The organism is Vreelandella arctica, assembly GCF_037070215.1.
In the GTDB taxonomy this organism is placed as follows: domain Bacteria; phylum Pseudomonadota; class Gammaproteobacteria; order Pseudomonadales; family Halomonadaceae; genus Vreelandella; species Vreelandella arctica.
Genome location: NZ_JBANSN010000030.1, coordinates 1 through 50573 on the forward strand (window position 1 = coordinate 1; position 50573 = coordinate 50573).

At 54.6% G+C, this 50573-nt stretch carries 43 protein-coding genes and 1 riboswitch; of the genes, 25 read left to right on the forward strand and 18 right to left on the reverse strand.

Annotation, left to right across the window (positions count from 1 at the left end):
• Nucleotides 1-234 precede the first annotated feature (234 nt).
• The 4 genes from V8L70_RS18695 to cmoA all read right to left on the reverse strand — a co-directional run bounded on the left by V8L70_RS18695 (nt 235) and on the right by cmoA (nt 3865).
• On the reverse strand, nt 235-1206 hold the full coding sequence (locus tag V8L70_RS18695) for a thymidylate synthase (protein WP_022524008.1): 972 nt from the start codon (nt 1204-1206) through the stop codon (nt 235-237).
• Nucleotides 1207-1269: 63 nt separating this feature from the next.
• Nucleotides 1270-1833 carry an NUDIX hydrolase gene (locus V8L70_RS18700; protein WP_022524007.1) on the reverse strand — a complete coding sequence of 188 codons (564 nt, stop codon included), beginning with the start codon at nt 1831-1833 and terminating at the stop codon, nt 1270-1272.
• A 57-nt stretch (nt 1834-1890) separates the two neighbouring features.
• A riboswitch (TPP riboswitch) is annotated at nt 1891-1994 on the reverse strand.
• A 45-nt stretch (nt 1995-2039) separates the two neighbouring features.
• Entirely contained in the window at nt 2040-3119 is a 1080-nt protein-coding gene (gene cmoB / locus V8L70_RS18705) for a tRNA 5-methoxyuridine(34)/uridine 5-oxyacetic acid(34) synthase CmoB (protein WP_232774795.1), read from the reverse strand.
• A 2-nt stretch (nt 3120-3121) separates the two neighbouring features.
• Entirely contained in the window at nt 3122-3865 is a 744-nt protein-coding gene (gene cmoA / locus V8L70_RS18710) for a carboxy-S-adenosyl-L-methionine synthase CmoA (RefSeq protein WP_101146287.1), read from the reverse strand.
• Between the two features lie 144 nt (nt 3866-4009).
• Between cmoA and pgi the strand changes: the two genes are divergently transcribed.
• The 4 genes from pgi to serB all read left to right on the forward strand — a co-directional run bounded on the left by pgi (nt 4010) and on the right by serB (nt 11092).
• Nucleotides 4010-5692 (forward strand): glucose-6-phosphate isomerase, encoded by a 1683-nt coding sequence (gene pgi / locus V8L70_RS18715; RefSeq protein WP_101146286.1) that lies wholly within the window; start codon nt 4010-4012, stop codon nt 5690-5692.
• Between the two features lie 315 nt (nt 5693-6007).
• A complete protein-coding gene (parE, locus tag V8L70_RS18720; RefSeq protein WP_101146285.1) occupies nt 6008-7903 on the forward strand; it encodes a DNA topoisomerase IV subunit B in 1896 nt (631 codons plus the stop codon).
• A 6-nt stretch (nt 7904-7909) separates the two neighbouring features.
• On the forward strand, nt 7910-10162 hold the full coding sequence (gene parC / locus V8L70_RS18725; protein ID WP_101146284.1) for a DNA topoisomerase IV subunit A: 2253 nt from the start codon (nt 7910-7912) through the stop codon (nt 10160-10162).
• A 3-nt stretch (nt 10163-10165) separates the two neighbouring features.
• Nucleotides 10166-11092: a phosphoserine phosphatase SerB gene (gene serB, locus V8L70_RS18730; protein WP_101146283.1), complete on the forward strand. Its 927-nt coding sequence runs from the start codon at nt 10166-10168 to the stop codon at nt 11090-11092.
• Nucleotides 11093-11295: 203 nt separating this feature from the next.
• On the opposite strand, the gene V8L70_RS18735 is transcribed toward serB, so the two are convergent.
• The 6 genes from V8L70_RS18735 to V8L70_RS18760 are packed head-to-tail and all read right to left on the reverse strand — an operon-like array spanning nt 11296 to nt 17166.
• Nucleotides 11296-11682 carry a Na+/H+ antiporter subunit G gene (locus V8L70_RS18735; RefSeq protein WP_008958593.1) on the reverse strand — a complete coding sequence of 129 codons (387 nt, stop codon included), beginning with the start codon at nt 11680-11682 and terminating at the stop codon, nt 11296-11298.
• A 43-nt stretch (nt 11683-11725) separates the two neighbouring features.
• Nucleotides 11726-11995, reverse strand: a complete 270-nt coding sequence (locus tag V8L70_RS18740; protein ID WP_008958594.1) for a K+/H+ antiporter subunit F — start codon at nt 11993-11995, stop codon at nt 11726-11728.
• Complete coding sequence (locus tag V8L70_RS18745; RefSeq protein WP_008958595.1) at nt 11989-12486, reverse strand: Na+/H+ antiporter subunit E; 498 nt, start codon at nt 12484-12486, stop codon at nt 11989-11991. Before V8L70_RS18745 ends, V8L70_RS18740 begins: the two co-directional genes overlap by 7 nt.
• The gene (locus V8L70_RS18750) at nt 12483-13997 is read right to left on the reverse strand and encodes a monovalent cation/H+ antiporter subunit D (RefSeq protein ID WP_101146282.1); all 1515 of its coding nucleotides are present in this window, start codon (nt 13995-13997) and stop codon (nt 12483-12485) included. Before V8L70_RS18750 ends, V8L70_RS18745 begins: the two co-directional genes overlap by 4 nt.
• Entirely contained in the window at nt 13994-14326 is a 333-nt protein-coding gene (locus V8L70_RS18755; protein WP_101146281.1) for a Na+/H+ antiporter subunit C, read from the reverse strand. The genes V8L70_RS18750 and V8L70_RS18755 overlap by 4 nt, the downstream gene beginning before the upstream one ends.
• On the reverse strand, nt 14326-17166 hold the full coding sequence (locus tag V8L70_RS18760; protein WP_101146280.1) for a monovalent cation/H+ antiporter subunit A: 2841 nt from the start codon (nt 17164-17166) through the stop codon (nt 14326-14328). Before V8L70_RS18760 ends, V8L70_RS18755 begins: the two co-directional genes overlap by 1 nt.
• A gap of 175 nt (nt 17167-17341) precedes the next feature.
• On the opposite strand from V8L70_RS18760, the gene V8L70_RS18765 reads away from it, so the two are divergent.
• Genes V8L70_RS18765 through V8L70_RS18775 form a run of 3 tightly spaced genes read left to right on the forward strand, consistent with a single transcriptional unit; the run spans nt 17342 to nt 21107 of the window.
• Nucleotides 17342-18232: an ion transporter gene (locus tag V8L70_RS18765; RefSeq protein ID WP_101146279.1), complete on the forward strand. Its 891-nt coding sequence runs from the start codon at nt 17342-17344 to the stop codon at nt 18230-18232.
• 16 nt (nt 18233-18248) lie between these two features.
• Entirely contained in the window at nt 18249-19955 is a 1707-nt protein-coding gene (gene leuA, locus V8L70_RS18770) for a 2-isopropylmalate synthase (protein ID WP_101146278.1), read from the forward strand.
• 33 nt (nt 19956-19988) lie between these two features.
• A complete protein-coding gene (locus V8L70_RS18775) occupies nt 19989-21107 on the forward strand; it encodes a hypothetical protein (protein ID WP_101146277.1) in 1119 nt (372 codons plus the stop codon).
• 81 nt (nt 21108-21188) lie between these two features.
• Here the strand turns inward: V8L70_RS18775 and V8L70_RS18780 are convergent, their stop codons facing one another.
• The 3 genes from V8L70_RS18780 to epmB form a co-directional block, all read right to left on the reverse strand.
• The gene (locus V8L70_RS18780) at nt 21189-23213 is read right to left on the reverse strand and encodes a pyrroloquinoline quinone-dependent dehydrogenase (protein WP_101146276.1); all 2025 of its coding nucleotides are present in this window, start codon (nt 23211-23213) and stop codon (nt 21189-21191) included.
• Between the two features lie 10 nt (nt 23214-23223).
• The gene (locus V8L70_RS18785) at nt 23224-23589 is read right to left on the reverse strand and encodes a hypothetical protein (protein ID WP_101146275.1); all 366 of its coding nucleotides are present in this window, start codon (nt 23587-23589) and stop codon (nt 23224-23226) included.
• A 157-nt stretch (nt 23590-23746) separates the two neighbouring features.
• Entirely contained in the window at nt 23747-24757 is a 1011-nt protein-coding gene (gene epmB / locus V8L70_RS18790; RefSeq protein WP_232774784.1) for an EF-P beta-lysylation protein EpmB, read from the reverse strand.
• 108 nt (nt 24758-24865) lie between these two features.
• On the opposite strand from epmB, the gene efp reads away from it, so the two are divergent.
• Nucleotides 24866-25432: an elongation factor P gene (gene efp / locus V8L70_RS18795; RefSeq protein WP_008958607.1), complete on the forward strand. Its 567-nt coding sequence runs from the start codon at nt 24866-24868 to the stop codon at nt 25430-25432.
• Between the two features lie 107 nt (nt 25433-25539).
• Entirely contained in the window at nt 25540-26520 is a 981-nt protein-coding gene (gene epmA, locus V8L70_RS18800) for an EF-P lysine aminoacylase EpmA (protein ID WP_101146273.1), read from the forward strand.
• Here the strand turns inward: epmA and asd are convergent.
• Genes asd through rsgA form a run of 3 tightly spaced genes read right to left on the reverse strand, consistent with a single transcriptional unit; the run spans nt 26517 to nt 29292 of the window.
• Nucleotides 26517-27401, reverse strand: a complete 885-nt coding sequence (asd, locus tag V8L70_RS18805) for an archaetidylserine decarboxylase (protein WP_101146272.1) — start codon at nt 27399-27401, stop codon at nt 26517-26519. The genes epmA and asd overlap by 4 nt on opposite strands.
• A 10-nt stretch (nt 27402-27411) precedes the next feature.
• A complete protein-coding gene (locus V8L70_RS18810; RefSeq protein ID WP_101146271.1) occupies nt 27412-28254 on the reverse strand; it encodes a sulfurtransferase in 843 nt (280 codons plus the stop codon).
• 18 nt (nt 28255-28272) lie between these two features.
• The gene (rsgA, locus tag V8L70_RS18815; protein ID WP_101146270.1) at nt 28273-29292 is read right to left on the reverse strand and encodes a small ribosomal subunit biogenesis GTPase RsgA; all 1020 of its coding nucleotides are present in this window, start codon (nt 29290-29292) and stop codon (nt 28273-28275) included.
• Nucleotides 29293-29428: 136 nt separating this feature from the next.
• Here rsgA and orn point away from each other — a divergent pair, with 136 nt between their 5' ends.
• Complete coding sequence (gene orn / locus V8L70_RS18820; protein WP_101146269.1) at nt 29429-30022, forward strand: oligoribonuclease; 594 nt, start codon at nt 29429-29431, stop codon at nt 30020-30022.
• Nucleotides 30023-30027: 5 nt separating this feature from the next.
• Here orn and queG read toward each other — a convergent pair whose 3' ends face one another.
• Nucleotides 30028-31155: a tRNA epoxyqueuosine(34) reductase QueG gene (gene queG / locus V8L70_RS18825; RefSeq protein WP_431313235.1), complete on the reverse strand. Its 1128-nt coding sequence runs from the start codon at nt 31153-31155 to the stop codon at nt 30028-30030.
• Between the two features lie 97 nt (nt 31156-31252).
• Here queG and V8L70_RS18830 point away from each other — a divergent pair, with 97 nt between their 5' ends.
• The 11 genes from V8L70_RS18830 to V8L70_RS18880 all read left to right on the forward strand — a co-directional run bounded on the left by V8L70_RS18830 (nt 31253) and on the right by V8L70_RS18880 (nt 44468).
• The gene (locus V8L70_RS18830) at nt 31253-32725 is read left to right on the forward strand and encodes an NAD(P)H-hydrate dehydratase (protein WP_101146267.1); all 1473 of its coding nucleotides are present in this window, start codon (nt 31253-31255) and stop codon (nt 32723-32725) included.
• Between the two features lie 11 nt (nt 32726-32736).
• Nucleotides 32737-33288, forward strand: a complete 552-nt coding sequence (tsaE, locus tag V8L70_RS18835; RefSeq protein ID WP_101146266.1) for a tRNA (adenosine(37)-N6)-threonylcarbamoyltransferase complex ATPase subunit type 1 TsaE — start codon at nt 32737-32739, stop codon at nt 33286-33288.
• Complete coding sequence (locus V8L70_RS18840; RefSeq protein ID WP_008958616.1) at nt 33279-34742, forward strand: N-acetylmuramoyl-L-alanine amidase; 1464 nt, start codon at nt 33279-33281, stop codon at nt 34740-34742. Before tsaE ends, V8L70_RS18840 begins: the two co-directional genes overlap by 10 nt.
• 32 nt (nt 34743-34774) lie before the next feature.
• The gene (gene mutL / locus V8L70_RS18845; protein WP_101146265.1) at nt 34775-36709 is read left to right on the forward strand and encodes a DNA mismatch repair endonuclease MutL; all 1935 of its coding nucleotides are present in this window, start codon (nt 34775-34777) and stop codon (nt 36707-36709) included.
• A 51-nt stretch (nt 36710-36760) separates the two neighbouring features.
• Nucleotides 36761-37699 carry a tRNA (adenosine(37)-N6)-dimethylallyltransferase MiaA gene (miaA, locus tag V8L70_RS18850; RefSeq protein ID WP_101146264.1) on the forward strand — a complete coding sequence of 313 codons (939 nt, stop codon included), beginning with the start codon at nt 36761-36763 and terminating at the stop codon, nt 37697-37699.
• Nucleotides 37700-37864: 165 nt separating this feature from the next.
• Nucleotides 37865-38113 carry an RNA chaperone Hfq gene (hfq, locus tag V8L70_RS18855; protein WP_007114649.1) on the forward strand — a complete coding sequence of 83 codons (249 nt, stop codon included), beginning with the start codon at nt 37865-37867 and terminating at the stop codon, nt 38111-38113.
• A gap of 37 nt (nt 38114-38150) precedes the next feature.
• Nucleotides 38151-39461: a ribosome rescue GTPase HflX gene (gene hflX, locus V8L70_RS18860; protein ID WP_101146263.1), complete on the forward strand. Its 1311-nt coding sequence runs from the start codon at nt 38151-38153 to the stop codon at nt 39459-39461.
• A gap of 147 nt (nt 39462-39608) precedes the next feature.
• Nucleotides 39609-40886: an FtsH protease activity modulator HflK gene (hflK, locus tag V8L70_RS18865; RefSeq protein WP_101146262.1), complete on the forward strand. Its 1278-nt coding sequence runs from the start codon at nt 39609-39611 to the stop codon at nt 40884-40886.
• Entirely contained in the window at nt 40887-41777 is an 891-nt protein-coding gene (gene hflC, locus V8L70_RS18870; protein ID WP_008958621.1) for a protease modulator HflC, read from the forward strand. It begins immediately after the preceding gene.
• A gap of 199 nt (nt 41778-41976) precedes the next feature.
• A complete protein-coding gene (locus V8L70_RS18875) occupies nt 41977-43173 on the forward strand; it encodes an ATP phosphoribosyltransferase regulatory subunit (protein ID WP_101146261.1) in 1197 nt (398 codons plus the stop codon).
• Nucleotides 43173-44468 (forward strand): adenylosuccinate synthase, encoded by a 1296-nt coding sequence (locus V8L70_RS18880; protein WP_101146260.1) that lies wholly within the window; start codon nt 43173-43175, stop codon nt 44466-44468. The genes V8L70_RS18875 and V8L70_RS18880 overlap by 1 nt, the downstream gene beginning before the upstream one ends.
• Nucleotides 44469-44551: 83 nt before the next feature.
• Here the strand turns inward: V8L70_RS18880 and cobO are convergent, their stop codons facing one another.
• The gene (gene cobO, locus V8L70_RS18885; protein WP_101146259.1) at nt 44552-45151 is read right to left on the reverse strand and encodes a cob(I)yrinic acid a,c-diamide adenosyltransferase; all 600 of its coding nucleotides are present in this window, start codon (nt 45149-45151) and stop codon (nt 44552-44554) included.
• A gap of 257 nt (nt 45152-45408) precedes the next feature.
• Between cobO and V8L70_RS18890 the strand changes: the two genes are divergently transcribed.
• The 4 genes from V8L70_RS18890 (at nt 45409) to V8L70_RS18905 (ending at nt 50452) form a co-directional block, all read left to right on the forward strand.
• Nucleotides 45409-45894, forward strand: coding sequence for a YajQ family cyclic di-GMP-binding protein (locus V8L70_RS18890; RefSeq protein WP_007114656.1), 486 nt, complete (start codon nt 45409-45411; stop codon nt 45892-45894).
• 78 nt (nt 45895-45972) lie between these two features.
• Entirely contained in the window at nt 45973-48603 is a 2631-nt protein-coding gene (gene pepN / locus V8L70_RS18895) for an aminopeptidase N (RefSeq protein ID WP_101146258.1), read from the forward strand.
• Nucleotides 48604-48653: 50 nt separating this feature from the next.
• A complete protein-coding gene (gene yegS, locus V8L70_RS18900; protein WP_101146257.1) occupies nt 48654-49613 on the forward strand; it encodes a lipid kinase YegS in 960 nt (319 codons plus the stop codon).
• 44 nt (nt 49614-49657) lie between these two features.
• Nucleotides 49658-50452, forward strand: a complete 795-nt coding sequence (locus V8L70_RS18905) for a putative sodium/potassium/calcium exchanger (RefSeq protein WP_101146256.1) — start codon at nt 49658-49660, stop codon at nt 50450-50452.
• The last annotated feature ends 121 nt before the right edge of the window (nt 50453-50573 follow it).

Consider the following 50573-nt stretch of genomic DNA (forward strand, 5'->3'; position numbering starts at 1 on the left):
GGTAGGCATCTGAGTAACGGGTATAAGTTTTTTTCTTCATTGATGTTGTCGATCTTGCCATGGTTCACCTCATCGTAGCGTATTACATTTTTGAGGTGTCTACTGTTACTGGGCAAGACCAGTGTCTACTGTTACTGGGCAAGACCAGGTCTTGTTGCCATGCTGCCACCTAGTGATGTCTTGGTGCATATTAGCACCTCTAATTAGGTGGCCAAATTCACTATGCCACTACAACTATCCCCAGCGATTAATAAGAAACGGTTGATAGTAGGGGTTAATTATCTCTAACGCCTTTTGAGGCAGCGCATTCCCTATCTTGATTTGGCGATAGATCCAGAACAACATCAGCACATCTCGCCAATACGTCGTTAGGTTAAGATTAGCCATATCATTAAACGTCAACAAGCCGCTACGGATCTCTGACTCATATTCCAATAGTTTGCGTATGGTAGTCGGGGAGGTGCCAATTGGCATTAAAGGTACTGTGCCTGGCTGGGGTATAGTTTCATTACTATTCAAAAGTTCAAGCGCACGCTCATGTGTGCTTTCATAGACGTGAATAGAACCAACTTGATGTGTGTAGTGACCGATTTTGCAGCCTATGCGGGCAGCAATATACTCTTGCAAGAAAGTAAAAGAGAAAATATCGTTCAGCATGCCAACGTAGGCATCATTTGCACGCATATAGCTGACCATGTTCAACTTTTCTTCGCGGAGTAGCAACTGAAGACCCAAGGTACATGAAACGTCGATATTGCGTCGATAAAGATCTTCTTCCGCACTAAATATTTGAAGGACAGCGCGCTTACTGTCGGGATCGTCATTTTTAAGGATATCAATCACTCGTTCGATTTGATCGAGCGTGTCTGCACCAAAGTTTTTAAGACGAGCTCCGTAACCAGTACCAGGTAAGCTTATACCATCTGGGCTGTAGCGTTGCATTGAAGGGGCGTACCAGGAAATAAATGCTAAGTCGTTTTTACCTGATAAATACCATAACGCTTCTGCATAATTAAAAACAATATTTTGTTTGCGTATTTTGCTTAGACAAAAACGATCAGGAGGATTGTCGAGTCGGATATTGAAGCCAATGAGTTCTCGCTCTTTATTTCCTCTAGGTGAGTTAACATATTCATATTCAAAGCAGATTTTATGCAGTGTATCTCTGTAGAGGCTGGTGAAATTCGTATAATGTTTGTGCATCATTATATTCATCTCTTTCGGTGGACAAAGAGGCGTATTTTGCTGATACGAATGATGGCGAGTAGTTTAAAAAGCTGAATTGGAGCTGTGAATCGCGTTTGATTTTTCTTTGACGATCAAACTGTGCAAATTAAAGGCTTTCACGACAGTATCTGCGACGTGATCAGCTAAGGCTTCATTGAAGTTGAGTTTTCCGTTTATAACTTTCGCCCAGCGGCAGTCCGCAGCATCATCACCAGGCCGTAGCTCGCCATCAACGTAGTGACATAAAAGGGCAACCAAGGCGAAGTGGTGGTGACTTCCCTCTGGGTCATATCCGATTACTTCTACTACATCAATTAACGGTCCTACCAATGCTGTGATACCGGTTTCCTCCATTAATTCGCGCTTTGCTGCACAATGTAGGCTTTCTCCCGGTTCCACTGATCCTCCGGGGAAGCCCCAAGTGCCCCGTTGAGGTTCTTTACTGCGTTGGACGAGGAGAACTTCATTATTACGCAGAGTTACGGCGATTGCTGCCAAGCGTGGCTTGGCAAGTACGGAGTTCAGGCGGTTTTTATCAGACGTGTTAAAAGGGGAGGTACTACTGAGCGTAGATGCGTTAGCGGGCGTTGAGTTACCTTGCGACACGATACACTCCTGCATTGAGATTCGGATAATACAGGCGTAGGTGTCAAAACAGATTCATATATGGTTTATGTCCGTTCCTACGCCGGTATCAGCCGGATCAGGTTCAAAGGGTTTGGATAACTCCATCTCAGCCTGAATAACAGGCACCCCTCGGAAAAGTTACTGTTACTATGAGTTTTAGTATAAGTCAATATTTGGGGGGCAATTCAATGCGGCGGCTTGGCGGACGCCGGGGCGGTTTTGACACCTTCTTCGCACACTTGGCTAACGGCTAATTGGCCCGGCTTATTCGCCAAAATCACCGCGCGACGTGGTGCGGGGTAGCCTTCAATGGTGCGCGTACGGTCGTTAGGGTCAAGAAAATCCGCCAGTGATTGGTAGGTCATCCACGCTGTTGAACGCTGCTCTTCCAGGGTGGTGACCGCTTCATCGACCACGCGGACGTTGATAAAGCCACAGCGTTCCAGCCAGTGGCAGAGCGCTTTGGAAGAGGGTAGGAAGTAGACATTAGGCATCGCCGCATAGCGCTCGCCGGGCACGAATACCGTCTGCTCGTTTCCCTCAACCACCAGGGTCTCCAGCACCAGCTCGCCACCTGGCGCCAAGGCTGCTTTTAACTGCTGCAGATGTTCCAGCGGAGCAGGGCGGTGGTAGAGCACGCCCATGGAAAATACCGTATCGAAAAAACCGAGGTTCTCCGGCACATCCTCAATGCCCACCGGTAAGAACTGCGTTTTTCCGCCATCGGCATCGCCGACGAAGTGGCGTACCGCCTGAAACTGCCAGTAAAAGCGTGGCGAGGGGTCTATGATCAGCACGAAGGCCGCGCCTGCCCCGGCCATCCGCCAGGCGTGATAACCGCTGCCACCACCCACGTCGAGCACCTTACGATATTGTAGCGGTGCCAAGTGCGGGGCCACTCGTTGCCACTTCCAGTCCGAGCGCCATTCGGTATCAATATGAATGCCACCCAGTTGAAAAGGGCCTTTACGCCAGGGGGCGAGCTTTCTTAGCAGGTTAAAGCACTGACGCTGCTGGCTGTCACTCAGGGCAAGGTCGACGGTGACCGTATCGCTGTTTAAGTCCACGTGCCTGTCGGAGGGCAGCGCTGGCAGTTTAGCAACAGCCTTTTCCCAGGCGGAGAGGTCGCCATGGCGGTTACGATCTAACCCGTGGGCTAACTGCTCAGGTAGCTTTGTAAGCCAGGGTGTTAGCGAAGCATCCAGGGTTGCTTGATCCAAAAACGCCTGATAAATCGCGCGATGATCGTCGGGTAACGGCGCCACCTTTAACCCTCCTTAAACGCAATTAGCGAGGCAAAGTTAAGGTACTGGAACCAGGTCATCGAGCGTGGAAAGCCAGCCTGCTTCAAGCGGCCATGGAGGGCGTCGAGGGTATCCGGTACCAGTACGTTTTCAAGGGCGGTGCGCTTCTGGCTTATTTCCAGGTCGCTATAGCCATTAGCACGCTTGAAATCATGGTAGCGCTCGACCCGCCAGGCGTTATCGCGCTCGTCGGCATCCACGGTTTTCTCTGAGAGAATCAAGACGCCACCCGGCTCCAGCACCGCGTAAAGCCTTGCCAACAGCGCATCGCGGTCTGCGGCAGGGAGAAACTGCAGCGTAAAGTTGAGAATGATCATGCCCGAAGGTGCATACTCCAGGGTACGAATATCAGCTTCTTCTACCTGCATAGCATACGCAGGGCACTCGTCGGCAAAGGTTTGCCGGGCCTGGGAAACCATGGCGGGGGAGAGATCAACGCCCGTATAGCGAAAGGCGTCCGGCGCCAGCGCGCCCGCTAACGCCAGGCCCGAGGCGCCCAACGAGCAGCCCAGGTCATACACATGGGCGCCGTGGCGCAAATGGCGCTGGGCAATGAGACTCAGCATACCCAAAATTTGCCCGTAACCAGGCACCGAGCGGCGGATCATATCAGGAAAGCAGGCGACCACTTTTTCATCGAAAGAGAAGCGCGCTACCCGGTCAAGGGGTGTCGAAAAGATAGCGTCACGGTAAGATGCATCACTCATGGGCAAGCCGGAATCATGGAAAAGGCGTATTAGTTTACGCGCCCTGAATTAACGAGAACAGGCCTGGTTAGAATAGACTTGGTTAGGATAGGCCTGGTTAGAATAGATTCCTGCTGCAAGGATCGACGCCACTGGAGATGCCATATGGCCTCAGCATCAAGCGCTACCCCCGATACGTTACCCGCGTGGCAGACGTTGAAGCATCACGCTGAAACGCTGCAGCACGTTCACTTGAAAACGCTGTTTGGCACCGAACCCTCTCGCTGGGAAAGCTTTACTCGCCAGGTGGCAGGCTTGACGCTGGATCTTTCCAAGCAGCGCTGGGATGACGATACGCTCGAACATCTGTTTACCCTGGCCAGCGAAGCGGGCGTACCCTCTGCCATTGAGGCGCTGCTAAGTGGCAAGCGGGTGAACGTCAGCGAAAATCGCCCGGCGTTGCACACGGCGTTGCGTTTACCCGCCGATGCGACGCTTGAGGTGGAAGGTGAAGATATCGTCGTCGCTGTGCACGAAAGCCTTGCCCAAATGGAGCGCCTGGTGAGCCGTTTGCACGCCGGGCAGTGGCGCGGGGCCACCGGCAAGCCGATTCGTCATGTGGTTAATCTAGGTGTCGGCGGTTCTGACCTTGGGCCGTTAATGGTTACCCATGCGTTGACAGATTTCCGGCCCAAAGGTATTCATCCGGTCGAAGTGCACTTTGCCTCTACCATGGATGGCTCGCAGTTAGCGGATTATCTGAGCCGGTTAAACCCTGAAACCACCATCTTTGTGCTGTCATCTAAATCATTCACGACTATCGATACGCTCTCCAACGCCAACACGGCTCGCGAGTGGCTGTTAAGCCGCTTGACCCAACATGGCGCGACGCCGATTAGCGCTGAATTAGTGGTTCGTCAGCATTTCATTGGTGTTTCGGCGAGTCCTGAAAAAATGACCGAGTGGGGCATCACTCCCGACCACCAGTTAACCTTCTGGGAGTGGGTGGGCGGTCGCTATTCGCTTTGGGGCACGATTGGCTTACCCATTGCGCTGGTGGTCGGCATGGCGAATTTCCGCGAATTCCTCGCGGGTGCCCACGCCATGGATCGCCACTTTTCTGAAGCGCCCATGGAAGATAACTTACCTGTCCTGCTTGGATTGGCAGGTATCTGGAACGTCAATTTTCTGGATATTCGCGCGCACTCTATTCTGCCCTACGATGGGCGTTTGGAGTACTTTGCCGCATACCTTGAACAGCTGGAGATGGAGTCCAACGGCAAGTCAGTGACTCGCCAAGGTCAACCCGTCAACTACTCTACCTGCCCGGTGCTTTGGGGGCAGTTGGGGCCCAATGCGCAGCATGCGTTTTATCAGTTACTGCATCAGGGCACTCAACCGGTCGTGTGCGATTTCATAGCGCCGCTGAAGCGCTATAACGAAGTAGAAGATCCGGACACCCGTCACCATCTTAAAGCTCAACACCGCTTGTCGCTGGCGAACTGCTTTGCCCAGTCCCGCGTTCTTATGCTTGGCGACGATGCCTTGGAAGATGACGGCCCGCGGCCTGAGCATAAGCGCTATCGTGGCAATCAGCCTTCAACCACAGTGCTGCTTGACCAATTGACGCCCGCTACCCTGGGGTCGCTTATCGCGCTATATGAACACAAAGTGTTTGTTCAGGCGGTAATTTGGGATATCAACCCGTTTGACCAGTGGGGCGTTGAGCTAGGTAAGCAGATCGCCACGGACACTCAAAAGATTATCGACCATCAGGGCGATCTATCGCGGATGGATGCTTCCAGTAAGGGGTTGATTGAAGCGTTCTGGGCGGCTGAGCAGGAATAATGTAGCCATTCAAGCCCGGGGCTAACCCGGCGACAGGTCTACGAGGAGGCGCTGTGAACCCATCCATGGGCGCTAAATTTGCCATCTGACCGCCATGGATGGCGGAAATGCCGGAATTGAAGGGATCACTTTTCCGGCCATGGCAAATGACCTCCTCTACGACCTATCCCCGGCGCCCCTGGTAATAAGCATGAAGCATGGCTAGATATACAGCTTTTTGCTTTTCCGCTATCCTGTGCTTCTTTGCAAGCTGCCCATTACTCGATTCAGCATTAATATGGCTGCCAGTACGATTTTTCAGGGAACCGACGTTACATGACCCAGTTTGATGCCTCTCAGTACGGCGCGAGTTCCATCGAAGTCCTGTCCGGGCTCGAGCCGGTACGTAAGCGTCCCGGTATGTATACCGACACCACACGCCCCAATCACTTAGCCCAGGAAGTCATCGATAACAGCGTCGATGAAGCGCTGGCGGGGCATGCCACCATGATCAACGTCGTGCTGCATAGCGATGGCGGGATCGAAGTGCAGGACAACGGCCGGGGGATGCCGATCGATCTGCACCCTGAGCACGGTGTGTCAGGCGTTGAACTGATATTTACCAAGCTACACTCTGGTGGCAAGTTCTCTTCCACTAGCTACCGCTTCTCGGGCGGCCTGCATGGGGTAGGGGTGTCAGTGGTTAACGCGCTGTCGCGTCGGTTAGATGTCGAAGTCACCCGCGATGGCGCACGCCATGCCATGGCCTTCGAGTTCGGTGAGAAAGTCGAAGAGCTGCATGAGATTGGCAAAGCCCCCAAGCGGGCAAGCGGTACTCTGGTGCGGTTCTGGCCAGACGAGAGCTACTTCGATAGCCCCAAGCTCGCGCTAACCCGGCTTAAACATCTGCTGCGTGCCAAGGCGGTACTTTGCCCCGGCTTGAAAGTCACGCTGGTAGAACCTGACGGTACTTCGACCGAGTGGGAGTTCGCCGACGGTTTGCGCGACTATCTGGTCGAAGCTACCGACGGCTACGAAGTGCTGCCGGCGGAGCCGTTTGTCGGCCACTTCAATGACGACGAGCACGGCGTAGACTGGGCGATTCAGTGGCTACCCGAAGGCGGAGAAGCGCTGCTGGAGAGCTACGTTAACCTGATTCCCACGCCGCAGGGTGGCACCCATGTAAACGGCTTTCGTTCCGGGTTGCTGGACGCGCTGCGCGAGTTCTGCGAATACCGCAGCCTGTTGCCCCGGGGCATAAAACTCACCGCCGACGATCTTTGGGAGCGCACCTCCTTTGTGCTCTCGGTTAAAATGCTCGACCCACAGTTTGCCGGGCAAACCAAAGAGCGGCTCTCGTCTCGAACCATTGCCGGTTTTGTTTCCGGCGTCGTTAAGGACGCTTTCTCGCTGTGGCTGAACCACCACGTGGATCAGGCCGAAGCGATTGCCGAGCTGGTGATCAGCGCGGCGCAAAATCGGCAGAAAAAAGCCAAAAAGGTCGCCCGTAAAAAGGTCACTTCCGGCCCGGCGCTGCCCGGTAAGCTGGCGGACTGCTCCGGCCAGGATCCCGCCCAGAGCGAGCTGTTTTTGGTCGAAGGGGACTCGGCAGGCGGCAGTGCCAAGCAGGCACGTAACCGCGAAACCCAGGCCATTTTGCCCCTGCGCGGTAAAATCCTGAATACCTGGGAGGTGGAGACCCACGATATCTATGGTTCTCAAGAGGTTCACGATATCGCGGTCGCCATTGGCGCCGACCCTGGAAGCGCCGATTTAGAAAAACTGCGTTACCACAAGATCTGTATTCTCGCTGATGCCGACTCTGACGGCCTGCACATTGCTACGCTGCTCTGCGCACTGTTCGTGCGCCACTTCCCCAGTTTGGTGGATGCAGGCCATGTCTATGTCGCGATGCCACCGCTTTACCGCATCGATTTGGGCAAAGAAGTGCATTACGCCCTGGATGAGAGCGAAAAAGCCGCCATTCTCAAGCAGCTCGCTAACAAGCGTGGCACGCCCAACGTCCAGCGCTTCAAGGGCCTGGGTGAGATGAGCCCGCTGCAACTGCGTGAAACCACCATGTCGACGGAAACTCGACGCCTCGTCCAGCTCACTTTAACGGAAGGCGACGGCACCATGGAAATGATGGATATGCTGCTGGCCAAAAAGCGTGCCAGTGATCGCAAAAAGTGGCTGGAAGATTACGGCAACCTCGCAGACATTGAGGTATAACCCCCGATGACCATGGATATTCAAGTAGCGGAGGGAGACGTCGAACGCCTCTCCCTGCGCGACTACACTGAAAAAGCGTACCTCGACTACTCGATGTACGTCATTCTCGACCGCGCCTTGCCCAATATCGGCGACGGTATGAAACCCGTGCAGCGGCGGATTATTTACGCCATGCGCGAGCTGGCGCTGCACGCCAACGCCAAGTATAAAAAGTCGGCGCGTACCGTCGGTGACGTACTGGGTAAATTTCACCCCCATGGCGACAGCGCTTGCTACGAAGCCATGGTGCTGATGGCACAGTCATTTAGCTACCGCTATCCGCTGGTGGATGGCCAGGGCAACTGGGGTAGCCCCGACGACCCTAAATCCTTTGCCGCCATGCGCTATACCGAGGCCAAGCTTTCCAAGTTCGCCGAAGTGCTGCTGGGTGAACTAGGCCAAGGCACCGTCGATTGGGCACCCAACTTCGACGGCACCATGCAGGAGCCGCTGGTACTGCCTGCAAAGTTACCCCATGTGCTGCTCAATGGCGGTACCGGGATTGCCGTCGGCATGGCTACCGATATTCCGCCGCACAATGTGGCGGAAGTCGTCGAAGCCACATGCCATTTGTTGCGCAACCCCAAGGCGACCACTGCCGATTTAATGGAATTCGTGCCTGCGCCGGATTTCCCTACCGATGCGGAAATTATTACCCCGCCTGCGGACCTGCGTAAGCTCTACGAATCAGGCCGCGGCTCGGTCAAACTTCGCGCACGTTATATCCGCGAAGAAGCCAATATCATCATTACCGCGGTGCCTTATCAGGTGAGTGGCGCTAAGGTACTTGAGCAGATTGCTGCTCAAATGCAGGCCAAAAAACTGCCCATGGTGGCCGACCTGCGCGATGAATCGACCCATGAAGAGCCAACGCGGCTGGTCATTGAACCGCGCTCCAATCGGATTGACGTTGAGTCATTAATGGCGCACCTGTTCGCCACCACCGATTTGGAAAAGAACGTGCGGGTGAACATGAACGTGATCGGCCTGGACGGCCGCCCACGGGTCATGCCGCTGCCGGAAATGCTGGGCGAATGGCTACAGTTCCGCCGTAGCACGGTGCGCCGCCGTTTAGAGCACCGCCTAGGTAAAGTCGAGGATCGTCTGCATATCTTGGAAGGCCTGCTGATTGCCTACCTCGATCTGGATGAAGTAATCCGTATTATCCGTGAGGAAGACGATCCAAAAGCCTCGCTGATGGCGACTTTCAGACTCTCCGAACGTCAAGCGGAAGCCATTTTAGAGCTGCGTCTGCGTCATCTTGCCAAACTCGAAGAGATGAAAATTCGCGGTGAGCAGGATGAGCTTGAAAAAGAGCGCAAATATTTAGAAGGTCTGTTAGGCAGCGAAGCCAAGCTCACTACGCTGATTGAAAAAGAGATTCGCGCGGCGGGTAAAGAGCATGGTGACGAGCGCCGCTCGCCGCTGGTCGAGCGGGCAGAGTCCAAGGCACTGTCTGAAGTAGAGCTGCTAGGCGCTGACCCGATTACCGTGGTGCTCTCGGATAAAGGCTGGATTCGTGCGGCCAAGGGGCACGATATCGACCCCGAAGGGCTCTCTTATAAAGCCGGGGATAGTTTCCAACTGTCGGCAAAAGGTAAAACCAATCAGCCGCTGGTGCTACTGGACGATACCGGGCGTGCCTATACGCTGTCTGCGCATAACTTACCCAGTGCGCGTGGCCAGGGTGAGCCGGTTACCGGGCGTGCTAACGTTGCCGCCGGAGCGAAGATGGCGGGGCTGATGTTTGCGCCACCGGAGCGGCATTTCGTACTTGCCACTGATGGCGGCTATGGCTTTGTGGCGCGGCTAGATACGCTCACCGGTAAAAACAAAGCGGGTAAAGCGGTCCTTAGCCTGCCCAAGGGCTGCAATGTCATGGGGCCAGTGGAAGTGCCTGAGGGCGAGGAGCTGTGGGTGGCTTCGGTGTCAAATGAGGGCCGACTGCTGCTGTTCCCCTTGGATCAGTTGCCCGAGATGTCTAAAGGCAAGGGCAATAAAATGCTCGATATCCCAGGCCCACGAGCCGCCCGCCGGGAGGAGTTTGTTACCGGCATTGTGGTGCTAGCTGCCAGTGATGCGCTGTTGATCCATGCTGGCAAGCGCAAGCTGACGCTAAAAGCCGACGACTTGGCATACTATCGCGGTGAGCGTGGTCGGCGTGGTAGTAAGCTGCCCCGCGGCTTCCAGAAAGTAGATCGACTAGAGGCAGGGGAGTAAGTAATGGCACGCGGTGATTTGATCCTAACCGTACTAGCGTCGGATTTAACCGCCGACATTCAAACTCAGGTAAATGCTCTCATTACGCAGTTTAATCTGAACGTGAAGAGTACCCAACGGCTTGCCGATGTCTCATTTCAGTCAGGTGACGGCATCGACTGTGTTGAGTACTGTTTGTCTGGCGACGCAGATAGCAAAGCAGTGCGCGACGCCGCGCTTTTGCTGAGTGAAACGCTGGGTATTGATATCGTTGCCCAACCAGATACTCGCGATCACGTTCAGCCCCGTTTGGTCTGTTTCGATATGGACTCCACGCTGATTAAAGCTGAGGTGATTGATGAGCTTGCTCGCCGCCATGGCGTGGGTGAAGAGGTCGCCGAAGTCACCGAGCGTGCCATGCGCGGGGAGCTGGATTTCAAGGCGAGCTTTCGCGAGCGGATGAGCAAACTGGTCGGTTTGGATGAGTCGGTGCTGGCGGACATCGCTGAGGAGCTGCCGCTGATGGAGGGCGTTGAACGCCTGATGGTCAATCTAAAGCGGTTAGGCTATCGCACCGCCATACTCTCCGGCGGCTTTACCTACTTTGCTCTCCACTTACAAAAGAAGCTTGGCTTTGACGAGATTCATGCCAATGAGCTGATCATTGAAAATGGCAAAGTGACCGGTGAAGTAAGCGAACCAATCGTGGATGCTGAGCGCAAAGCCGAACTGCTCGAAGTCATCGCACTGCGACAGGGCTTTACCCTCGATCAGACGATAGCGGTGGGTGACGGTGCCAACGATCTTAAAATGCTGGCCAAAGCGGGGATGGGCATCGCGTTTCGGGCCAAGCCGTTGGTGCGTGCCCAAGCGTGTCAGGCGATCTCGACATCGGGGCTTGACGGTGTGCTCTACCTGCTCGGCTACCAGCAGCAGGATTTAACACCGTAGAACCTGCTGTGGCAGCGTCGCGAAAAGTGTCATTGCGAGGAGCCTGCGACGCGGCAATCTCAACCTGCGGGGGCGCAGTTCAACCCGAGATTGCCGCGCTTCGCTCGCAATGACAAAAGCGAGATTGCCGGACTTCGCTCGCAATGACAAAAGCGAGATTGCCGCATCTCGCTCGCAATAACAAAAGCGAGATTGCTTCGCTTTCAGCCATGGCCCTTATCGGGGTGCGGTACCGGTTTGTCGCCGACTTCTTCAGCCCTTAACTCGACCGGATGCCCCTGCGTCTTGACCGCATGCTTCAATCGCAGGTGTAAGCCAGATTTGGCCAGCAGGTGGGCGCTGACGGGGGCGGTAATAAACAGGAAAAGCGTAATCAGCAGTTCTTGGATATCCGGTTTGCCGTCCACGCTCCAGAAATACAGCATCGAAGCGATGAGCATGCAGCCGATGCCCAAGGTGGTGGCCTTGGTCGGGCCATGCAGGCGCATATAGAAATCGCGCAGGTGCGCCATCCCCAGCGAACCGATAAAAACAAAGATTCCGCCGGCGATCAGCAGCAGTGAAATAAGCGCTTCAACGATTACAGACATAGATCCCCCGGGCTTTTGTTCATCGTTTGATAATTCATGTTAATCATTCGATGATGTCTCCGCGCAGAATATATTTGCAAACCGCGACGGTGCTGATAAAACCTAGCATTGCGATCAACAGCGCTGACTCGAAATAGGTTTTGCTGTTCAGCCACAGCCCCAGCAGTACGATAAGCGCAATGGAATTAACGTACATGGTGTCTAACGCAAGTACGCGATCAGGCAAGCTGGGCCCAATGGTCAGGCGGTAGAGGTTCATCAGCAGCGCCATCACGACCAGAGCTAAGGTGATATAGAGTGCAATGCTTAACATTCGTAGATCTCCTTAAGTGGGCGTTCATAGCGCTCACGAATCTGGTTAATCAGCGCCTCCTCGTCGTCCACGTTCAAGGCGTGAATCAGCAGTGACTTACCATCCATGCGCAGATTGGCCGACACGGTGCCCGGTGTCAGGCTGATCGTGCTGGCGAGCAGCGTGATGGTGAACCGCTCCTCTAGCATTAATGGGTATTCAATAAAATGGGGTTTAAGCTTGCGCCAGGGGTTGGCGATCAAGTAAGCCACTTCAAAGTTGGCGGTGATAATGTCGCCCAGCACACGGAAGATAAACCGCAGCAAGGCAAAGGGTTTGGCGATAAGAGGCCGTGCATCCCAAAAACGATGGGTTAGTAGGGGTATCAAAATAGCTAACGAGCCGCCTAACACGAACTGACCAAACGCGTAGCTGCGTACTAACAACAGCCACACGACGAGTAGAAGTATCGATAATACAGGCGTGGGTAGCCAGGAGCGCGGGGCGATCATTGGGCATCTCCAGCAGCATTGGGTAGTAGCGTGCGAATCAGCACCTGAGGGTTGGCTAATTGGTCAGCGGTCGCTTGAGTGTAGCTGCTTACTGGCCCTGCCAGTGCAACCAACAGCGGTGCTGCGCTAAGCAGCCAAATAACGCCGAACCACTGGCGACGTGGCAACGGTGAACCACTCACGTTGCCACGATGGCTACGCCAAAACAGCGTAGAGCCAGCACGGGAAAGCGCAACCAGCGAGGCTAGGCTGGTCAACAGCAGTAACGGCCAAAGCCAAAGACGCTGCGTGCCTTCGGCAGCATTAAGCATTAATGCCTTGCCGATAGCGCCTGAAAACGGCGGAACGCCAGCGACGGCGATGGCGCCTACAAAAAATAGCATGGCGAGCCCCGCGCCCTGAACCATCGGACGGCCCTTCACCAGGCGCGTACCTGCTTTACCACGTTGCAGGCCGATCATTTCCGCCAACAGGAACAAACCACCGGTAACCAGCGTGGTGTGGATCAGGTAATAGAGTAGGGCCGAGACAGCCTGCGGTGAGCGCATGCCGATACCCGCCAGCAGCGTGCCTACGGATACCAACACCAAATAAGCCACCAGCAAGCGCAAATCTCGTGCGGCCATTACGCCGACACCAGCGGCCGCCAAAGTGGCAAGCGAGAGCCACCAAATCCAAGGTTGCTCCAGTGCTTCCAGCCCGCCAGCGCTGTCGCCAAACAGCAGTGAATAGACACGCAGAATAGCGTAGATACCTACCTTGGTCATGATGGCAAACAGCGCTGCTACCGGCGCAGGCGCGGATGCGTAGGCTTTGGGTAGCCAGAAGTAGAGTGGCAGGATGGCTGCTTTTAACCCAAAAACCACCAGTAGCATTAATGCGCCGGCGGTGACTAAGCCTTCACGCTCTGCGGGCAGTTCAGCCACGCGGATTGCCATATCGGCCATATTGAGCGTGCCCGTGGCACCATACAGAATCCCCACCGCGATGAGGAACAGCGACGAGCCTGCCAGGTTGAGAACCACGTAGTGGACGCTGGCTTGAATGCGCGCTTTTCCTCCGCCGTGCAAAAGCAGCGCGTAAGAGGCCAGTAGCAGTACTTCAAAAAAGACGAACAGGTTAAACAAATCACCGGTTAAAAAGGCGCCGTTGATGCCCAACAGCTGCCACTGAAAAAGGCCATGAAAGTTACTGCCTTTTTCATCATCCCCCGCGCAGGCAAACACAACGGCGCCGACTGCCAAAACAGCAGTGACCAGCAGCATCAGTGCTGACAGGCGATCCAGTACTAGCACAATGCCGAACGGTGCTTGCCAATCGCCCAGGGCATAATAAGTGACCTGATCACTGGCGGCTTGGCGCAAAAGGCCGATTGCTACCAGCAGTAATAGCACGGTGGCGGCAACGCTGACTGCACGCTTATAGCGCACTAAGCCTTGCCGTTGATAGAGCAGTAATATACCCGCCACTAGCGGTAAAACGACAGGAAAAACAATCAGGTGCTGCATCATTCTCGGTCTTCCTTTTTACCGTCGACATGGTCGTTACCCACTTCACTGCGCGCCCGCATGGCTAGAATCACCACGAATGCGGTCATCGCAAACCCGATAACAATGGCCGTGAGCACTAGCGCCTGGGGGAGTGGGTCGGCATAGCTCGTTCCTTCAGACACGATGGCTGGCCCATCAGTGGTGAGCCCCCCCATCGAAAACAGAAACAAATTCACTGCGTATGAGAGCAGCGTTAGGCCGACCACCACAGGAAAAGTGCGGCCTCGCAAGGTCAAGTAGAGACCGCAGGCGGTCAAGACGCCGGTGGTCATTGCATAGAGCAGTTCCATTAACGAGGCTCCTTAGCAGAAGAGGTTGCAGCAGCGGCATCGGTGTCTTTTTCCGAGGCTTCGGTCACCGGACGGTGCGCCGTAGTGACTTTGCCAAGGTTGGCCAAAATCATCAGCGTGGCGCCTACTACGGCTAAGTACACGCCCAGATCAAAGAGCAGCGCGGTGGCCAATTCAAAGGTACCGATCAGCGGTAGGCTGAAGTAGCCAAAGGCAGAGGTGAGGAACGGATGACCAAACAGCCAGCTACCCAGCCCCGTGAGCGTGGCAACGGCGACCCCGATAACGGCTACCGGTTGGAAGGGGAAATCCAGACGCTCTTGCGCCCACTCCACGCCACGCGCCATATACAACAGAATGAGGGCGACTGCGGTAATCAGGCCGGCAATAAACCCACCGCCCGGCTGATTGTGGCCACGCAGGAAGATAAACGCAGAGACCAGGAGCGCCAGCGGTAGCAGTGTCATTGAAATTGACGTTAGCACCGCCGGGTAGCGATCGGGTGACCATACCCGTCCCTCACCGTCACTGTGCGGCATAAACAGGCGTAAGCGGTTGAGCAACTTAAAGATCGCCAAGCCAGCGATGGCCAATACGGTGATTTCCCCTAAGGTATCGAAACCACGGAAGTCGACCAGAATGACGTTGACGACGTTGTAGCCCCCACCACCGGGCTTGCTGTTTTCCACAAAGAAGCTGGAAATCGACAGTGTATCGCGCGTCATGACGGCGTAGTTAAGGCTGGCGATCACCAGACCAAGCGAGCCAGCCAGCAGCATATCGCGAACGTTGCGTAATGGGCTGGATTCGCGCGGCGTTTTTTGCGGTAAGAAAAATAGCGCCAGCATCAGCAGAATCATGGTCACGACTTCCACAGAAAGCTGTGTCAGCGCTAGATCGGGTGCCGAGAAACGGGCAAAGGTCAGTGCCACGAATAGGCCCACTACCGACAGCATCAATAGCGAAATCAACCGATAGCGATGGGTGGCGGCGGTCGCCACGCCACCAAACATCAGCATCCCAGCGCCTAGAATAAGGATGCCGTCCAGCGGCTGATTTCCTGCCGCCCCGGTCAAGTCGGTGATTTGTACGAGGCCAATACCCCCCATTACCAGCGCCGCCAGCCATAGCCAACCCACATAGCGTTGGAGCGAATTGCCTTCCAGAGCCGCAATCAGTTGCTCAGCGCGATAGCCGATCGAGATAAGAATGCGCTCAAAAACGCGTCGGGCGTCAATGCCTGCAAACTGTTGCGTAAATCGACGCACATCACCATGGCGCCAATACAGCGCAATCCCGATGACAAAGGCCAGCAAACTCATGATGAGCGGTAGATTAACGCCGTGCCAGATAGCCAAATGAAAATCGAGTGGACTTCCAATCACCGCTTCGCTGGCAAGTTCTAACAACCCTGTGGCCATAAACGCCGGGAAAAGGCCGACCACCACACAAAGCACCACTAAGATTTCAACCGGCAGACGCATTAAATGCGGCGGTTCATGGGGCGTTTTGGGCGGTTCTTCACGCGCTGGTTTGAAGAAGACGGCGTGTACTAAACGCAGCGAATAAGCGACCGAGAGAACGCCGCCGAGGGCCGCTAGCGCAGGTAATAGCCAGCTCACCCCACCCAAAACGGGCGTTGCTAACGACTCGGTAAAGAACATCTCTTTGGATAAAAAGCCATTGAATAACGGCACGCCTGCCATGGCGGCAGCCGCCAGCGTGGTCAAGAGCGCCGTGACAGGCATGGCTTTTTTCAGGCCACCCAGCTGCTTTAGCTCCCGGGTGCCGGTTTCATGATCGATAATGCCTGCGCTCATAAACAGAGCGGCTTTGAAAGTAGCGTGATTGAGGATATGGAACAGCGCGGCCAGGATCGCCATGGGGCTGCCAATGCCTAACAATACCGTGATTAAACCTAAATGACTGACCGTGGAGAACGCTAAAATGCCCTTCAGGTCGGTTTTCATCAGAGCAAACCAAGCGCCATACAGCATGGTGACGATGCCGACGAGGGAAACGACCACGCTCCACAGCTCACTGCCAGCGATGGCAGGGTGCAACCGCGCCATCAGGAAAATGCCCGCTTTAACCATCGTCGCTGAGTGGAGATACGCCGATACGGGCGTGGGCGCCGCCATCGCATGAGGTAACCAAAAATGGAAAGGAAACTGTGCGGATTTGGTAAAGGCCCCCAGCAATACCAAACCGAGCATGAGCGGGTAGCGCGGGTCGGCAAGAATGACGTCTCCGCTGGCTAACACATCGCCCATATTGAAGCTGCCCGCCATATCGCCTAACAGTAGTAAACCAGCCAGTAGCGCAAGGCCGCCCGCGCCGGTTACCGTTAGCGCCATACGAGCGCCTTTGCGTGCATCACTGCGGTAGGACCAGTACCCGATCAGTAAAAACGAAGAGAGGCTGGTTAACTCCCAGAATAGCCATAGCAGAATCAGGTTGTCCGACATTGAAATACCGACCATTGACGCCATAAAAAGCATCAGGAAGGCGTAGAATCGGCCAAAGGGTTCATCTTTTGCTAAGTAGTAGTGGGCATAGAGAATAATCAGTAAGCCAATGCCCAGTATCAACAGATTAAACAGCAGCGATAGCCCATCGAGGCGGAACGCTAAGTCCAGCGCCAACTCAGGCATCCAGGTGACTGAAAAACGTAGTTGCTCACCGTCTAGCAGGGCTGGCATGTTGAGTAGCGTCATTACTAAGGCGGTCGCTGGCAGCACTGCCGTCGCAAGGGAACAGAAGCTGCGACCACGCTGTGCGGTAAGTGCCGGCACCAGTACGCCTAGCAGAGGCAATAAGGCTATCCAAAGCAGTGTCATGGGGGATCATCCAGCGGCTAAAGTTAAAAAATTCAAAAGAGTACCAACAGGGCGCTTTGAGGGCGTTCTGATGGCGTAGGATACATCAAGTGAAACAACAGGATATCACTTGTGTAGAAGGTGTGTAGTTTTAGTATAAAGTGTGCCGGTCAACCGTTGAGAGATTTTACGTTCCATGAGTGAACCCTTTAATACCTGGCAAGCCCGTTTTGAAAGGCTGCGTAGTAATAAGATTTTTGAAGCGGTCGTGATTGCCATTATCGTCATTTCTGCCCTGGTGATAGGGGCAAAAACCTATGAAGAAACCACTCAAGTGGAGCAGTGGCTGCTCTATCTTGATATGGCGGTCACCATATTTTTCCTGATTGAGATTTTAATCAGGATAGCCGCTGAACGCACGCTGCTGAGTTTCTTCAAGAAAGGGTGGAACGTCTTTGACTTCCTCATTGTGACCGCCAGCCTGATTCCCATGGATGATTCTGAAATGGTGCTGCTGGCTAGGCTACTGCGTATTTTCCGGGTGCTTCGCTTGGTGTCGATGATTCCCGAGCTACAAATGCTGTTAAGCGCCTTGGTCAAGTCGGTGCCGCGTATGGGGTATGTCGTCCTACTGATGTTTATCATCTTCTACATATACGCCGCCATTGGGAGCTTCCTTTTCCACAATGTGGACGAGGGGCTATGGGGCAATATTTCCCTGGCCATGTTGACGCTATTTCAAGTGGCGACCTTCGAGAGCTGGGCTACAGCGGTGCTTTACCCGGCCATGGAGGTTTATCCCTACGCCTGGATCTATTTTTTAACCTTTATCTTTTTGAACGCCTTTATTTTTCTCAATATGATGATTGGTATTGTGCTGGACGTGATGCAGAAAGAGAGCGCGCAAATGGCGTTGGACAACGGCGAAGGTGAAGAAGCCGAGCTGCAGTCGCTGCGCAATGATGTTCGCGGGCTGAAAGCGCAGCTTGACCGTATGGAGTCAGCGCTCTCTCAAGCATACTCGCCAGCCCCACCACACCAGAATGATGCGGGCGGTAAGCACAGCGACAAGCCCCCCACTGACTGATTTTAGGAGAGCCGCCATGATGTTGTCTGACCCCGCCAAAAAGTACCGCCCCTTTGTGGCCGTTGATCTGCCTGACCGCCAGTGGCCGAGCCAGCGCATTGAAGCAGCGCCTGTCTGGTGCAGTGTGGATCTGCGCGACGGTAATCAATCGCTGATTGATCCGATGGACCAGGAGCGTAAGCAGCGATTGTTCGACATGCTGTTGAATGTTGGCTTTAAGCAGATTGAAGTCGGCTTTCCCTCGGCCTCACAAACCGATTTTGATTTCGTACGCTCGCTGATCGAGCAGGATAAGATCCCTGAGGATGTGACCATTCAGGTGCTGACCCAGGCGCGCCCGCACTTGATTGAACGCACCTTTGAAGCGTTACAAGGCGCCAAAAACGCCATCGTCCACGTCTATAACGCCACCGATCCCATGTTCCGCCGGGTGGTGTTCAATGTCGATAAAGCCGAGTGCGTGCAAATCGCCGTCGAAGCAACCCAGCAGATTCGCGCCCAGATGGACGCCGCGCCGGAGACCAACTGGACGTTTCAGTACTCGCCGGAGCTGTTTACCACCACCGAGATGGACTTTGCTGTTGAGATCGTCGAAGCGGTCATGGATGCTTACGGCACCCGCACCGATAAGCCGATGATCGTGAACCTGCCTGCCACGGTAGAAGTCGCTACGCCCAATAACTATGCCGACCAAATTGAGTGGTTCTGTCGCAACGTCAAAAATCGTGATCATTTGATTGTTAGCGTTCACCCACATAACGACCGCGGTACTGGCGTGGCGGCAGCAGAATTGACGCTAATGGCGGGAGCTGACCGCGTTGAGGGCACGCTGTTCGGTAACGGCGAGCGTACCGGTAACGTCGATATCGTCACATTGGCGATGAACATGTACACCCAGGGCGTTCATCCGCAGCTCGATTTCTCCAATATCACCCCGATCATGCGCGAAGTGGAGTACTGCAACCAGTTGCCGGTGCATCCGCGTCACCCTTACGTGGGCGATTTGGTATTCACCGCGTTCTCTGGCTCTCATCAGGATGCGATCAAAAAAGGCATGGCGGATCGCCGCGCTAATCCAGATGCTGTGTGGGATGTACCTTATTTACCTATCGATCCGCTCGACGTGGGCCGCAGCTACGAAGCCGTTATCCGGGTTAACAGCCAATCGGGTAAGGGCGGTGTTTCTTACCTGCTCGAGCAGGAGCACGGCATTGAGTTGCCGCGTCGCCTTTCGATTGAGTTCAGCCAGGTAGTGCAGGAAGTCGCTGAGCGCACCGGGCGCGAGATCACGTCGAAGATGATCTACCAAGCGTTCGCGGATGAGTATCTGGAACAGCGAGCACCCTTTGGGTTGGTGAGTCACCGGCTCTCTTCTGAACCTGACAGCCCCAAAGTGACCCTGGAAGCCATCGTTGAGACTGATGGCAGCCGCCAAACGCTCAGCGGTGAAGGCAATGGCCCGCTAGCCGCCTTTGTTAAAGCGCTGGCCGCCGCCGGACACGATGTGGAAATCATCGACTACCATGAGCACTCCCGCGGTCAAGGCGCCGATGCTGAGGCAATCGCTTACGTGGAAGTACGTATCGATGGTAAAGCAGTGTTCGGCGTGGGCACTGATGAAAGTATCACTAGCGCTTCCATGAAAGGCGTTCTTAGCGCTATAAACCGCCATCACTCCACTCAACCTGCGGCGGCGAACGTGACGGCGGAAACATTGGGGTAATTACTCAGTTACCCATTTAGCGAGGCGAAAACGATGCGGCCCTGGCAGATCATAGTATTGACCGCGATGGTAATCGCAGGGCTCGCATCCGCGCTGGCTTCCCACGAACCGTTTGAGTCTCAACTGGTGCGCCTGGAAGCTCAGCGGGCGCTGCCCTCTATTGAGCCATCGCTTCAGCGTGAGTCCCCGGAAATCAATGCGCTCTTCCTTAGCTACGCTTCGGATCAGGCACTATGGATGAGCGCCTCCCTGGCCATTTTGCATTACGACGATTTGGCCCGGGAAGTGTTGGAAGAGTATGGTCTCTCACCTCAGTTTCAGGGTGTATTGTCGCGCTTTGGCGCTGACGCGGTAATGCCCATCAGCTTTTTCCGCACACACGATGTCGCCACGCTAAGGGCACAACATTGGGTCGGCGAGCGCTATCAGCAGGTCAGTCGTTGGTGGAGTGATGAGGAAGCAACCGCTAATGCAGAACTGACGCCATTCCGCCGTGGGCAGATGGGCATTGCTCTACTTGAGGAGAACGGTCACGCGCTGCTTAATCAGTTTGTGTTGAGTGACCAAGGTGAGGTCGAGTGGTTACAAGGTGAGCGAGTGGTCGCGGGTGTCGGCGACTTTTTTACCAGCGGCCTGCGTGATCTCGAAAGCCAGTGGCGGCGGGGCGACAACATTGGCGCCGCCGATCTAGGCTGGGCGGGTGTCGATCTGCTGGTCATGGCCAGCACTGTCAAAGTGCTGCGGGCAGGCAGAGCTACACGTGCTGCTCGTGTAGGCAGTATCGAAGCGCAGGGCGCCCGAACAGGGCTGCGACAAGGGGTGTTGGCCACCAGCGGCCGTTTTGCATCGTTGCCTCGCATGGCCAGGGTCGCCGCCGTAGCGGGCACCGCTTATGTGGTGGTTCGCCACCCAAGCTTAGTGAGCGCACTCGGTGCCAATCTCTCGACCTGGCTTGGCTGGCCGGTTTGGTTCGGTCAGTTTCTTATCTGGCTGATTGTACTACTGCCGATCCTGTTCATTACTCGCTTTGCCTATCGCTGGTTGCTCACGCCACTATTGTGGCTGTTGGTACCAGTAATACGGGTGTGTTTTGGTGCAGCAAATAAACAGTTAGCCAAACGTACCAAGCCTCATACCAGTGATCTTGGCTGAAACAGGGTGAGAAAGTAGCTGTTAACGCAATCGGGGCGGCTTTAGAGCCACCCCGATTGTTACTTGCCCATTTTGCTAGCGTTATTCTGGCAGGGCGTAAACCGTGATTTGATCACCTACCTGGTTTTTCAGAATGGTATTCCCACCGGAAATAAAGGCAACGTATTGGCGACCGTCGTACTCGTAAACGGCGGGGTTAGAGACAGACGGGGCTTCGGTCTGATCTGACCAGAGTTCTTCGCCGGTGTCAAGGGAGTAAGCACGTACCTTGGCATCCATTGAGGCACCGATAAAGATAACGTTACCCGCGGTGACCGCTGGGCCACCAATGGTAGGCGAACCCCAGCTTTCGGGCATATAGAAGCCATACTGCTGCGATGCTCCCAACGGACGACGCCATTTGATATCGCCAGTGGTCATGTCGAGAGCTACAAGCTCACCGAAAGGCGGTTCCCAGCAGGGCATGCCTAGCCTGTTGAGGGCAACCTCAAGGCGCATGCCGTAGGGCGCGCCTTCCTGAGACGCAAAGCCACTCTCGTTGCCCGATGCTCTATTGGCTGACTCGTAAGCTTCACGGTCATAAAGTCTGATGTACTGCACGATATGCGACGTGTTGACCACCGCCGTCTGACTTTCAGGATCGAATGCTACGCCGCCCCATTGCACGCCACCTGCGCTGATAGGAAAGCCTAACGTACCTTCACCCTCGGTAGTGGGTGGGGTGTACATACCTTCATAGCGAAGTTCCTCCCACAGTGCTGAACACTCTCCGAAGCTAACCGCGTCGGCCAGCGCCCAAACCTTGGGCTTTTCTGCCTGATCCATCAGCGGGGCCGGTTTAGTGGGGAAGGGCTGAGTGGGCGCATAGACTTCCCCCTCAACGGAGCCGTCACCACTCGGAACCGGCCGCTCTTCAATCGGCCAGACGTCTTCACCGGTTTCACGATTGACCACAAACAGAAAGCCCATCTTGGTCGCCTGGATCAATGCCGGTATCTCTTCACCATCTACCGTAATGTCCATTAGTGTTGGCGCAGAATTAATATCGTAATCCCAGATGTCGTGATGAACCCACTGACGGGACCAAACAACTTCGCCAGTTTCAATATCCAGGGCAGTGGTTGATGTACCGAGAGGGACTTCTTCAGTACGGTTGCCACCCCAATAGTTAGGTGAGGGTGAAGAAACCGGGAGGTAAACCAGGCCGCGCTCTTCGTCGGCAGACATGTGTGTCCACACATTGGCGGTACCGCTCTGCTCGCGCATCTGGTCGCTCAGTGCCTGGAATGTCCATTCAAGCTCGCCAGTGCGGGCGTTGATTGAAAAGACGGTGCCGGGGGGCGCCTCTTCATAGGCCCAGTCCATGCCTGCCCAGCCCAAAATCAGGTGATCTCCCACCACGGTAGGTGGCTGTAACAGCGATAATGGCCATTTATCGTTGGTGTCGTTCCACTGATTGGCATTGAGCACGCCGTTATCGGCAAACCCTTGGCACGGCTCGCCGCTGTCGGCGTCGACCGCGAACAGCTGAGCATCCATGGTGCCCATGTAGATGATTTTCTGGCACGATTCGCCAGCCACCGGATCATCGGCCTCCCAGTAAGCGACACCACGATTCTTTAAGGCGGGCTGGGTGAGTGCTTCCAGAGAGGACTGGGTGTCAAAACTCCATTTCTCTTCGCCACTCGCTGGGTCAAGCGCGATAATTCGGTAGAACGGTGTGCCGATATAGAGCGTGTCGTTGGCAAATACTGGTGTTGCAGACCATACCGTCGCCGGTAAATCGCCCGAGCCATCCGCAACATCACCGGTATGGAGTTCCCATACTTTCTCTAACTCGCCAACATTATCGGCATTGATTTGGTCAAGTGGGCTATATTTCTGAGCGTTGAGTTGGCCATGGAAACTGTCCCAGGTTGGTTCGCCAGGCACCAGCGGGATGGGCGCAGAGCTGACTGGGTTCTCCTCACTATTTACCGACTCATCTGGCTGATCTTGTGCCAGTAACGGTATGGGTGATAAACAAAGCGCCAATGCTGTGGCGGTGCCCCAGCGCAGCGTGAGGGTATTAAAGTGAGGTCGTTTAGCAAATGAAGAAGTTGGCATCGTCGGCTCCTCAGGCATGTGTAGGGCGGGTATGGTGCGACGGACGAACCATATCAAGGATCAGGCCGATTAAACCGACCACCATAGCAGCACAGATCCACCATTGATGAAGTAGCATGCCAGCGAAAAAAGTGCCGATGAGGCCCACCAAGATGAGCACTCTCAATGCAATAGAAGCGCCTCGCCCTTTGATGGCCGCGAGAAGGAGTGCCAACACCGCAAGGGCGAGGCAGGCCACAATGGCCACCAGGGCGCCGAGTGTCCCGGTCACGCCGGTTAGTGGAGTGAAATAGGCGTATACAGCGATGGCAAGCCCGGCGAGGGAGGCGACGAAAAGAACGATTGCGCCCATTTTAGAAGAGTGGGATGACGACATAGCATATGGCCTTCTGGTAAGTGAGGTGCCCGATGTTGAGGCTAAGCCAACATCGCAAATCGTTAGCACTGTAACTTTAGCAGAAAATGATATTTTTACGATTGTGGGGGTGATATTGAGGCTTGGACGCTGATTGTCTAGCGGGAGCTCTCATCTCTCACAGCGGCGTTTTACTCTCTTTACCGGGAATCTCCCTCACCAAGCGTGGCATTAAGAACCCAGGGAGGTGGGCGCGAAGTTGAGACACCAGCTCGCGCGCTTCATTATCCGCCACATCAAAATGCGCTGCGCCCTGCACAGGGTCGAGAACATGCAGGTAGTAGGGCAGTATGCCGGCTTCAAGCAGGCGCTCGGAAAGGGCGGCCAGCGCAGTGACGTTATCGTTCACATCCCGCAGCAATACGCTTTGATTGAGCAGTGTTGCTCCTGCCTGTTTCAAGCGCGTGCAGGCATCCACCACCGCTTGATCAATCTCATTGGCGTGGTTGATATGCAGAACCACTACTTTCTGTAAGCGGGTCGTTCCCAGCCAGCCAAGTAGATCTTCATTAATCCGGTCAGGGATGACCACCGGCAGGCGGGTATGTATGCGTAGCCGCTTAAGGTGTGGAATGTTTTCTAGCTGTTCTACCAGCCATGCCAACTGGCGATCGCTGGCGGCTAGTGGGTCACCACCGGACAAAATGGCCTCATGAATAGTGGAGTCGTCACGTAGATAACCCAGCGCTTCCTGCCACTGCGCCCTGGAAGGCGAGTTGTCGCTATAGGGAAAGTGGCGGCGAAAGCAGTAGCGGCAGTTGATTGCACAGGTGGGGCTGGCGATCAGCAGCACTCGGCCTGCGTACTTATGGATCAACCCTTTGGCTGGCCGATGTTCGCTCTCTTCGAGCGGATCCAAAACGTAACCTGCGGGCGATAGTGTTTCTTCACTGAGCGGCAGCACTTGCCGTAGCAGTGGATCGTTTATATCGCCATGGGCTATTCTGCTGAGGTATGCCTCAGGTACCCGCACTTCAAATAGAGCATGGCCTGATTGAGCGCCAGCAAGCCACTCCTTGTCCAGATCTAGTCGGTCGCAAAGTACCTGCGGGTCTCGAATTGCTTGAGAGAGCTGCTGTTGCCATGTAAGGCGTGTTTCAAACGCGGCAATAATGATGTTCTCCTGCAAAAAAGCCCTCCTTCGGGTTATCATGCGCGCACTCATTGAAGAACGATATCTATAGGCGAAGCGTAGCTTCGAGCTTTACGCTACTGAAATAAAACATTGAGAGGCATTATGGCGAACTATTCTACCAATGAATTCAAAGGCGGTTTGAAAGTAATGCTCGACGGCGATCCCTGTTCGATCGTCGAAAACGAGCTGGTCAAGCCTGGCAAGGGGCAGGCGTTTAACCGCGTTAAGCTGCGTAACTTGATGACGGGCCGTGTGGGTGAGAAGACTTTCAAATCTGGTGATTCGCTGGAAGGCGCTGACGTCATGGATTTGGAGATGGAGTACCTCTACACCGATGGTGACATGTGGCACTTCATGAAGACCGATGGTTCCTTTGAGCAGTACGCCGTTGAAAAAAAAGCCTTGGGTGATACTGCTAAATGGCTGAAAGAGCAGGTGCCCTATATCATTACACTTTGGAATGATAAGGCCATTTCTGTGACGCCGCCCAACTTCATTGAGCTGGAAGTGGTTGAAACTGATCCAGGTTTGAAAGGCGATACGGCGCAAGGTGGCTCTAAGCCTGCTACGCTATCATCTGGCGCTGTAGTGCGCGTACCGCTGTTTATCAATCAGGGCGAAGTGTTGAAAATTGATACGCGCAGCGGGGACTACGTCTCTCGCGCTTAATTACTTTTCACGTTGTTTTTCGCTTTGGTAATGAGGATGGCCACGCTTTTAGCGTGGCCATTTTTTGCTAAAAAATAGCTTGTCTATAGCTTATCTAAGGAGCAGTGATGGCCATTGATTGGCAACCCTCGGCGTCGATTGAAACGCTCCGCGAGCGTGCGCGGTTAATGACCAAAGTGCGGGCGTTTTTTGACCAGCGTGACGTGTTGGAAGTGGAAACGCCGGTATTGGGGCAGGGGGGGAGCACGGATGTGCATCTGGTATCGCTTCATACCCTGGCTCGCACCGATAGAGGGCAGCGCCGTTTATGGCTCCAAACCTCGCCTGAATTCCATATGAAGCGGTTATTGGCGGCCGGTAGCGGACCGATATTTCAGCTCGCCAAAAGTTTTCGCGATGGTGAAATTGGGGCTCGCCACAATATCGAGTTCACCATGCTGGAGTGGTATCGGCCGCAGTTTACGCTGGATAAACTGGTCGATGAGACGGCTACTCTGGTCATGTCACTGCTCCCCAGTTTCCCTGGCCCAGTCGTACATTATCGTTACCGGGAGCTTTTTCATACCCACCTAGAGGTGGACCCCTTTACCACGTCGCTGGAAAAGTTGCGTTTGGTCGCCGCGGAGCGAGCGCAAATGTCTGCGCAATCCTTGGCCGGTGAAGATCGCGAGACCTGCCTTGACCTGCTTATGAGCGTGGTGATCGAGCCACAGTTAGGCCAGCATGAGCTAAGTGTTGTGGTTGATTATCCCGCAAGCCAGGCCGCTCTGGCGCAACGCCACCAGGATGTAGATGGTGAGTGGGTGGCTTCACGCTTCGAGCTCTACCTGAAAGGTGTTGAGCTGGCCAATGGTTACCAAGAGCTGACCGATGCCTCGGAGCAGCGAGTGCGGTTTACGGATGATAACGCTGAGCGCCGCCGCTTGGGCTTGCCGGAAGTGGATGTAGATGAGCGTCTGCTGGCCGCTCTAGAGCACGGTATGCCAGCTGGTGCGGGTGTCGCGCTGGGGATTGATCGCCTCATTCAACTGGCGCTAGGCAAAGCACGCCTGGAAGACGTGCTCGCCTTTTCTACGCCTCGCTGCTAAACCATCGGCTCGCTACTAGGGGGCGCATCGCTATCATAAGTCAGTTTATCAATGTGGCCCAGCGCTTGCCCCATGCTGACCATGGCACCCGTAGGATAGTCGTCAAAGACAACCGGTTTAGTGAAGCACATTACTACCGTGGAGCCGAGTTTGAAGCGGCCCATTTCGGCGCCCTTTTCCAGCGTGATAGGTTGCCCAAACTGCATGCGCTGAGGCTGTTCTGCAAGCGGTGTTACCTGGCCTGACCAGACGGTCTCTATGGCCGCTACAATCATTGCACCTACTAACACCATTGCCATGGGGCCGTGCTCGGTATCAAAGATGCACACCAGGCGCTCGTTACGAGCAAACAGGCCCGGCACATAGTTGGCGGTTGCCTGGTTGACCGAGAAGAGTCGACCGGGTACGTAGATCATTTCTCTTAATGTACCGGTCACCGGCATATGTACGCGGTGATAGTCCCGTGGAGAGAGGTAGACAGTGGCAAAACTGCCGCCGAGAAACTCTTCCGCCAGGGCCGTGTCGCCGCCCAGCAGGGTCTGGGCAGAGTAGGTGTGGCCCTTGGCTTGCACCAGTTGGCCGGCCTGCAGGCGCCCGTATTGGGAGAGCGTGCCATCGGCAGGGCTCAATATTCCTTCGCCTAATGGGCGCGCATCGGCTTTTAACGCCCGGGTAAAGAAGTCATTGAACGTTGCATAGGCGCTAGGATCGGGTTCCAAGGCCTGGCTCATGTCGACATTAAAGCGTTTGATAAAGGCGTTAATCAGGGTGTTTTTTACCCAGCGGTTATCGCACTGGCCGAATTTACCCGTCAGGCGCGATAGCGCATGTTGGGGTAAGGGGTATTGAAGTAGCGAAAAGGCTTTTTGGGAAAGAGTCACAGTTATATTTTCACTTCTCTATCGGGGTGTCGTCGCGGTTGCCCCATTCGCCCCAGGAACCCGCGTAGCCACGTATATTAAAGCCTAGCGCCTTGCCCACCAGCCAGGTAAAGCTGCTGCGGTGGTGGCTCTGGCAATGGGTAGCGATTTCCATATCGGGGGTCAGGCCCAGGGCGCCAAGTTCGGTGATCAGCTCGGCGTAATCGCGAATGCGCAGTGCGCGCTGTCGGTCCATGGCGTGGAGCCAGTCCATATTAACGGCACCGGGAATGTGCCCCAGGTGCTTATTGTTGCCTCGGACGCCATCGTACTCATCTTTGGAGCGCGCATCCCACACCGCGAAGTGTTTATCGTCGAGCTTCCCTTTGATCTCTTCAAACGTGATCAAGGCATTGGGGTTGAGGATTTCAGCGTGATACTCACTTTGGGTGGGGGCGGTAGGCTCGGTGCTCTCTTCCAGGCCTGCATCGCGCCAGGCGTGTATGCCGCCATTCAAATAGGAGTAACGCGTATGGCCGATGAGCTCTAACGTCCATAAAAGACGTGCCGCCCAGCCACCGCCTTCGTCATCGTAGGCCACCACGTGGGTGTCGCGGGTTAGACCTAAGGCGCTGAACAGACGTGAAAGCGCCTCAACGCTAGGAACATCACTCGGCACCGGCCCTTCACCGCGCATTAAATAGCGAAAGTCGAGGAAGATGGCGCCGGGCACATGGCCCTGACGGTAGCTGTCGCCATTGACCGGCACCTCAATGATCAGCAGCTGTGGGTCATCTAAATGCGCCTGCAGCTGTTCCGGTTCAATAATCAGCGGTAAAAGGTTAGCTTCCGACGATTGGCTTTCAATACTCATGGGTAACTCCTATCAACGTTAGCTATCCAAACTATCAAGAATCCGTCGATAGCTGGCAAAGCGTGCTGGATGAATCTTGCCTGCCTCGACCGCTGCGAGTAAAGCGCAACCGGGCTCATTGCGGTGACGACAATCACGAAAACGGCAGTAACCAATATAGTCGTGAAACTCAATGAAACCGTCGGTGACTTCCTGCTCGTTGAGGTGCACCAAGCCAAACTCGCGAATACCCGGTGAGTCGATGACATCGCCATCGGCCACGTCAGCTCGGCTCATGGTATAGAGACGTGCCGTGGTGGTGGTATGAGTACCCTTGCGGGAGTCTTCCGAGAGCGCGCCAATACGCAGGTTTTCATCCGGTAGCAGCAGGTCGATTAGCGAGGATTTGCCCACGCCGCTTTGACCAACGAATACGGAGGTACGCCCTTCAAGCTGGCTGCGCAACTCATCCAGCCCGGTGTCTGTAGCAGTGGTAGTACGCACGACGGGATAGCCCAAATCGCGATAGCGCTCCAGCAGTTTACCGAGTTCGCCGCCATCTTCTGGTAGCAAGTCGGTTTTATTGAGTACCAGCACTGGCGCAATGCCGGTAGCCTCGGCGGCGACCAGGTAGCGGTCAATAAGGTTGGCGTGAGGAGCAGGCTCTACCGCAAACACGATCAACAGCTGATCAATATTGGCGGCCACCGGTTTGAGCAGGCCGCGAGCATCGGGGCGCTTCAGCACGCTGTCGCGCTCTTCCCTGGCCACCACCACGCCAGAGCCTTCTTGCCCGGCGCGCCATATCACGCGGTCGCCGGTAACCAGACCATCCAGATTGGCGCGTAAGTGACAGCGCACCGGTTCATTATCGCTATTGCGCACCTCTAGGGTGCGTCCAAAGTGAGCAACGACACGGCCCGGCTGTTCGGCGCCGTATTCGCCAGCGGCGAGTTTTTCAGCGTCTTGCACATCACGCTTTTCAGCACGCTGGGCACGTTCCGCCTGGACTTTCTCGACTCGCCACTGCTGCTGGCGACTTAATTTACGTTTGCTCATGACCACCTGATGATCGTTACAATAGACGCCATTGTACCTACCAAGTGGGCAAGCTGTCCTGTATAGCTGCTTGGTAGGCCTATTTAAGGCACACTGGCACGATATAAATGACCATTTAGGCAAAGGGATAACGGTAATGAGCAACGAAACGACGGATTCAGCGGCGCCACGTAATGATCTGCTGGTATGGATTGACCTAGAGATGACCGGTTTAGATCCAAATAAAGAGCGCATCATTGAAGTAGCCACACTCATTACTGATGCCGATCTGAATGTGGTAGCGGAAGGGCCGGTCATTGCGGTGAAACAGCCCGATAGCCTGCTGGCGCAGATGGACGATTGGAACCAGAAAACCCACGGCGAGTCGGGATTAGTCGCCCGGGTGAAAGCAAGCCAATTGGAAACTGCCGAAGCTGAGCAGCAAACGCTGGCGTTTCTGCAGCAGTACGCAGTGGCCGGATCGTCACCCATGTGTGGCAACAGCATCCACCAGGATCGGCGTTTTCTTGAGCGTGAAATGCCTGCGCTGCTCAACTTTTTCCACTACCGCAATCTTGATGTGTCTACCATAAAAGAAGTGGCCAAACGCTGGAATCCAGGCGCCTTGGCGGGCTTTAGTAAACAGAATGTTCACCTGGCGATGGATGATATTAAAGAGTCGATTGCTGAACTGGCTCACTACCGTAATACGTTTTTGCGCGTTGAGCAGCGCAGCGACGAAGAAGAGTAAAGCGGTTAAGACATATCGGTGGCAATGCGCCTGCCGCGCTTGAGGCGCTGTTCCTCAAGCGCCCAGGCGACGTGTTCACGCACCAGTTCGCTTGGGTAGGCTCGGCGCGCCCATAGCGCGGCTTCCACGGCCTCGCTCCAAGGGGCGTTTCCTAGGCCTACGGCGATATTGCGCAGCCAGCGCTCGTAGCCAATGCGCCGAATAGGGCTGCCAGCGGTTTTATCCAGGAACTCCGCCTCGCCCCAGGCAAACAGGCTGATTAGCGTAGCGCGATCTAAATCATGGCGCGGCGCAAAGTCATCTTCCTGGGTCATGCGGGTAAAGCGGGTAAAAGGGCATACCAGTTGGCAATCGTCGCAGCCGTAAATACGGTTGCCCATGGCGCGGCGAAACTCAACCGGTATGGCGCCGTGTAGTTCGATAGTGAGATACGAAATGCACTTGCGCGAGTCGACCACCTTATCATCAACAATAGCGCCGGTGGGGCAGGCGGTGCGGCAAGCGCTGCAGCTGCCGCAGTGCTCTTGCTCAAATGGCGCATCGATAGGTAGGGGAAGATCAGTATAGAGTTCGCCCAGAAAAAACAGCGAGCCCGCTTTGGGGTTAAGCAGCATGGCATTTTTGCCGAACCAGCCAAGCCCGGCTTTTTGGGCCAGCGCGCGCTCCATTACCGGTGCTGAGTCGACAAAAGCGCGGTAACCAAATTCGCCTACTTCTTGCTCAATATTTTTTGCTAATTGGGCTAACCGTTTACGCATTAGCTTGTGATAATCGCGCCCTAGGGCGTAACGCGATACATAGGCGCGGTTGGGCTGGCCCAGTACCTTGGTGCTTTCCACTTCAGCGGGCAGATAATCCATGCGTACGCTGATAATGCGCTGAGTGCCGGGTTCAAGCTCTGCGGGGCGAGTGCGCTTGCTGCCATGCTTGGCCATAAAGCCCATCTCGCCGTGGTAGTCATTTTCCAGCCACGCGTCGAGATGGCTTTCATGGGCCGACAATTCAGTGTCAGTAATGCCGACTTGCTGAAAGCCCAGCTCTCGCCCCCAGGTTTTAATCAGGTCGGCAAGGCGAGCAAGTTTTTGGTCAGTCATTGCACTATCAGAACGTGCAAAGGCAGTGGAATTAGACATAGTCAATCAACAGCAAGGCATTAAGCGCGCTATGCTAACGCATCAGCAGCCATCAAAACATGTGAAAGGAGAGATCGTGACGATCCCGAATACTTCCATGCTACGCCCTCTATATAAAGCCGCCCAGGTGCGCGAGCTCGACCGGCGCACCATTGCCGGTGGTATCGATGGTTTTGCATTGATGCAGCGCGCCGCCTCAAGCGCTTGGCACAGCTTTCGTTCACGCTGGCCTCAGGCGCGCAGCTTAACCGTCATGTGTGGAAGTGGTAATAACGGGGGTGACGGTCATGTGCTGGCAGCGCTGGCTATGCAGTCTGGCCTCAAAGTGCAGCGAGTGACGCTGAAGCCTCTTGATGAGCTAAGCGGAGACGCAGCCCGCGCTGCACAATTGGCAACCTCCGCGGGCGTAGGTTGCGAAGAGTGGGAAGCCAACACTGTATTGACGGGCGAAGTCATTATTGATGCCTTGTTAGGCACCGGTTTGACGGGCGAGGTAGAGGGCCGGTTTCGGCGTGCCATCGAAATGATCAATGCTGCTCAGAGGCCGGTACTGGCAATTGATATTCCCTCGGGATTGGTTGCTGATACCGGCGCCGCGCCAGGACTTGCCGTTAAGGCTGCCTGCACGGTGACCTTTATTGGCGATAAGATCGGTTTGCATACTGGTGATGCACCCGCTTATACCGGTGAGATCGACTTTCGCCCACTAGGTGTTAAAGCTCAGGCATATTTTGATATTCCAGCCACCGCTTGGCGGCTGGATGATTCGCTCTTAGCGGATGCCTTTGCTCCCCGGCTGCGCACGAGCCATAAAGGTTCGATGGGGCATGTACTGGTGATGGGCGGTGCTCCCGGCTTTGGCGGTGCGGCGCTACTGGCCAGCCAGGCCGCTGCGCGGATGGGGGCGGGTAAGGTGAGCTTGGCGACGGCCCCTGAGCATGTCGCCGCGAGTTTGGTACGCTGCCCGGAAGTAATGGTCCACAGCGTGCGCGGTGGCGCTGAAGCGGCTGAGCTACCTGCGATGGTCGATGTGGTCGTGGTAGGTCCGGGGCTTGGTCAGGCGGCCTGGGGGCAGGCCGTTTTACAGAGTGCTCTGCAGTCAGACGCGCCGTTGGTAGTAGATGCTGATGGGCTGAATCTTTTAGCACGCCAGTGGCCAGATGTTCGGCGCGATAATTGGATATTAACGCCGCATCCTGGTGAAGCAGCGCGGCTATTGGGCTGTTCCGTGGCGGATATTCAGGCCGATCGACCCGCCGCTGCCCAGGCACTGCAGCGGGCACGTGGCGGCGTGGTGGTTTTGAAAGGCGCTGGTAGCTTGATTGCTGGCCCCACTGGTTTAGTGGTGTGCCCCTACGGGAATCCAGGCATGGCTAGCGGTGGCATGGGCGATGTGCTCAGTGGCATGCTGGGTGCATTGATGGCGCAGCGCGGAGATGTGGAGTTCAGTGCGTGGCTAGCCACGATGGTGCACGCGTTAGCGGCTGATCGAGCAGCACAACAAGAAGGCGAGCGTGGCCTGCTGGCGAGTGATCTGGCATCCTATGCGCGAATATTGATTAATCCGTGAAGGCAGCCCACATGCAGGTGAAATTAGACAACGAAGAGGCTCAGGTCGCGTTTGGCGAAGCGCTAGGGCTGGTATTACAAGGTCGTGGGTTGATCTACCTGGAAGGTGAGTTAGGCGCCGGTAAGACCACGTTAACACGGGGTGTTCTACGGGCTTACGGCCATCAAGGGGCGGTGAAAAGCCCCACCTATACGCTGATAGAGCCCTACGAACTGGGTTCTCAGCGCGTGTATCATTTAGATCTGTATCGTTTGTCAGATCCAGAAGAGCTTGAGTTTATCGGCGGTCGCGATGTATTAGCCGACGATGCGCTGTGTATTATTGAGTGGCCCAGCCGCGGGGAAGGGTGGTTGCCAACGCCCGACCTTCGCCTTGTTTTGACAGTCGCTGCTCAAGGCCGTTTGGCCTCTTTAACGGCTTGCAGTGATTTGGGCTCGCGTATACTGGCATTGCTACAGCGCCAGGTCCGTGAAGCAAGCCAAGTCGGTGAAACAAGTGAGATCCGTGAAGAAAGTAAGATAAGCGACGATCAGTTGGAGAATGGTGTGATTCAATGGAAATGAAGGCCGCGGCGGCTCGTGTATTGCGTTTATTAGCCGTTAGTTTTTTTGCCCTTGTGGCGGTTGATGTGCAAGCGTCGAGCGTAGAAAGCATGCGCTTGTGGGCGGCGCCTGATCATGCGCGTCTGGTATTTGACCTGTCTGCGGCCACCAACGCCAATGTGTTTTCGTTGCAGAATCCTGCGCGTTTAGTGATTGATTTAGACGATACGCAAATGGACACCGACCCGAGCACGCTGCCGCTGCATGACAGTGCCATTACCTCAGTGCGAACTGGTAAGCGGGAGGGCGGCGGTTTACGCGTAGTGCTTGAGCTTAATCGAGCTATAGAGCCGCGCCATTTTACCCTGACGCCTAATGATCAGTATGGGCATCGCTTGGTAGTTGATCTCGAGTATCCGGGTGAAAGTGCCGTTGAGAATCCCATTGACCCTATCGAGGCGATGATTCGTGAGCAGGAGATTCAGGCGCAGCGTGCCTCGACTCAAGCTCAACTGCCTGGCAGTGTAGAGCCACCCCGTAATGAAGCGCCGGCGGCCGTGCAGGAAGCCAAGCCGCATCCGCGTAGAGATATTATTATTGCGGTTGATGCTGGGCACGGTGGGGAAGACCCAGGCGCCATTGGGCCTTCAGGCACGCGTGAAAAAGATGTGGTGCTGGAAATCGCCCGCCGTTTAGCCTCGGAGGTTAACGGCACCGAAGGTTTTAAAGCCGTGCTGGTTCGTGATGGCGACTATTATCTGGGGCTTCGTCAACGTACCGCCTTGGCTCGTGAGCAAAAAGCCGACTTTTTTGTCTCGGTGCACGCCGACGCCTTTACTAGCCCTCGCCCTCAAGGCAGCTCGGTTTATGCGCTCTCTCAACGTGGTGCTACCTCGGAAACCGCCCAGTGGCTGGCGGATAGTGAAAACCGTTCCGACTTGATCGGCGGCGTCGATGGTAGCTTGTCGCTGCGAGACAAAGACCAGGTGCTGCGTGGCGTACTTTTAGATCTCACCATGACCGCGACGTTGAATGATTCGCTCTCTATCGGCGGGCAAGTGCTGGAACAATTAGGACGAGTGAATCGGTTGCATAAATCACGAGTGGAACAGGCCGGGTTTATGGTACTGAAGTCTCCTGATATTCCTTCGCTATTGATTGAGGTGGGCTTTATATCCAACCCTGACGAAGAGCGTCGCCTGCGCGATCCGGTTCATCAGGGAGGGCTTTCCCAGGCTATTTTCAGTGGCTTGCGCGAGCACTTCCAGCGTTACCCGCCGCCCGCCAGTTTGCTTGCCTGGCAGCGCGATAATCAACGTAGTCCTGCGGGTAATGAATACCGTATCCAGTCGGGCGATACCCTGTCGGCGATTGCTGTACGTCACGGTGTGCCGGTTAATCAATTGAAGCAGGCCAATGATATTAATGGTGATGTGATACGGGTTGGCCAAGTGTTACAAATTCCCCGTTCATGAAAAATCGTTCTTGAGGTGTCGTGTTGACTGAGATGACCGCAGCTGAGCCGCGAATTCATGTGCTCGACCCACGTTTGGCCAATCAGATTGCCGCTGGCGAGGTGGTTGAGCGCCCCTCGTCGGTGACAAAAGAGCTGATTGAAAACGCCATTGATGCGGGTAGCCAGCGCATTGAAGTAGAAATTGAGCAGGGCGGAACGCGGCTTATTAAGGTGCGTGATGATGGCATTGGTATCGGCGAAGAGGATTTGCCGCTAGCTCTGGCGCGTCATGCCACCAGTAAGATTGGCAGCCTCGAAGACCTGGAAGGCGTTAGCTCGTTAGGTTTCAGGGGGGAGGCGCTGGCCTCGATCAGCTCTGTTTCCCGGCTTGAGCTGATCTCCAACGCTGAGGAAGACCCTCGTCATGGCTGGCGGGTGGTCGCGGAAGGGCGAGGAATGGATGCCCGAGTGACGCCTGCGCCGCACCCTCGAGGTACCAGCGTTGGCGTGCGCGATCTGTTTTTTAACACTCCCGCTCGTCGCAAGTTTCTACGTACCGAAAAGACCGAATTTGCGCATGTTGAAGAGGCGTTTCGCCGCCAGGCGCTATCGCGCTACGACATCGCCTGGGTATTGCGCCACAACCAAAAAGTGATTCATCAACTTCCTCCTGGACACTCGGCGGCAGCTCGCGAGCGGCGAATTGCCTCGCTGCTAGGTAAAAACTTTATTGAGCACGCCCGCTATATCGAACGCGAAGCGGGTGGTTTGCGACTAAGTGGTTGGGTGGGACTGCCGACTCACTCCCGCTCTCAGGCTGATCAACAATACTTTTTCGTTAATGGCCGAGTGGTGCGTGACCGCTTGGTGGCCCATGCGGTGCGTCAGGCGTATCGCGATGTGCTGTTTAACGGTCGGCATCCGGTGTTTGTGCTCTATCTGGAGCTTGATCCGGATGTAGTGGACGTCAATGTTCACCCTACCAAGCATGAAGTCCGTTTTCGCGACGGCCGTATGGTGCACGATTTTCTGTACTCCAGCCTGCATCACTGCTTGGCGTCCTCTAAGCCTGCAGAAAGCGGTGACGAAAATAGCGACGAAGAGGCGAATGGTGTCGTTGCTTCTCAGCAGCTAGAGCGTGGTCAGCCGCCCCAGGTAGGTGCGGAGGCATGTGAAAACGTCGAGCAGCCTCGCTGGCAGCAGCAGGGCATTGCGCTGACTCACTCTCCGGATCGCCATCCTGGTGCTGAGCGCGTACGCCGCTTTATGCAAGGGTATCAGGCGCTCCACCCCAATCACGAAGAGACGCTGTTAACGCCGCAGGTTGGCGTGGCGAGTGAAGGCGAATACGAAGTGCGGGAAGCGCCGCTGGCGATGCCTGATAACGACCCCACAGTGGCGCCGCCGCTTGGGTTTGCGCTGGGGCAGCTGCACGGTATTTATATTCTGGCCCAGAACGATCAGGGGTTGGTGGTGGTGGATATGCATGCCGCCCATGAGCGAATTGTCTATGAGCGTATGAAAACACAGCTAGCGGCTGCTAAAGGATTAGATGCCCAGCCGCTGCTAGTGCCGGTTTCTATCGCCGCTAGTCGGGCAGAAGTGGCGACGGCTGAGAGTGAGCAAGCGGCTATCGCCAAGCTGGGCATTGAGCTGGATGTTGCCGGACCGGAAACGCTGCTGGTGCGCCAGTTGCCAGCGTTGCTCTCCCAGGCGGACCCTGAGGCTTTAGTGCGACAAATGCTAGAGGAGTTGGCGCGCTATGGGCGCACTCATCAGGTCGAAGCGCGGCTGCATGAGCTACTCTCTACCATGGCGTGCCATGGCAGCGTGCGTGCTAATCGGCGGCTTACGATCGAAGAAATGAACGCGCTGCTGCGCGACATGGAGCGCACTGAGCGCAGTGATCAGTGCAATCATGGCCGGCCCACCTGGACGCAGATGGGGCTAAAAGCGCTTGATCGGCTGTTCTTAAGAGGCCAATAGCAGCACGATCGAAAATTTAATTTCTGATAAATATTGGAGCACTACCCGCGCATGGCTGATACGCGCCCTTGGGCAATTTTTTTGATGGGCCCGACAGCGGCCGGGAAAACCGATACCGCGATGGCGTTGCATGAGCGCTTAGGGCATGAACTGATCAGCGTTGATTCAGCTATGGTGTATCGCGGTATGGATATTGGTAGCGCCAAACCTAGTGCCGCTGAACTTGCTCGTGCACCCCATCACCTGATTGATATCCGCGACCCGGCTGAGCCCTATTCAGCGGCTGACTTCCGTGAAGATGCGATAAAACTGATGCGACAAATCAGCGCGGCGGGCCGGGTTCCTCTGTTGGTCGGCGGTACCATGCTTTATTACAAGCGGCTGATAGAGGGTGTGGCCAATTTGCCTTCTGCTGATCCGATCATTCGCCAACAACTTGAAACGCAATGGCAATATGAGGGACTGGAGTCGCTGCATAAACGGTTGGCCGAGGTGGATGCAGTTTCTGCTCAGCGTATCCATCCCAATGATCCTCAGCGCTTAATACGTGCGCTAGAAGTATATTATGCCAGCGGACGGCCAATGAGTGAGTTATGGGCGGAGCAACAGCCTGAAACCTTTCCATGGCGCGTGTTGTCGATAGCGTTGGCGCCTAGTGATCGTGCCCTTTTGCATCAACGTATCGCTAAGCGCTTTGAACTAATGATGGATGAGGGCTTGATAAATGAAGTCACTGCCCTCAAAAAGCGTAATGACTTACATTTAGGCCTACCGGCGATGAAGAGTGTTGGTTATCGTCAAGTGTGGGAGTACCTGGAAGGTGAGTATGATTACGCCACGCTTGTTGAGCGGGGCATAATCGCGACTCGCCAGCTCGCAAAGCGTCAGCTAACGTGGTTAAGAAGCTGGCCATCGCTTGAATGGGTAGATTCGCAGCGCCCTGACGCGCTTGATAAGGTGTTGAAACTCGTGCGTGAAAGCGGTGCTTAGCGTAAGATAGTTCTTCAAGATAGTAATTTAGTAAGCGTATGTTTTCGAATGGTCACTTGGCCTTTTCGGCAACATTAGGCCTTTCGGGCAAAAAGATTGCGGCGTAGCACTAGTAGGGCACGCCATTTGATAATTAACCCCAACGACAGTTTTAGGGAGAGCAACATGTCCAAAGGGCAGTCCCTTCAAGACCCGTACTTGAACATTCTGCGCAAAGAGCGCATTCCGGTCTCCATCTTTTTGGTCAACGGCATTAAGCTTCAGGGCCAGATCGAATCGTTTGACCAGTTTGTTATCTTGTTGCGCAATACCGTCAGTCAGATGGTTTATAAACACGCTATTTCTACGGTGGTTCCGTCTCGTAACGTACGCTTGCCTGCGCAAGACCCGGCAGAGCAAGACGCGGAGATTTAACACCGCTGGATAAGCAAGAGATTCCACGAGGTATTGATTGTTTTTCGAACGCCCAGACGCCGGTGAAACGGCAGTTCTTGTTCATGTCGATTTCCATGATGAGCAAAAACGTGAAGACCCGGGTGAGTTTCTAGAGCTCGTGCGCTCTGCGGGTGCAGAGCCTGCGACTCTACTCACTGCCAGCCGCCACCGGCCTGACTCACGCACATTTATTGGGTCAGGAAAGCTGGAAGAGTTGCGGGCACTGCTCGCGGCTCACGCGGCAGAATTGGTGATCTTCAACCACAGCTTAAGTCCCTCTCAAGAGCGCAATGTTGAGCAAGAGCTCAAGTGCCGAGTGCTTGACCGTACCGGTCTTATTCTCGATATTTTTGCGCAGCGGGCAAGAACGCATGAAGGTAAGCTGCAAGTAGAGCTTGCTCAACTTGAATATATGTCGACTCGCCTAGTGCGCGGGTGGACGCACCTTGAGCGCCAAAAAGGCGGGATTGGCCTGCGCGGCCCGGGTGAAACTCAGCTTGAAACTGACCGACGCCTGCTGCGTGGACGGATTAAATCGATTCACAAGCGGCTGGATAAAGTGCGTAGCCAGCGCGACCAGAATCGTCGCGCCCGTGCTCGCGCTGAAATCCACAGTGTATCGCTGGTGGGCTATACCAACGCGGGTAAATCGACGTTATTCAACGCGTTAACTAACTCTGATGTTTACGCCGCTGATCAGCTGTTTGCCACACTAGACCCAACGCTGCGGCGGCTTGAAATTGAAGACGTCGGGCCTGTGGTAATGGCGGACACCGTCGGGTTTATCCGTCATTTACCGCACAAGTTGGTCGAGGCGTTTCAAGCGACGCTTCAAGAGGCTTCAGAAGCGTCGCTGCTGGTACACGTGATTGATGCAGCAGATCCTGACCGCGAATTAAATGTGGAGCAGGTGGAGCTAGTGCTAAAAGAGATTGGTGCAGATGATGTGCCAGTGCTCAAAGTCATGAATAAAATTGATAAGCTCGACAGCGCGCCGCGTATTGAACGTGATGGTCATGGTGTGCCAGAGGTGGTTTGGCTCTCAGCGCAGCAGGGCCAGGGGCTTGAATTACTTCATGAAGCACTGACCGAACGCTTAGCAAACGATGTGATTGGCTTCTCGCTGACACTTAACCCTGAGCAAGGTAAGCTGCGTGCTGGTCTTCACGAACTAAATGCAGTTCGTGAGGAAGCTTTTGATGAGCAGGGGCATTCGGTGCTAGATGTGCGTTTGCCGCGGCGCGATTTTAATCAGTTGATGGCTCAATTAGGCGAGCGTGCCAATACTTATTTACCGGTAGCGTTACAAGAATCCGATGAGTGGTAGGCTACTCATTACGAATCTTAAAGCACTGCTTGTATTCTGCTTTGTATAAAAATGGTACAAGGTTTATAGAGCAATAATATCAAAACGCGATGCTATCGTTTAAAACGCTGGCATTTGCGTTAGCGAATACCTTAGTGGAGACGAAGTATGGCCTGGAATGAGCCTGGTGGTGGCAACCAGCACGACCCTTGGAGTAGTGGCGGCCGACGCGGTGGAAATGATAATGATGGAAACCGTGGCAGTAATAATGGTGGCAACAACGGCAATAAAGGAGGCGGTAACCAAGGTCCTCCTGATCTGGATGAAGCGCTGAAAAAATTTCAGGATAAGCTCAACAGTATGCTGGGTGGCGGTAAAAAAGGCGGCAGTAAAAAAAGCGATGGTGGTGGCGGTAGCGGTAAAAGCCGTAATCCTTTCGCTTTGCCTGGCTTACTGATTATTGTTGCGCTGGCGATTTGGGCTGCGATGGGCTTTTACTTAGTCGATCAATCCGAGCGTGGTGTTGTGCTTCGTTTTGGCGAGTTCCAGGGCATTGTAGAACCCGGCCTGCAGTGGAATCCGCCGTTGATTGATGATGTGCGGATGGTGAATGTGACGCGCGTGCGGTCATTGACTCAAACGCAGTCCATGCTGACCCGCGACGAAAACATCGTTGAAGTGGAAATTTCAGCACAGTACCAAGTCGCTAATCCCCGTGATTTCGTTCTAAACGTACGTGATCCCGCTATCTCTATTGAGAATGCGTTGGACTCGGCGCTGCGTCACGTGGTTGGCGGTACTGATATGATCGATATCCTGACCTCGGGTCGTGAGATTCTGGGTAGCTCTGTTTCTAGTCGTCTCCAGTCCTATCTCGATAACTATGGTGCTGGTATTCGATTACAAACCATCAACATTGAGTCGACGTCTGCGCCTGCGCCGGTAATTGATGCCTTTGATGACGTTATCCGTGCCCGTGAAGATCGCCAGCGTACGATCAACGAAGGTATGGCTTACGCCAATGCGATTATCCCGGCTGCCCAGGGTCAGGCCCAGCGTGTGGTTGAACAGGGCCAGGGTTACCGTGAGTCGGTGGTTGCTGAAGCACAGGGTCAAGCCAACCGCTTTAACTCGCTACTCTCCGAGTACGGTAATGCGCCGGATATCATGCGCGAGCGTATGTATCTAGACACTATGGAAGATGTGTTTAGTAATTCGCCGAAAGTGCTGCTGGATGTGAGCGAAAACGCCCCCTTAATGTATCTCCCGCTGGATCAAATGCGCGGCGGTACTAGTGGTAATCGCAGCAATTCATCGTCTGGCAATAGCGAGAATAGCAGTGATGAGCAGTTGGACGCGGATGTGCTTGAGCGGCTACGCAGTACCCAGAGTAGCTCATCAACGAATACCAATAGTAGTAACTCCATCCGCAGGGAGGGCCGGTAAATGATTAATAATCGATCCCTGCTGATTGTTGGTGGTCTGGCTGCCGTGGCGTGGCTGGCGAGCAACACTCTGTACGTGGTAGACGAAACTGAACGTGCCGTTAAGCTGCGTTTTGGTGAAGTCATCGAAGAGAATATTCAGCCTGGTTTGCACGCAAAAGTGCCGATCGCGCAAACGATTCGTAAGTTTGATACGCGTTTGCTGACGCTGGATACCGATACTAGCCGTTATCTGACGCTTGAGCAGAAAGCGGTAATCGTTGACTCCTACGTTAAGTGGCAAGTTATTAACCCAACGCGCTACTACGAGGCGACCGCTGGCGATGAGTTGATGGCTATTCGCCTGATTCAACCGCGCGTGGATGAAAGCCTGCGTAATGAATTTGGTCGTTTGAATCTTCAGGAAATCATCGCTGAACGACGTGATGACCTGATGACCGGCCCCACCGCCGAGCTCGATGAGCTAATGCGTGAAGAGCTAGGTGTGGCTATCCGCGATATTCGTATTAAGCGGATCGACCTGCCTGAAGACGTCTCGGCAGCTGTTTTTGACCGTATGCGCTCCGAGCGTGAGCGTGAAGCTCGCGAGTGGCGTGCTCAAGGTCAGGAAGAGGCTGAGCGTATTCGGGCCAACGCAGATCGTCGCCGCCAGGTGTTGCTTGCTCAAGCCAATGAGCGCTCCGAAACACTGCGTGGTGAAGGTGATGCCCAGGCTGCTGCGATCTTCTCTGAGGCGTATGGCCAGAATCAGGAGTTCTTCTCCTTCTGGCGCAGCCTAGAAGCTTATCGCGAAAGCTTTGCTGACGATGGCAATCTGATGGTGCTGGAGCCGAATAGCGATTTCTTCCGCTATTTGCGTAACCCAGAGCCGGAAGGTAGCGACAGCGAGTAAGTCGCTTTTGGCCGGTGCACCTCGTCTCGTCATTCCTAGGGCTTGGCGGGGTTTATCCGGCCAATAAACGTGATAGAATTTATCAACCGGGCGTCGCCCGGTTTTTTTGTGGCCCTCATTTAACGCTGGCGTCGGCAATCATATTGCTTCGTTACTGCTTGAGTTTGTTGGGCCTTCATCGTCTTGCAGGATTGTTCACATGACCATCGCTGACCGCTGGCTACTGCCCGACGGCATGGATGAGGTGCTTCCGCCTCAGGCAAGCCGCATGGAAGAGCTGCGCCGCGCGCTGCTCGATCTTTACCATTGCTGGGGCTATGACCAAGTAATGCCGCCGCCGGTGGAGTTTCTGGACTCCTTGTTAACAGGTACGGGTACAGATCTCGATCTGCAGACCTTTAAGCTGACCGACCAGCTAACCGGCCGCATGATGGGTGCCTCCGCTGACGTAACGCCGCAAGTGGCGCGTATGGATGCCCATTCGCTTAAGCGACAGGGCCCAGTGCGCCTTTGTTATTGCACCAACGTATTGCGTGCAAAGGCGGATCAGCACCAAGGCGGGCGTAGCCCCGTGCAGGTAGGCGCTGAACTGTTTGGCCATGCCGGGCTTGAGGCTGACAGTGAAATTATTCACTTGGCGCTGGCCAGTATGAAAGCGGCCGGCGCTCAGGAGATCCACTTAGCGCTTGGGCACATCGGTATTTACCGCAGCCTAGTTGAAGCAGCAGCGCTCAGTGATGAGCAGGAAAGCGCGCTATTTGAAGCGCTGGCGCTAAAATCACCTACGCAATTAGCACAGCTTGTAGACGCTAGTGTTAGTGACCCGGCATTAGCGGATATGCTGTTGGCGCTTGGTGAGCTGCATGGCGGAGCGGATATTTTAAGCCAGGCGCGCGAGCGTTTTGCGGGCGCTCCTGCCTCAGTCACGGCGGCATTGGATCAGTTGGATGCGCTCTATCAAGGCGTATTGGCGCGCTTTGATGTGTCGCTCTACTTTGACTTGGCTGAGTTGCGTGGCTATCAATACCATACCGGTATGATGTTTGCCGCCTACGTGCCGGGCTATGGGCATGCGCTTGCTAAAGGCGGGCGTTATGACGATACAGGGCGTGCCTTTGGTCGTGCTCGCCCCGCTACCGGTTTCTCGATGGATCTTAAACAACTGGCGTCGTTGGCGCTGGCTGCCCCGAGTCGCGGTAGTATTTGGGCACCCGCCCAGCAGGAGGAGTCGCTCAACGCTGCCATTGTTGCACTGCGTGAGCAAGGGGAACGCGTGATTCAAGCGCTGCCTGGGCAGCGTACTGGGCCGGCGGAGCATGAATGTGACCGCCGTCTTGAGCTTATCAATGGTCGTTGGCAGCCAACGGCCCTGACACAAGAGACGAGTGCATCATAATGGGTAAGAATGTCGTAGTGCTGGGCACCCAATGGGGTGACGAGGGCAAAGGTAAGATTGTTGACCTGTTGACTGAATCAGCATCCGCCGTGGTGCGTTTCCAAGGTGGTCACAATGCTGGCCATACGCTGGTCATCGACGGTGAAAAAACCGTTCTTCACCTGATTCCTTCCGGCGTTTTGCGTCCAGGCAAAACCTGCGTGATTGGTAATGGCGTGGTGCTTTCACCTGAAGCGCTGATCAAAGAGATCCGTGAGCTGGAAGCCAAAGGCGTACCGGTACGTGAGCGCCTGCGTCTTTCACCCGCTTGTCCGCTGATCCTGCCTTACCATGTGCGCCTGGATCAGGCCCGTGAAAAGGCCCGGGGCATCGCTAAAATTGGCACCACCGGCCGTGGCATTGGTCCCGCTTACGAAGATAAAGTGGCCCGCCGTGGCCTGCGCTTAGGCGATATGCTTCATCGCGAGCGCTTTGCTTCCAAGCTGGGCGAAGTGCTCGACTACCACAACTTCGTGTTGGTGAATTACCACGGCGAACCGGCGGTCGACTTCCAGGAAGTGCTGGATACTGCAATGCAGATGGCTGAAGAGCTGCGCCCAATGGTCTGCGACACTGTCAGCATGGTGCACGACCTCCGTAAAGCTGGTGAGAACATCCTGTTTGAAGGTGCTCAAGGCTCGCTGCTGGATATCGACCACGGTACCTACCCGTACGTAACCAGCTCAAACACCACTGCAGGTGGCACGGCCACAGGCTCTGGCGTCGGCCCGCTTTATTTGGATTACGTGCTGGGCATTACTAAGGCATATACCACTCGCGTTGGCTCAGGCCCATTCCCCACTGAGCTATTTGACGTTGATGGCCGCCACCTTGCCGAGCGTGGTCATGAGTTTGGTGCCACGACTGGCCGTGCACGCCGCTGCGGTTGGTTTGACGCCGTGGCCCTGCGTCACGCGGTGCAGATCAACTCGGTCTCCGGCATCTGCCTGACCAAGCTGGATGTACTGGATGGGTTGGAAAATATCCGCGTCTGCGTTGGCTATCGCAGTAAAGATGGCGACGTATTGGATAACCCTGTGGATTCAGAAGGCTACGAAGCCGTCGAACCGCTTTATCAGGATTTACCTGGCTGGAAAGAGTCCACGTTGGGCGCTAAACAGGTCGAAGATTTGCCTGCCAATGCCCGCGCCTACATCAGCTTCCTTGAAGAGCAGGTGGGTACAAGTATCGATATCATTTCTACTGGTCCAGACCGTATGGAAACCATCGTGCTGCGTAACCCGTTCGATAGTTAATAACGGTTCAAGCTGGCTATTGATGAGCAGATGAGCAAAAGGGGCAACGGAGTTGCCCCTTTTCTGTATGTATCAGCTTATATTTAAAAGTCGATGCCACGGCGCGCTTGTAAGCCGTTATTGAAGGCATGACGAACCTCCTGCATTTCGGTCACCGTATCGGCCATGGCGACTAGCTCGCGATGGGCATTTCTTCCCGTAATAATCACCGTCTGTTCCGTCGGGCGTTTCTCCAGCGCTTGTTTAACGGTTTCAATGTCCAAGTAACCAAACTTGAGCATATAGGTAATCTCATCAAGCACCACCAGATAGATCTCTGGGTCCGCTAACATACGCTCGGCGTCTTTCCATACTGCGTGGCACGCCTCTGTGTCCGCTTGGCGATTCTGGGTGTCCCAGGTAAAGCCGGTGGCCATTATCGCTACCTCAAGATTGGTATCTTCCTCCAATCGGTTACGTTCGCCGCACTCCCAGAGACCTTTAATAAACTGCACCACGCCAACTTTATAGCCATAACCCAAGGCACGGGTGACCGTCCCCCAGGCTGCGGTGGTTTTGCCTTTGCCGTTACCGGTGTTAACAATGATTAGGCCGCGCTGCTCGTCGGCACTGGCGACTTTCTCATCTACGCGTGCTTTCAACTTCTGCATGGAGGCTTTATGGCGGATCTCGCGGTCACTCATGATGTCTCCTGGGGGGTAACGTTTTTTAAGATGGCAAGAAGGTTATCGCGCTAGCCTAAGTCATCTAACAGGGGTTGAACATCTTTTTGAAGAGCTTAATGGATAACTTTTGTATAGATTTAGGTGGGCAATAATCAAGTTTTGGTTCAATAAAACATGCTTCAAAACCGAAAAGGACAAGAGATAAACAACAGAATTGGCCCCTAGGGGGCTGGCTGCTCTAGAATAGGTGGTCATGTCTTGTCAGGAATTACATCATGCCTTCATTTGATATTGTCTCAGAGTTCGATAAGCACGAAGGTGCTAACGCCGTTGATCAAGCCAACCGCGAAGTGCAGTCGCGTTTTGATTTTAAAGGCGTCGACGCCAGCTTCACTTTGGAAGGCGATAAAGTGCAGCTAGAGGCGGAAGTTGATTTCCAGCTTAAGCAAATGCTTGATGTGCTGCGAGCCCGTCTTATCGCCCGTGGCATTGATGCCCGCTGTATGGACGTTCAAGACCCGGTGCTTTCCGGTGTAAAAGCCCGCCAGGAAGTTGCTTTAAAGGAAGGGCTTGATGCGGCGGAAGCCAAAGATGTGGTTAAGCGCATCAAAGCCAGTAAGCTCAAAGTACAGGCACAAATTCAGGGTGAGAAGGTGCGGGTAACGGGTAAAAAGCGCGACGATTTACAAGCTGTTATGGCGTTGCTGCGGGGCGAAGAGGGGCCGGATTTGCCGCTCCAGTTTGATAACTTCCGCGACTAACTAGCAGGGCAGCGCCACTCGCCGCCGTCACCTGGTATTAACTATATAAATATTCGTTTTATACAGGAGTCACGCATTATGTCTGATCCGCAGCCGGTTTATTTAAGCGACTACCAGCCACCCGCTTACCGGGTAACTCATACCGAGCTGACGTTTGATCTTGACCCCGCCGCGACCCGTGTGAAAGCGCGACTGTTGATAGAGCGACATGCGAAGGCTGACGCGAATGCGCCGCTGGTGTTAAACGGCGAACATTTAAAGCTCATCTCCCTGTCGATCGATGCAACGCCGCTGAATGAATCCGCGTATCAAGTAGATGCAGAGACCCTAAGTATTGCCAATGTTCCAGAGCGGTTTGTGTTGGAGAGTGAGGTAGAGATCGCACCGCAAGAGAACACGGCGTTAGAAGGGCTTTATCAGTCCAACGGCATGTACTGTACTCAGTGCGAAGCCGAGGGTTTTCGACGTATTACCTTTTACCCCGACCGCCCAGATGTCATGGCGACCTTCAAGGTCACGGTGATCGGCGATCAGCAGCGTGAACCAGTATTACTGGCTAACGGTAACCCGTTAGAGCGCGGCGAGCTGGAAGGTGGTCGTCATTTCGTCACCTGGGAAGATCCGCATCCCAAACCCTGTTACCTATTCGCTCTAGTGGCAGGCAACCTGCATCGCGTAGAAGACCACTTCACCACCATGAGCGGTCGCGAGGTCACGCTGCAAATTTGGGTGGAGCAAGAGAACCTGGATAAGACCGAACATGCTATGGCCTCGTTGAAAAGGGCCATGGAGTGGGATGAGCAGGCTTATGGTCGTGAGTACGACCTGGATCTATTTATGATCGTGGCCGTCAATGATTTCAATATGGGGGCGATGGAGAATAAAGGCCTTAATATCTTTAACTCCGCCGCGGTGCTGACGCATCCCCATACCGCTACCGATACCGCCTTTCAGAATGTTGAAGGCATCGTCGCCCACGAATACTTTCATAACTGGTCAGGCAATCGTGTCACCTGTCGCGACTGGTTCCAGCTTTCGCTGAAAGAGGGCTTTACGGTCTTCCGTGATCAGTGCTTCTCGGCGGATACCAATTCAGCACCGGTTAAGCGCATCCAGGATGTCTCCTTTTTCCGCACGGCACAGTTTGCCGAAGATGCTGGTCCTACGGCGCATCCGATTCGCCCTGACCACTTTATTGAAATTACCAACTTCTACACCCTGACGATTTATGAGAAGGGGGCAGAAGTCGTACGCATGCTGCGTAATTTAGTGGGGGAAGAAAATTTCCGTCGCGGCTCAAACCTTTACTTTGAGCGATTCGATGGCCAAGCGGTGACGATTGAAGACTTTGTAGGCTGCATGGCGGAAACCTCCGGCGAGGATTTAAGCCAGTTTATGCGTTGGTACTCCCAGGCAGGTACGCCGGATATTGATGCTCACGGCGAGTATGACTATGTGCATGGCGAATATCATTTAACGTTGCGTCAGCGCACGCCCGCGACACCAGGCCAGCCGGATAAACTGCCGCTGCATATTCCAGTACGTATGGGGTTAGTCGGTACAAAATCAGGTCAAGACCTAACGTTAACCCTCAACGGCGAAAAAATAGGCAAAGATGCCGTTATTCACCTTCGTGATGATGAGCAGACCTTTGTCTTTACTGATGTCGCTGAAGCGCCGGTGCCGTCTTTACTACGTGAATTTTCAGCGCCCGTTAAGTTGCACTTCCCCTATTCACGAGAAGATCTTGCCTTTCTGTTGACCCATGACAGCGATGGCTTCAACCGCTGGGATGCTGGCCAGCGCTTGGCGCTGTTGGCGTTGGATGACCTAATTGCTGCTCACCGCAATAGTGTCGAGAAGGTGATGGACAGCCGTGTTGTTGATGCCTTTAAAACACTTCTGAACGGCCCAATGAGCGATAAGGCGGTATTAGCTGAAATGCTGACACTTCCTTCAGAAGCGTATATAGCGGAGCAGCAGCCAATTGTGGATGTCGACGCCATTCATGCGGCACGTGAATTTGTGCGCCAGTCGTTAGCCGTTGCTCTGCGCGATGAATTTATTGCCATCTACGAAGCCAATGTGACGGAAGAGACTTACGCGCCAACGCCAGAGCAAATTGCCCAGCGAAGCCTTAAAAACGTGGCGCTCTCCTATCTCATGTCGATCGAGGATGAGCAGGGCTTAGCGCTGTGCGAAAAGCAATTTGCCGCCGACCACAATATGACCGATGTACGTCAGGCTCTCACTTTACTGGTGCACAGCGATCGCGATGATTTGGCCTCACCAGCATTGAAATCATTTGGCGAAAAATGGGCGCATGACCCCTTAGTGATGGATCAGTGGTTCACCATTCAGGTCTCACGCCCGCAGGGAGATGTGCTTGAGCGCGTGAAGTACTTGATGCAACACCCCGCTTTTTCACTTAAGAATCCCAACAAAGTGCGTGCCCTCATTGGGGCGTTTGCCCAGAACCGAGTCAATTTCCACCGCTTAGATGGTCAGGGCTACCAGCTGTTGGCCGATGTGGTGATTGAACTCAACCAGCTGAATCCAGAAATTGCCGCGCGGCTTATCACGCCGCTAACGCGATGGCAGCGTTTTGATGAAACCCGCCAAGTATTAATGCGGTCTCAGCTAGAACGTATTAGGCAACAGCCGCTGTCTTCAAATGTGTATGAGGTGGTCGAGAAAGCATTGGCATAGGTACAGGCATGGTGGGCAAAAGCAGTTAACCAAGGAAAGGAACAACAACGGTGACAGATTCGCAGCAACACTATTTACTTATTATTAATGGTAAATCTGCCGGTAACCCGGCATTGCGTGAGGCAGTCAATGAACAACGCCAAGCAGGGATGCAAATTACTGTTCGAGCTACCTGGGAAGGGGGCGACGCTGCTGATATTGCTGAGCTATCTGACACCATGGGTATTACGCATGTGATTGCCTGCGGTGGCGATGGCACGGTTAGCGAAGTCATGAACGGGTTGATGCGTTTGCCCCATGACCGTCGGCCGGTATTAGGTATCGTGCCATTGGGCAGTGCTAATGATTTTGCCACCTCAGTTGGTTTGCCATTAGAGCCAGGCCCTGCTTTAGCCGCCGCAAGAGCGCTAAGTGCTTACCCCATTGATGTTGTACGTGTGACAGCTGGTGCGGGTGGTGAGTCCGCAACCAGCTACTATATCAATATGACGACCGGGGGATTTGGCGCTGAAATTACCTCATCAACGCCGAAAACCCTAAAGAGGCTATTGGGAGGCGGCGCGTATTCATTGATGGGCGCGCTCAAAGCATGGCGACACCGCAGCTATCGCGGCACGCTACATTGGGATGAAAAAGAGGAGAGTGCATCGCTACTGTTGCTAGCACTAGGCAATGGCCGCCAATCAGGCGGAGGGCAGGTGCTGGGGCCACGGGCCAAGCTTGATGATGGTCGTCTGGATGTGCTTCTGGTCAAGGACTTTAGTTCGGTGACAGAGCTGAGCAAGTTGATTAGCGAGCTGCAAAGCTTTCCCTCTGAGGGGCGATTTGTGCGCTATTTCACCACGACTCAACTAACGCTGACGACACAGGCGGGTGATCCGCCCTGGCCATTAACGCTGGATGGTGAGGCGCGCTGTTATGACCATTTCTGTGCCGAAGTAGTACCTCTAGCGTTGCGTGTGCTGTTACCAGAGGAGTGCCCCTTACTCTCTTCCAGCAACCGGCCTTAACTGGTTTCACTCAGATTTTAAACGTTATAAAGGAGAAGTATCTAATGGCCAATCGCGTGTGGATACCTGTAGTTGCCGCAATGGCTCTACTGCTGAGTGCCTGCGGTGACTCCCAGGAAGATCCCACCGTAACACCAGATGATAATTCTGAGGTGACGGATGATGAAGCAGTGCGCGAAGAGGAGTCGCCAGCAGCGGCTGAAAACGCGGCAGAAATGTCTAGCCCCGAAGAAGTAGAGGATGATATCGAGGCACAGCAAGCCGCTGAAGAACTTGAGCAAGCGGAAACTCTACGTGAAGGTAGTGACAGCCAAAATGGTGATAGTTCTGCTGATGCTGCGACGGTAGAGGCCGAAGAAGATACGCTGGCAGCCGACCCTGATGATGTGCTCGATGAGGAAAGCGCAATGCCGGGAGAAGCAACCCGTTCTGATGTCGATGAGATGATTGCCGAAACTGAACGCCGCTTTGAAGAAGCGGAAAAGCGACTTGAAGAGCAGTTTCAAGAAGTAGAGCAGCAGGCACCCACGTTAGAGCCAATGGAAAATGAAGATTTCTCGTCTAGCTGGGATGAAGATAGCAGCTTGCCAGAGCGAACGCCGTTGGAAGATAACCGCGAAGCTACCGACGTTGAGGCTTTGATCGAGGATACAGAGCGTCGCTTTGAAGAAGCGCAGCAGCGTCTTGAAGAGCAGTTTCAGGAATTGGAGAGTCGAGAGGCCGAGACTGGCCCAGCGATCGAGTCAGACGCGAGTGATAGTGATATAGGCGCTAGTGAGATGGATGAGCTTGATACCAGTGCAGATAGCCAAGCAGCTAACCGTAATCGTGAGGAATAAGAGTTAAGCTCAAGTCTGGTGTATGGGAGGAGGTAGGAAGGGTGGCGTATCCTGTTGATTGATCACGACCAAGATCTCAACCAACACGAGTGGATACGCCATGACCGATTCTACCCTCCGG

Bases quoted from the DNA above. Each gene is read 5' to 3' on its own strand.
- cobO (WP_101146259.1), bottom strand. From the start codon at position 45,151: ATGAGTGACCGCGAGATCCGCCATAAAGCCTCCATGCAGAAGTTGAAA.
- V8L70_RS18760 (WP_101146280.1), bottom strand. From the start codon at position 17,166: ATGACACTGCTTTGGATAGCCTTATTGCCTCTGCTAGGCGTACTGGTG.
- parE (WP_101146285.1), top strand. From the start codon at position 6,008: ATGACCCAGTTTGATGCCTCTCAGTACGGCGCGAGTTCCATCGAAGTC.
- V8L70_RS18840 (WP_008958616.1), top strand. From the start codon at position 33,279: ATGGAAATGAAGGCCGCGGCGGCTCGTGTATTGCGTTTATTAGCCGTT.
- V8L70_RS18830 (WP_101146267.1), top strand. From the start codon at position 31,253: ATGCTACGCCCTCTATATAAAGCCGCCCAGGTGCGCGAGCTCGACCGG.
- parC (WP_101146284.1), top strand. From the start codon at position 7,910: ATGACCATGGATATTCAAGTAGCGGAGGGAGACGTCGAACGCCTCTCC.
- V8L70_RS18740 (WP_008958594.1), bottom strand. From the start codon at position 11,995: ATGTTAAGCATTGCACTCTATATCACCTTAGCTCTGGTCGTGATGGCG.
- cmoA (WP_101146287.1), bottom strand. From the start codon at position 3,865: ATGAGTGATGCATCTTACCGTGACGCTATCTTTTCGACACCCCTTGAC.
- V8L70_RS18905 (WP_101146256.1), top strand. From the start codon at position 49,658: ATGGCCAATCGCGTGTGGATACCTGTAGTTGCCGCAATGGCTCTACTG.
- serB (WP_101146283.1), top strand. From the start codon at position 10,166: ATGGCACGCGGTGATTTGATCCTAACCGTACTAGCGTCGGATTTAACC.
- V8L70_RS18765 (WP_101146279.1), top strand. From the start codon at position 17,342: ATGAGTGAACCCTTTAATACCTGGCAAGCCCGTTTTGAAAGGCTGCGT.
- V8L70_RS18775 (WP_101146277.1), top strand. From the start codon at position 19,989: ATGCGGCCCTGGCAGATCATAGTATTGACCGCGATGGTAATCGCAGGG.
- leuA (WP_101146278.1), top strand. From the start codon at position 18,249: ATGATGTTGTCTGACCCCGCCAAAAAGTACCGCCCCTTTGTGGCCGTT.
- V8L70_RS18880 (WP_101146260.1), top strand. From the start codon at position 43,173: ATGGGTAAGAATGTCGTAGTGCTGGGCACCCAATGGGGTGACGAGGGC.
- hfq (WP_007114649.1), top strand. From the start codon at position 37,865: ATGTCCAAAGGGCAGTCCCTTCAAGACCCGTACTTGAACATTCTGCGC.
- rsgA (WP_101146270.1), bottom strand. From the start codon at position 29,292: ATGAGCAAACGTAAATTAAGTCGCCAGCAGCAGTGGCGAGTCGAGAAA.
- hflC (WP_008958621.1), top strand. From the start codon at position 40,887: ATGATTAATAATCGATCCCTGCTGATTGTTGGTGGTCTGGCTGCCGTG.
- V8L70_RS18875 (WP_101146261.1), top strand. From the start codon at position 41,977: ATGACCATCGCTGACCGCTGGCTACTGCCCGACGGCATGGATGAGGTG.
- epmA (WP_101146273.1), top strand. From the start codon at position 25,540: ATGGCCATTGATTGGCAACCCTCGGCGTCGATTGAAACGCTCCGCGAG.
- pgi (WP_101146286.1), top strand. From the start codon at position 4,010: ATGGCCTCAGCATCAAGCGCTACCCCCGATACGTTACCCGCGTGGCAG.
- pepN (WP_101146258.1), top strand. From the start codon at position 45,973: ATGTCTGATCCGCAGCCGGTTTATTTAAGCGACTACCAGCCACCCGCT.
- V8L70_RS18780 (WP_101146276.1), bottom strand. From the start codon at position 23,213: ATGCCAACTTCTTCATTTGCTAAACGACCTCACTTTAATACCCTCACG.
- mutL (WP_101146265.1), top strand. From the start codon at position 34,775: ATGACCGCAGCTGAGCCGCGAATTCATGTGCTCGACCCACGTTTGGCC.
- V8L70_RS18750 (WP_101146282.1), bottom strand. From the start codon at position 13,997: ATGATGCAGCACCTGATTGTTTTTCCTGTCGTTTTACCGCTAGTGGCG.
- hflK (WP_101146262.1), top strand. From the start codon at position 39,609: ATGGCCTGGAATGAGCCTGGTGGTGGCAACCAGCACGACCCTTGGAGT.
- efp (WP_008958607.1), top strand. From the start codon at position 24,866: ATGGCGAACTATTCTACCAATGAATTCAAAGGCGGTTTGAAAGTAATG.
- V8L70_RS18755 (WP_101146281.1), bottom strand. From the start codon at position 14,326: ATGGAACTGCTCTATGCAATGACCACCGGCGTCTTGACCGCCTGCGGT.
- V8L70_RS18735 (WP_008958593.1), bottom strand. From the start codon at position 11,682: ATGTCTGTAATCGTTGAAGCGCTTATTTCACTGCTGCTGATCGCCGGC.
- orn (WP_101146269.1), top strand. From the start codon at position 29,429: ATGAGCAACGAAACGACGGATTCAGCGGCGCCACGTAATGATCTGCTG.
- tsaE (WP_101146266.1), top strand. From the start codon at position 32,737: ATGCAGGTGAAATTAGACAACGAAGAGGCTCAGGTCGCGTTTGGCGAA.
- miaA (WP_101146264.1), top strand. From the start codon at position 36,761: ATGGCTGATACGCGCCCTTGGGCAATTTTTTTGATGGGCCCGACAGCG.
- V8L70_RS18695 (WP_022524008.1), bottom strand. From the start codon at position 1,206: ATGATGCACAAACATTATACGAATTTCACCAGCCTCTACAGAGATACA.
- queG (WP_431313235.1), bottom strand. From the start codon at position 31,155: ATGTCTAATTCCACTGCCTTTGCACGTTCTGATAGTGCAATGACTGAC.
- V8L70_RS18745 (WP_008958595.1), bottom strand. From the start codon at position 12,486: ATGATCGCCCCGCGCTCCTGGCTACCCACGCCTGTATTATCGATACTT.
- V8L70_RS18890 (WP_007114656.1), top strand. From the start codon at position 45,409: ATGCCTTCATTTGATATTGTCTCAGAGTTCGATAAGCACGAAGGTGCT.
- V8L70_RS18785 (WP_101146275.1), bottom strand. From the start codon at position 23,589: ATGTCGTCATCCCACTCTTCTAAAATGGGCGCAATCGTTCTTTTCGTC.
- V8L70_RS18810 (WP_101146271.1), bottom strand. From the start codon at position 28,254: ATGAGTATTGAAAGCCAATCGTCGGAAGCTAACCTTTTACCGCTGATT.